Genomic DNA, 56,155 nt, shown 5'->3' on the forward strand with positions numbered 1-56,155 from the left:
CGTGAACGCTCAGGGCAGCCGGATGACCGGCGCTGGGCCGATGGGGATCGGGCCAAGGAAGGCGCGGCCGTTCTCGAACCGCAACGTGCCGTCCAGCCGGTCGGGATTGCCGGACACCCGAGCCAGCATGTCGCCCGCCCGCGACAGGGCCCCGGCCATCGTCTCGGACATGGCACCGGCGGCCCGGGCCACCTCGATCATCTCGCGCCAACGCTGCGCCTCGATGTCGACCGTGCCCTCGGCAACGCCATCCGCCCCCACGACCAGCACGCCGCTGGCGTCGAGCTCCAGCGCGCCCCATTGCATCGCCACCTCGGTCAGTTCGATCTCGCGCGGTTGCGGCCGGGCGCGTTCGATGGCCAGCCGGTCCCAGGGATTGTCGAAGCGCACCGTGGCGCTCACGTGCAACCGGTCGATCGTGTCCGACAGCGCACCCGAGGCGCGGGCGTTTTCCGCGAATGCGGGGTCCGGCCGGATGCCGGAGGCCGCCACGTCGAAGTCGTAGACGTGCCCCTGCCGCCCCGGCGTTTCACGCATCGCGACCTGGGCCTCGGCGATCCCCGTCTCTTTGCCCGCGTCGTCCACGATCAGCGCGTCTTCGATTTCGATCACGCTGCGCTGGATCGGCAGTTCGATGCTGGGTTCCAGCACCGCCGAGGCGCGGAAGCTCTCGGCCGAGATCGCGTGCCGCGCCTCGCGCGTGGCGAAGACCTGGTCGCCCGGCAGCACCGCGATGACCTCGGTCGGGCGGTAGCTGAGCGACAGGATCTGGAACTGCGGCGCCGACCAAGCGATGCCGGTCTCCGGGTCGGCCATGTTCAGCCCGGTGATCGTGGTGTCGAACCGGTTGGGAAAGCCCGCGGTGTCGAGCGTGTCGTACTCCGCCGTCCAACCCTCCGCCGCGCGGTCGTCGAACCACGCGGCCAGCACCCGCTCCATCGCGGTCGCGCCGATGAACCAGTACCCGCCCCAGCCGAGGGCGATGAGCACGATCACGGCGATGATGATCTGGGGAGCCTTGCGCATGATGACCTCTCTGATACGGTCCCCCCTTCTAGTCCGGAGGGTGAGCGAGGAAAAGCGCGATGGATACCGACCTGTGGGTCTTTGGCTACGGTTCGCTCCTGTGGAACCAGGGCTTTCCCCATGTCGAACAGGTGCAGGCGACGCTGCCCGGATTCCACCGGTCGTTCTGCATGCGCTCGATCCACCATCGCGGGACCGATGCGCGGCCGGGATTGGTGCTCGCGCTCGACGAACAGCCCGGGGCCAGCTGCCGGGGCATCGCCTTTCGTGTCCACCCCGAGCACCACGACCCGACGATGGTGGCCCTGCGCGAACGCGAGCTGATCTCCTCGGCCTATGTCGAGAAAGTCCTGCCGGTCGATCTTGTCGACGGGCGCCGGGTCGAGGCCGTGTCCTACGTCATCGACCCCGAACACGTGCAATACTGTCACCTCGACCTTGAAGAGCAGGCCAGCATCATCGCGGGCGCGGTGGGCGGGCGCGGCCCGAACACCGAGTATCTCTACAACACCGCCGATCACCTGACCGAACTGGGGATCGAGGACCCGGAACTCTCCTGGCTGGCCCGCGAAGTGCGCCGGATCACGGCCTGATCGGCCATTCGTTCCTTGTGACCCCGGCCAGCAGCCATTAACGTTCCGGGCAAAACAACATGTCCGGAAGGAGCCCGTCCGCATGGACACGCCGGATCACGGGGCCGAGCCGAAATTCACGCGACCTTTGCGTCAGATCCTCACGATGCTCATCGTGCTGGGGCTCGTTGGCGTCGGCGTGTTCTTCGCGTTGCCGCAGGTGCTGCCGGTCTTCCTCGCCAACCTGTATCTCAACGCCTTCATCGGGCTGGTCTTCGTCATCGGCCTCCTGGCCTGTTTCTGGCAGGTGCTCCAGATCGCCAACTCGGTGGGCTGGATCAAGGGCTTCGCGACGGGCGTGCACACCGACCGGGGCGCGCCCCGGCTGCTCGCGCCCCTGGCCTCGCTTCTGCGGTCGCGCGGGGCGCGGATGCAGATCGGGGCGTCCTCGGCGCGCTCGATCCTCGACTCCGTCGCGACACGCATCGACGAAGAGCGCGACATCACGCGCTACATCACCAACCTGCTGATCTTCCTCGGTCTGCTGGGCACGTTCTTCGGCCTGGCCACCACCGTCCCGGCGGTGGTCGAGACGATCCGCTCGCTCGCGCCGTCCGAGGGCGAAGCAGGTGTCGAGGTCTTCGACCGCCTGATGACCGGGCTCGAGGCGCAGCTGGGCGGCATGGGCACCGCGTTCTCCTCGTCGCTTCTCGGGCTGGCCGGCTCGCTGGTCGTCGGGCTTCTGGAGCTCTTCGCGTCCCACGGGCAGAACCGGTTCTACCGCGAGCTCGAGGAATGGTTGTCCTCGATCACCAAGCTGGGCTTCGCCCCGGGGGACGACCAGCAGGGTGACGTCGGGATCAACGACTACCTCATGCACATGGCCGAGCAGATCGACGGGCTGAGACACTCGATCGCGATGGCCGAGGATGGGCGCGCGACGACGGATGCGCGGCTCTGGCAGCTCGTCGACGGCGTCGACCGGCTGGCGCGCAACATGGGCGAGCAGCCCGATATCACGCCCCAGCTCGGGCGCCTGGCCGAGGGCCAGGACCGGATGATCGCGCTGATGGAGAACCAGCCGCAGCCCGGCACCCCGGCCGAGCCGAACGACGATGCCGAGGCCCGGATGCGCCTGCGCTCGATCGACGTGCAGCTTCTGCGTATCCTCGAAGAAATGTCCGCCGGCCGGCAGGAAACGATGGCGGAACTCCGCACCGACATCAACGCGTTGACCAGGGCGATCCGCGCGCTGGGAGGCGAGTAGATGGCGCTCGCGCGGCGATCCGTGCGCAACGTGTCGGGCACGATCTGGCCCGGCTTCGTGGACGCGATGACCGCGCTTCTGCTCGTCCTGATGTTCGTGTTGACCATCTTCATGGTGGTGCAGTTCGTCCTTCGCGAACAGCTGACCGGGCAGGCGACCGAACTCGACAATCTCTCGGCTCAGGTGTCCGACCTGGCCGACGCGCTGGGGCTCGAACGGCAGCGCGCGGCCGCGCTGGGGCAGGAGCTGGGCAGCCTTACCGCCACGCTCGGCGACATGCGCACGGAGAACGCCGCGCAGCGCGCCCGGATCAACGAACTGACCACCGAGACCGAGGAACAGGCCGCCCGCATCGCCGGCTACCAGTACCAGATCGCCAGTTTCGAGGACCAGGTGGCAAGCCTGCTGGCTGCCCGCGACACCGCTCTTGCGCAACGTGACACGGCGCGCGACGAGCTGGACACCGCGCAGGACGAGCTCGACGCGGCGCAATCGCGCACCGCCGCGCTGATCGCGAACGTCGAGGACCTCGAGGCCGCGCAGGCGCAGCTCATCTCCGAAAAGGAAGCGCTCCAGATCGCCCTCGCGCAAGCGCGCGAAGAGGTCGATGCCGAGGCCGAGGCGGCCCGGCTCGCCGCCGCCCGCCGCGAAGCCGTCGAGGCGCTGCTGGCCGACCTGCGCGCCGAGACCGACGCGGCCGATGCCGCGCTTTCCAGCGCCGAAGCGCGTATAAGCGAACAGGAAGAGGCGCTGCAATCGGCGCAGGCGACCATCGAAGGCCAGGCCGAGGAGCTCGCGGATGCACGCCAGCAGGCCGAGGACGCGCAGGCGCGCGCCGAGCGCGTGCAGGAGGAACTCACCGACGAGGAAGCCGCGCGGCTCGCCGATGCCGCCGCACTCGACGCGCTGCGCGAGCGTTTGAAGAACGCGGATGCGGAGCTGACCGCGATGGCGATGGCGCTCGAGGCGCAGCGCAAGCGGGCCGAGGACACGCTCACGCTTCTCGCCGCCGCGCGCACCTCGCAGGAAGAGCTCGCCGCCGCCCGCGACCAGGCGCTGTCGGAGGCCGACCGGCAGGCGGCCCTGCTTGCCACCGCCAACAACGCGCTCGAGCAGGAAGAGGCCCAGAGCGCCGAGGCACAGCGGCGGGTGGCGCTGCTCAACGAACAACTTCAGGCGCTGCGCACGCAGCTGGGCAACCTCGAGGCCACGCTGGGCGAGGCCGAAGCGCGCGAGGCCGAGGCGCAGGTCCAGATCGAATCGCTGGGCTCGCGGCTCAACACGGCGCTGGCGCAGGTCGCCGCCGAACAGCGGGCGCTGGCCCAGAACGAGGAAATCCTGGCCGAGGAACAGCGCCGCCGGGCCGAGCTCGAGGCGGCCGAGGCCGAACGGCTCCGGCGCGAGGCCGAGCGTCTCTCGGCCGAAGCGCAGGAGCTCGAGACCTACCGCTCCGAATTCTTCGGCAAGCTGCGCCGCATCCTGGGCGACCGGGAGGGCGTCCGGATCGAAGGCGACCGCTTCGTCTTCTCCTCCGAGGTCCTGTTCCCGGTCGGCGAAGCGGACCTGTCGGCGGCGGGGCGCGATCAGATCGCGCGGGTTTCGGCCATCCTGATGGACGTGGCCTCGGAAATCCCCGACGAGATCGACTGGATCCTGCGGGTCGATGGCCATACCGACAACCAGCCCTTCCGTGGCAACGCCGAATACGCCGACAACTGGGAACTCAGCCAGGCGCGCGCGCTGTCCGTTGTGCGTTTCATGCAGGACGACCTGGGTTTCCCGCCCGACCGGCTCGTCGCCGCGGGCTTCGGGGAGTACCAGCCGATCGCCGAGGGCGACAGCGACGAGGCGCTGGCGGCCAACCGGCGTATCGAACTCAAGCTGACCGAGAAGTAGGCGCTACTCGCGCACCGTCACCGTCGTGTCGCGCTGATCGAGCAGCGTGTCGCCGCGCCAATGGCTGACGCTGATGTCGTACTCGCCCGGGCTCCAGCCGCCATCGGGCTGGCGCCGACCGGCGGCGCGGAAGAACAGGACCTGCTGGCGATCGACCGCCTGGCGCCCGTCAACCATCGTGCTGCCGTCGGGCCGTTTGATGGTGATCTGGAGCGCATCGCCCGCCTGCCCGCCGAAAGCGAAGCCCCAGGCGACGAGTGCGGCGGCATCGGGTGGCAGGCTCTCGACGCCTTCGCGCCCGGCCTTGATCGCGTCGTATTCCGGGACGCCGGGGGACACACCGACCGCGACCAGCCCGCCGCCGCGATAAGGCGGACTGTCGGACCACAGGTCGTCTTCGGGCCCGTCATCCTCGCCGCAGACCGCGAGTTCGTCGGTGTTGAACGGATCGACAACGCGCCCGTCCTCGCGCACGGCCAGGTGGAGATGCGGGTATTGCGTCCGGCCGGAAAACCCGATCTGACCCAGCACCTTGCCCATCGGCACGCGCTGCCCTGCCTCGACCGTGATGCTGCCCTGCTTCATGTGGCAATACTGCGTCTCCCACCCGCCGCCGTGGTCGATCACGACGCCATTGCCGCATTCGCGGCCCGTGAGCAGCTCGGCCGGGGTGTCGTCGGCGCCGGTGTCGGGCATTCCGTCGCGCTGTCCCCGCACCACGCCGGGGGCGGCGGCGATCACGTCGACACCCTCCGCCATCGCCGCGAAGCTCGGCACCGCGAAATCAGTGCCCTTGTGTCCGTCGTAGGACATCGGTCCGCAGGTGTAGTCCGCCGCCCCGCGGCCCGGGTCCGCATCGGCGTATTGCAGGATGAAGCAATCGTCGCCGAGCGTGCAGTCGACGGGCAGGGACAGGATCGGGTCGCGGGCCGTCGCCGGCGCAGCGGCAAGCATCAGGGCAGGCAGGAGCAGGCGCATGGTCCAAGCATAGGCGGGCGCCCGGCCGGATCAAGCGGGGGAGGGGTTCAGCGCCCAGTCGATCGCGTCCTCGAGCCGGTCGTCGCCCCAGAACACCTCGCCCTCGACCACGAAGGTCGGCGCGCCGAACACGCCCAGCTTCATCGCCTCCGCGGTCTCGTGCGCCAGGCGGTCGATGATGCGCGGCGTGCGCGCGTCGGTCAGGGCGCGCGCGGGGTCGACCCCGACTTTTGTCAGCGCGAGCGTGAGGTTCGGCTCCTGCCCGGCCGGTTCGTCTTCCTCGAACCAGAGCTGGTAGGCCGCGCGCGTGTATTCCTCGACCCAGCCTTCCTCGACCCCGAGAATGGCGACCTGGTTGGCCAGTTCGAGCCCCTGAAGCGGATAGGCGGCCGGCAGGTCGGGTTCGAGCCCGTAGCGCGCCGCGCGCCGCGCGATGTCGCGCCACATGTAGGCCGCCTTCACGGGCTTGTCCTTGAAGGGGATGTTGTTCTGCTCGGTCATGACGTAGCGCACGTTGAACGGGCGCCATCGGAAGGTCACGCCGGCCGCGCGCGCCACGTCGGGCAGGCGCATCACGGTCAGGTAGCTGTAGGTGGACCCGATGGAGTACCAGAAGTCGATGGGTTGCATGTCGTCCCCCGCGCGTGTTGCGCGGCAGACTAACACGGCAGGCGCACAGGGCCGAAAAAGAAAAAAGACCGGCCCGAGGGCCGGTCTTTCGTTTTCTTGTCAGGGGCCGATCAGTCGGCGGTCAGAAGCGGCGGCTTCTTGCGGCTCGCGATACGCGGGCTGCCCGGCTCCTCGATCCGCAGGTCGATCTCGCCGTCCTTCACGCCGACCTGAACCACGCCGCCCTTGGCGAGCTTGCCGAAGAGCAGCTCTTCCGCCAGCGGCTTCTTGATGTGCTCCTGGATCACGCGGCCCAGCGGGCGCGCACCCATCTTGTCGTCGTAGCCCTTCTCCGCCAGCCATTCCGCGGCCGCCGGGGTGAGTTCGATCGCCACGTTGCGGTCCATGAGCTGCGCTTCGAGCTGAAGCACGAACTTCTCGACCACCCGCGTGATGATCTCCTTGCCGAGCGGCGCGAAGCTGATCACGGCGTCCAGGCGGTTGCGGAATTCCGGCGTGAACGTGCGTTCGATCGCCGCCGTATCCTCGCCCTCGCGCCGGTCGCGGCCGAAGCCGATCGCGGTCTTGGCCAGCTCCGTTGCCCCCGCGTTGGAGGTCATGATCAGGATCACGTTGCGGAAGTTCACCGTGCGACCGTTGTGGTCGGTCAGGCTGCCGTGATCCATGACCTGGAGCAGGATGTTGAACACGTCCGGGTGGGCCTTCTCGATCTCGTCGAGCAGCAGCACGCAGTGCGGATGCTGGTCCACGCCGTCGGTCAGCAGGCCGCCCTGGTCGAAGCCGACATAGCCCGGAGGCGCACCGATCAGGCGCGAGACCGCGTGCTTCTCCATGTATTCCGACATGTCGAAGCGCAGCAGTTCGACCCCCAGCTGGTCGGCCAGCTGACGCGCCACCTCGGTCTTGCCGACGCCGGTGGGGCCGGCGAACAGGTAGTTGCCGATCGGCTTCTCCGGATCGCGCAGGCCCGCGCGGCTGAGCTTGATCGCCGAGGACAGGGCCACGATGGCGTCGTCCTGCCCGAAGACCACGCGCTTGAGCGAACCCTCGAGGTCGCGCAGCACCTCCTGGTCATCCTTCGACACGTTCTTCGGCGGGATGCGGGCGATCTTGGCGATGATCGCCTCGATCTCCTTCGTGCCGATGGACTTGCGGCGCTTCGAGGCAGCGACGAGGTGCTGGGCCGCGCCCGCCTCGTCGATCACGTCGATGGCCTTGTCCGGCAGCTTGCGGTCGTTGATGTAACGGTCCGAAAGCTCCACCGCGGTCTTGATCGCGTCGTTGGTGTACTTGATCGCGTGATGCTCCTCGAAATAGGGCTTGAGGCCCTTGAGGATCTTCACGGTGTCATCGACCGTCGGTTCGTTCACGTCGATCTTCTGGAACCGGCGGCTGAGCGCGCGGTCCTTCTCGAAGTGCTGGCGGAACTCCTTGTAGGTCGTCGACCCCATGCAGCGCAGCTTGCCGCCCTGAAGCGCGGGCTTCAGGAGGTTGGAGGCGTCCATCGCGCCGCCGGAGGTGGCGCCGGCACCGATCACCGTGTGGATCTCGTCGATGAAGAGCACGGCGTCGGGGTGGTTCTCCAGCTCCGACACGACAGCTTTCAGGCGCTCCTCGAAGTCACCGCGATACCGCGTGCCCGCAAGCAGCGCGCCCATGTCGAGCGAGAAGATCGTCGTCTTGGACAGGACTTCCGGGGTCTCGCCCTGTTCGATCTTCTTGGCCAGGCCTTCAGCGATGGCGGTCTTGCCCACGCCGGGATCGCCCACGAGCAGCGGGTTGTTCTTGCGGCGGCGGCAAAGCACCTGGATGCAGCGCTCGACCTCGTGGTCGCGGCCGATCAGCGGGTCGATGTCGCCCTCGCGCGCCTTGGCGTTCAGGTCGACGCAGTACTTGGCCAGCGCCGAATCCTTGGCTTCCTCGTCCGCGGCCTCGTTGGTCGCTTCCTCGAAGTCCGGCGTTCCCGAGACGGGCCGGGTTTCGCCGTAGGAGGGATCCTTGGCGACGCCATGCGCGATGTAGTTCACCGCGTCGTAGCGCGTCATGTCCTGCTCCTGCAGGAAGTAGGCGGCGTTGGATTCGCGCTCCGCGAAGATCGCGACGAGCACGTTTGCCCCCGTGACCTCGGTGCGGCCCGAGGATTGCACGTGGATCGCCGCGCGCTGGATCACGCGCTGGAAGGCGGCCGTCGGCACGGCTTCGGAGCCTTCGATGTTGGTTTCGAAGGCCGAAAGTTCTTCGTCGATGTACTTGATCAACGTGCCCCGGAGGTCTTCCAGATCCACGCTGCATGCCTTCATCACGCGCGCCGCGTCGGGCTCGTCGATCAAGGCCAGAAGCAGGTGTTCCAGCGTGGCCAGCTCATGCTGTCGTTCATTGGCATGAGCGAGCGCGGCATGGATGGCCTGTTCAAGCGTGTTGGAAAAGGATGGCAAGTGGTTCACTCCTCGTTTCCGGGGGTCGGGGGGACAGGCGGGCCCGTCCGTCTCGACCGTGGCCTCATACTCTTAAGGTTCGGTTTTCGGGGCGCTTCTTCAAGTGTTTTCTGGACAGAAGACGCTCACACAGCGGTGATCGTTGCCCGATGGCCTAGAAATTGTCCTTGGCGCGGCGGATCGCGGCGAAAACCTCGGCGTCGCCGTCGTTCTCCATGTCGACGGCCTTCTTGGTTTCCGGCTGTCCCGCCCGCAGGAACGGGTTGGTCGCTTTCTCGAGCGCGAGAAGCGAGGGTACGGTGAATTCACCGCGTGCGCGCATCGCGTCGGTATCTTCGGCGCGACGGATGAGATCGGCGTTCTGCGGCTCCACCGTCAGGGCGAATTTCGCGTTCGCCGTCGTGTATTCATGACCCGAGCATATCACGGTTTCGTCCGGAAGCGCCATAAGACGCGACAGCGTGTCCCACATCTGCTCCGGCGTGCCCTCGAACAACCGCCCGCAGCCAAGCGCCATCAGGCTGTCGCCGGTGAAGGCGGCCTTCGCGTCGGCCATGTAATAGGCGACATGCCCGATCGTGTGCCCGTCGGCGGCCATCACGTCCACCTCGTGGCCCGAGAAGGTCGCGGTGTCGCCGGGCTCGACCGCGACGTCGAGCTTCGGCAGGCGCTCTGCATCGTGTTTCGCCCCGATCACGCGGCAGCCATAGGCGGCGCGCAGATCATCCACCCCTTCCACGTGGTCGCCGTGATGGTGGGTGATGAAAAGATCGGTCAGCGTCCAGCCGCGCCGGTCCAGCTCCGCCTTGATCGGCGCGGTTTCGGGCGCGTCGAACAGGGCCGTGTCGCCGCTTTCCGTGTCATGCACGAGGAAGGCGTAATTGTCGGCGCGGCAGGGGATGGTCACGAGGTCGAGCGTCATATCGGGACCAATATGGGGTGGGGGCTTCGCAGGCTCAAGGGGCGTTTTGCCCCCTTCCCACGGCGCATGAATGCTCTAACGTGCGACCATGCATCTGGACGCGCAGGATCTCCGGGCCTTCTATTACCGATCCGCCCTCGGGCGGGTGGCGCAGAAGAATATCCGGGGCGAGGTCTGCCGGCTCTGGTCGACCTCGACCAAGGGCCAGACGGTCGTCGGGTTCGGGTTCGCGGTGCCGCTCCTGCGCCCCTTCCTGCCGGATGCGCGCCGGGTGATCGGGCTGATGCCCGCGCCCCAGGGCGTGATGGCCTGGCCGTCGGGGATGCCCAACGTGTCGGTCCTGTGCGAGGAGCTCCTCTGGCCGATCGACACGGGCGTGGTCGACAAGCTCGTGATGATGCACGGACTCGAAACCTCCACCAACGCGCCCGCGCTTCTCGATGAGGCCTACCGGGTCCTTGGCCCCGGGGGGCGCGCGCTTTTCATCGTGCCGAACCGCGCGGGGCTTTGGTCGCGGTCGGACAATACGCCCTTCGGCTACGGCCGGCCCTATACCACCGGCCAGCTCGAGCATCAGCTGCGCGACCACGGCTTCGCGATCGAACGTCACTCGGCCGCGCTCTACCAGCCGCCGTCGCACAAGCGGTTCTGGCTCAAGACCGGGCCGATGTGGGAGAGGATCGGGCAGGGGGCCCCGCGCATGGCGGGGGGCGTGCTGCTCGTCGAGGTCTCCAAGCAGGTGCGCGGGCAGAACCGGCCGGGGCTGCCGCAGGCGGTGAAGCGACCGCTGGGCGTGCTTGGGGGGCTTGGCGCGCCGGAGCCGGGACGGCAAGCTGGGCGTGTCTCGGGGGGATTCGGAACGACCCGCACCTAGGGGTCCGACGCTGCCCGAAAAAGGGGCGCCGTGGTGCAATGCAGCGCCCCCGATACAACATTTCCGACCCCGTTTCGCCAATGTCCCATATGTTGGCGCAAAACCGGCTCATGCGTATTGCGGGCTTGGGATTGCTCTGCTAGACCCACGCCGAATTTCAGATCGCTCGCGAAAGCGCGGCATCGAGAGGCCGCCCCTGACTGCGCATGCAGCCAAAGGATGGGGCTAAAGACATCGGAAGGGTGGACGTGTCCGAACCAGCTTCGATCACTTCTGGGATTGCCCAGCGTTATGCCACGGCCGTTTTTGAACTGGCCAAGGATGACAAGAAACTTGCGGATGTCGAGAAGGACATCGACCAGCTCGACGCCGCTTATGCCGACAGCACGGACTTCGCCCGCCTGGTGGATTCTCCGATCTACGGTCGGGACGAACAGGCCGCGGCGATCAAGGCGCTTGCCGCCAAGATGGGGCTGAGCTCGCAGATGACCGGTGTCCTGGGCGTGATGGCCCAGAAGCGCCGCCTGTTCATCCTGCCGCAGCTGATCGCCCGCCTGCGCGAGATGATCTCCGAGGACAAGGGCGAGGTGGTCGCGGAAGTGACCGCGGCCAAGTCCATGACCAAGGCCCAGCAGGACAAGCTTGCCAAGGCGCTCAAGGCGTCGGTCGGCAAGGACGTGAAGATCAACGTGGCCGTCGATGAAAGCCTCATCGGTGGTCTCATCGTCAAAGTGGGTTCGAAGATGATCGACAGCTCGATCGCATCGCGCCTGAACGCACTCCAGAATTCCATGAAAGAGGTCGGATAAGAATGGGTATCCAAGCAGCCGAAATCTCTGCGATCCTCAAGGACCAGATCAAGAACTTTGGCCAGGAGGCCCAAGTGGCCGAAGTGGGTCACGTGCTGTCCGTCGGTGACGGTATTGCGCGGGTCTACGGCCTCGACAACGTCCAGGCCGGTGAAATGGTCGAATTCCCCGGTGGCATCCGGGGGATGGCGCTGAACCTCGAAGCCGACAACGTCGGCGTCGTGATCTTCGGCTCGGACCGCGACATCAAGGAAGGCGACACCGTCAAGCGCACGAACTCGATCGTGGACGTGCCGGTGGGTGACGCGCTCCTGGGCCGCGTCGTCGACGCGCTGGGCAACCCGATCGACGGCAAGGGTCCGATCGAGGCGAAAGAGCGCGCCGTCGCCGACGTGAAGGCGCCGGGCATCATCCCGCGTAAATCGGTGCACGAGCCGATGGCGACCGGCCTCAAGTCCGTCGACGCCATGATCCCGATCGGCCGTGGTCAGCGTGAGCTGATCATCGGCGACCGCCAGACCGGCAAGACCGCCGTGGCGCTCGACGCGATCCTGAACCAGAAGACCTACAACGACGCTGCCGGCGACGATGAATCGAAGAAGCTCTACTGTGTCTACGTCGCCGTGGGCCAGAAGCGTTCGACCGTTGCCCAGCTGGTGAAGAAGCTCGAGGAAACCGGCGCGATCGAATACTCGATCGTCGTGGCCGCGACCGCGTCCGACCCGGCACCGATGCAGTACCTCGCCCCCTACACCGCGACCGCGATGGGCGAATTCTTCCGCGACAACGGCCGTCACGCGCTCATGGTCTACGATGACCTCTCCAAGCAGGCGGTGGCCTACCGCCAGATGTCGCTGCTCCTGCGCCGTCCGCCGGGGCGTGAAGCCTACCCGGGCGACGTGTTCTACCTGCACTCCCGCCTGCTGGAGCGCTCGGCCAAGATGAACGAGGACAACGGCTCCGGTTCGCTGACCGCTCTGCCGATCATCGAAACCCAGGGCGGCGACGTGTCGGCGTTCATTCCGACCAACGTGATCTCGATCACCGACGGCCAGATCTTCCTGGAAACCGAACTCTTCTACCAGGGCATCCGCCCGGCCGTGAACACCGGCCTGTCGGTGTCGCGCGTGGGGTCGTCGGCCCAGACCAAGGCCATGTCCTCGGTCGCCGGTCCGGTGAAACTGTCGCTCGCCCAGTACCGCGAGATGGCGGCCTTCGCCCAGTTCGGCTCCGACCTGGACCAGGCCACCCAGCAGCTGCTGAACCGTGGTGCCCGCCTGACCGAGCTCATGAAGCAGCCGCAGTACTCGCCGCTCACCAACGCCGAGATCGTCTGCGTCATCTTCGCCGGTACGCAGGGCTACCTCGACAAGGTCGCGATCAAGGACGTGGCGCGCTTCGAGCAGGGCCTGCTCAACCACCTGCGCTCCAAGCACCAGGATCTTCTCGACGACATCACCAACAACGACCGCAAGGTGAAGGACGAGCTCGAAGAGAAAGTCCGTGCCGCGCTGGACGAGTACGCCAAAGGTTTCGCGTAATTCCCTGGTGATCTGAGAGGAGGCTGGCAATGCCAAGTCTTAAGGACCTGAAAAACAGGATCGACAGCGTCAAGTCGACGCGGAAGATCACCAAGGCCATGCAGATGGTCGCGGCGGCCAAGCTTCGCCGTGCCCAGGAAGCGGCCGAGGCCTCGCGCCCCTACACGGAACGGTTCAACGCCGTTCTCGCGGGGCTGGCCAAGGCGGCGTCCGGATCGGACGCGGCTCCGCTTCTGCTGCGTGGCACGGGCTCGGACAACGTCCAGCTGGTGGTCGTCATGACCGCCGAGCGCGGCCTGTGCGGTGGCTTCAACTCGTCGATCGTGAAGCTTGCGAAGACCCGGATCGCGGCGCTGCTCGAATCCGGCAAGACGGTCAAGATCATGACCGTCGGCAAGAAGGGCCGCGAACAGCTCAAGCGTGACTACGAAGACCTCTTCGTCGCCCACGTGGACCTGTCCGAGGTCAAGAACATCGGCTACCCGAACGCGCAGGACATCGCGAGTGACCTGATCAACCGCTATGAAGCGGGCGAGTTCGATGTCGCCACCATCTTCTTCAACACGTTCGAGAACGTGGTGACGCAGGTGCCGACCGAGAACCAGATCATCCCCGCCAAGTTCGACGACGTCGAAACCGAGGGCGCGGAAACGGGCTACGTCTACGACTACGAACCGTCGGAAGAAGAGGTGCTCGCCACCCTCCTGCCGCAGGGCGTGTCGACCGCGATCTTCTCGGCGCTGCTCGAGAACTCGGCGTCCGAACAGGGCGCGCGGATGTCCGCGATGGACAACGCCACCCGCAACGCGGGCGAGATGATCGACAAGCTCACGATCGAGTACAACCGCTCGCGTCAGGCCGTCATCACCAACGAACTGATCGAGATTATTTCGGGCGCCGAGGCGCTCTAAGGGAACCGGAGAAACGTAATGGCAAACGCAAAAGGCAAAGTGACCCAGGTCATCGGCGCCGTGGTCGACGTGCAGTTCGAGGATCACCTTCCGGCGATCCTGAACGCACTGGAAACCGACAACAATGGCAACCGTCTGGTCCTCGAAGTGGCGCAGCACCTGGGTGAAAACACCGTGCGCGCCATCGCGATGGACGCCACCGAAGGTCTCGTGCGCGGCCACGAAGTGACCGACACCGGCGCGCCGATCTCGGTTCCGGTCGGCACCGCCACGCTGGGCCGCATCCTCAACGTCACCGGCGACCCGGTCGACGAAAAGGGCCCGGTGGAAGCCGACGAATATCGTCCGATCCACGCTGACGCGCCGGACTTCGACGAACAGGCCACCGAGGCCGAAATCCTCGTCACCGGCATCAAGGTCATCGACCTGCTCGCCCCCTACTCGAAGGGCGGCAAGATCGGCCTCTTCGGTGGTGCTGGCGTGGGCAAGACCGTTCTCATTCAGGAACTCATCAACAACATCGCGAAGGTGCACTCGGGCCTGTCCGTGTTCGCCGGCGTGGGTGAGCGGACCCGTGAGGGCAACGACCTCTACCACGAGATGATCGAATCCGGCGTTCTGACCCCGGACAACCTGCCGGACTCGAAGATCGCCCTGGTCTACGGCCAGATGAACGAGCCGCCGGGTGCGCGTGCCCGGATCGCCCTGACCGGCCTGACGCTGGCCGAGCAGTTCCGCGACGCCACCGGCACCGACGTTCTGTTCTTCGTCGACAACATCTTCCGCTTCACCCAGGCGGGTTCGGAAATGTCGGCGCTTCTGGGTCGTATTCCCTCGGCCGTGGGCTACCAGCCGACGCTGGCCACCGACATGGGCGCGATGCAGGAACGCATCACCTCGACCAAGAACGGCTCGATCACCTCGATCCAGGCCGTGTACGTGCCCGCGGACGACCTTACCGACCCGGCGCCGGCCACGACCTTCGCCCACCTCGACGCGACCACGGTTCTCAACCGTGCGATTTCGGAACTCGGCATCTACCCGGCCGTGGACCCGCTCGACTCCACCTCGCGTCTCATGGACCCGCTGGTGATCGGCGAGGAGCACTACCAGGTCGCCCGTGACGTCCAGGGTATCCTTCAGCGCTACAAGTCGCTGCAGGACATCATCGCCATTCTCGGCATGGACGAACTGTCGGAAGAGGACAAGCTGACCGTGGCCCGTGCCCGGAAGATCCAGCGTTTCCTTTCGCAGCCCTTCGACGTGGCGAAAGTGTTCACCGGCTCGGACGGTGTGCAGGTTCCGCTCGAGGACACGATCAAGTCGTTCAAGGCCGTCGTCGCCGGCGAGTACGACCACCTGCCGGAAGGCGCCTTCTACATGGTCGGCGGCATCGACGAGGTGATCGCCAAGGCCGAGAAGATGGCCTCCGAAGCTGCGTAATCGGTCTTCCCCCGCCCACGGGCGGGGGGCGGCTCCGATCAGGAGACAAACATGGCTGACATGATGCAATTCGACCTGGTGTCGCCGGAGCGCCGCCTGACCTCGACCGAGGCCAGCGCGGTGCAGATCCCCGGCGCCGACGGCGATTTCACGGCGATGGTGAGCCACGCGCCGACCATCGCCACGCTGCGTCCCGGCATCGTGACCGTGCAGGGCGCGGGCGGCGAAGAGAAGTTCGTCGTGACCGGCGGGTTCGCCGAGGTCACGCCGGACGGCACCAGCGTCCTGGCCGAGCGTGCGATGCCCGCGGGCGAAGTGACCCAAGACGTCATCGACGAGTTCGTGGCCTCCGCCGTTGCCGCGCGCGACAACGCCTCGCCGGAGATGGTCGACGAGCTGTCCAAGCAGGTCGGCGACATCGCCCTCGTGGCGGCCGAGCTGGGACTCCAGGCCAAGCAAAGCTGACAAGAACCCGGACAACCGGGGGACAGTGGGGCCCTGCATCTTCGGATGCGGGGCCTTTTTTTGTGCGGTGGCCAATGGCTCAGCCGGGCATCGCGTCCGAAGCCTGCGTGGATTTCCGGTCAAACCGCCGGTTTTCGCCCGTCGCGAACGTCATTGATCGAAACGCGGGCGCGCCTTAGCAATGGCCATGACCGCCCGCCGCCCGCTTCTCTTCATCCTGGCAACCATCCTGATCGACGCGATCGGGATCGGCCTGATCTTTCCGCTGATGCCGGACCTGATGGACCGTGTCGGCGCAGGCGGCGCGTCGAACGGGGCGGTGCTGGGTGGTATCCTGATGGCCGCCTACGCTGCGACCCAATTCCTCTGCGCCCCGGCGGTCGGCGGCATCTCGGACGCGATCGGGCGCAAGCCGGTGTTGCTGGTGGCGCTCGCGACGCTGGCCGTCGATTACGCGATCATGGCGCTCGCGACGAGCTTCTGGCTCCTCCTCGTGGGCCGGCTGCTCGCCGGGGTGGCCGGGGCGACCTACATCACCGCGACCGCCTACCTCGCCGATATCTCTCCGCCCGGGGAGCGGGCGGCGAACTTCGGCCTGATCGGCGGGACCTTCGGCATCGGCTTCGTGCTGGGCCCGGCCTTGGGCGGGCTTCTCGCGGGGATCAGCGTTTCCGCGCCCTTCTGGGTCGCCGCCGCCTTGTCAGCCGCGAACGTGGGGTTCGGCCTGGCCGTCCTGCCCGAAAGCCTCGCGCCCGGGAAGCGGCGCGCCTTTACCCGGGGAGACCTGAACCCGTTCGGCGCGATCCGCGATGCCTTCCGCCTGCCGGCGTTGGCCCTGCCGCTGGCCTGCCTCTTCGTGTTCGAGTTCGCGAACATGGTCTACCCGACGCTCTGGGCGTTCTGGGGTAGGGCGGCCTTCGGCTGGTCGGCGGCGATGATCGGCCTCACGCTCGCGGCCTACGGCGTGGGCGTGGCACTGACCCAGGGCGTGCTGATGCCCGCGCTCCTCAAACGAACCAGCGACTTCCGTGTCATGGTCTTCGCGCTCGCCACCGGCGCGGTCGCGGCGCTGGCCTTCGGCGTCATCGGCGCGCCGTGGATGGTGGCGGTGGTCCTGCCGATCGCCTGCCTGTCCGACATGGCGCCGCCGACCATGACCGCGATGATGTCGAACGCCACGGCCGAGGACCGGCAGGGCGTGTTGCAGGGTGTCATCGCCTCGCTGGGCTCGCTCGCCGCGGTCTTTGCGCCGCTGGTGATGACCCCGCTCTTTCGCCAGTTCTCCGGCCCCGACGCCGCGATCCGCCTCCCCGGGGCCCCGTTCCTCTTCGCGGGCGTGCTGATGCTGCTCCTGCTGCCGGTGGTGGGCCGGCTCCGCGCGGGGCCCTTGCCGGCCACCAAGGCTTGATGCCGGGCGCCGCTTTCGGGCAGGTTCGACTTCGGCAGCAACGACAGGACAGGCAGGGTTCCGACATGTGGCGGATCAGAACGCACCGGATGGGGATCGACCGCGGGTCGCAATTGCTCTTTTCGGATTTCGCCAACGACGGCGCGATGTGGGCGGGGGAGGGGCACCGCGACATCCGCGTGTTGATCACGTTTTCGGAGCGTTTCGTCACGCCCCCCGTCGTGATGGTCGGCATGTCGATGCTGGACGTCGCCAACGACGCCAACACGCGGGTCGACATCTCGTCGGACAACGTGACCGAGACGGATTTCGAGATCGTGTTCCACACCTGGGGCGACACGAAGGTCGCCCGCGCGCGGGCCGACTGGATGGCCTTCGGCGAGGTGGCGGACGACGACGACTGGGATGTGCCCTAGCCGTCGTCTTGGAGATCAGGAGTAATAGGTCTCGTAGAGCGGCTGGAGCGTTTCGTGCTCGAACAGCGACGACACCGAGGTACCGCCCCAGATGTTCAGGATCGCCTGCGCGAAGATCGGCGCCATCGGCACGATGCGGATGTTCGGCGCGGCCGCGACCTCGGGCGTGGGGGCGATCGAGTCGGTCAGCACGAGGCTCTTGAGCTTCGAGGCCGTGACGCGTTCAACCGCCGGGTTCGACATGACCCCGTGGGTGATATAGGCGTGCACCTCCTGCGCGCCGCTTTCCATCAGCACATCCGCGGCCTTGCACAGGGTGCCGGCCGTGTCGCAGATGTCGTCGACGATGATGCAGCGCTTGCCGGTCACGTCGCCGATCACGGTCATTTCGGCCACTTCGCCCGCCTTCTCGCGGCGCTTGTCCACGATGGCGAGCGGCGCTTCGATCCGCTTGGCCAGCTCACGGGCGCGGGCCACGCCACCCACGTCGGGCGAGATGACCATCACGTCGTCCATGCAGTCCTTGAAATGGTGCTTCACGTCGAGCGCGAAGACCGGGCTGGCATAGAGGTTGTCGACCGGCATGTCGAAGAAGCCCTGGATCTGCGTCGCGTGCAGGTCCATCGTTAGGACCCGCTCGATCCCGGCCTGGCTGATCATGTTGGCCACCAGCTTGGCACTGATCGGCGTGCGCGCCTTGGTGCGCCGGTCCTGCCGGGCGTAGCCGAAGTAGGGGATCACGGCCGTGATCCGGCCCGCCGACGAGCGGCGCAGCGTGTCGGCGATGATGAGCAGTTCCATCAGGTTGTCGTTCGCGGGCCGCGAGGTCGACTGGATGATGAACATGTCCTCGCCGCGCACGTTTTCGTGCACTTCGACGAAAACCTCCGCGTCGTTGAACCGCTCGACCCGCGCTTCGACCAGTTTGACCTGTGATCCGCGATGGATGGACATCCGTCGGGCCACGGCCTCGGCAAGTTGCAGGTTGGCATTTCCCGAGATGAGCTTGGGTTCGGTGATCGCAGGCATGGAGATTTCCCCGGCTGTCCATGTAACAGAATCGCGACTGGTCGCGTTGACTTCGCTTAGCACCGGGCTAGGTTCATGGCCACCGTGGGATGGGGAGAAGTCGACATGACGACGATCGCGTATTATTTCAGCACGATTTCACCGTACACCTACATCGCCGGCCCCCGGCTGCGACGGATCGTCGAAGAGCAGGGCGCCGAGATCGTGATGAAGCCCTTCGACATCATCGGCCTGTTTCCTCGCACCGGCGGCCTGCCGCTGCCCGAACGCCACCCGTCGCGTCAGGCCTATCGACTGGTCGACCTCGAGCGGCAGGCCAAGAAGGCCGGGCTTCCGATCAACGTGAAGCCCGCGCATTTCCCGACCAATGCCGCGCCCTCGTCCTATGCCATCATCGCCGCGCAGGCGGCGGGCGGGGGCGACGTGTTGGGGCTGGTGGAGCGGCTGCTCGCGGCCTGCTGGGCCGAGGAGCGGGACATCGCGCAGGATGACGTGATCCGCGATTGCCTTTCGGCCGCCGGGTTCGATCCGAAGCTTGCCGACAGCGGGCTTCTTACCGGGGCCGAGACCTATGCCCGCAACCTCGAGGAGGCCGTGGCCGACGGCGTCTTCGGCGCACCCAGCTGGGTCGTAGACGGCGAGGCGCTGTTCTGGGGACAGGACCGGCTCGAGGATCTGGAGCTGCACTTCAAGGGTGAGCTGTGATGGACAGCGGTTCGCCGCGCCAACGCATCGCAGATCACCTGGTTCACGTGGAAACGATGGGCTCCGGCGTGCGCCGGGCGCTCTTCATCCATTGCACGCTGGGGCACAGCGGCATCTGGACCGGGGTCGAGGCCGCGCTGCTCGACCGGCTTTCCATGACCGCCTTCGACCGGCCCGGGCACGGACGCTCCGGTCTCTGGACCGGGGGCGACGACGGGAAGGCTTTGCACGACCTCAACACCGAGATCGCCGGCCGGCTGATCGAGCGGCGCGCCGACGTGATCGGTCACAGCTACGGCGCCACGGTGGCGCTGCGCCTTGCGCTCGACTGGCCGGACCACGTGCGCAGCCTGACGCTGATCGAACCGGTGTTCTTCGCCGCCATCAAGGGGACGGAGGAGTACGCGCAGGCGCGGGGGATGATGGAGACCCTGCGCGCGCAGATCGCGGCGGGTGACCGGATCGGGGCCGCGCGGCTCTTTCACGACGTGACCAACCCGGGCCTGCCGTTCGACCGGCTGTCGCCCGACCGGCAGGCGCGCCGGGCGGAGATGATCGACATCGTCGTACAGGAAAGCCCCGCCACCTTCGACGACACCGCCGGAATGCTGGCCCCCGGTCGGCTGGAACGGATCAGCCAGCCCGTGATGCTGCTGGAAAGCGGCAACCCGCCCACCGGCATCCGGGCCGTGCACGAAGCGCTGGCCGCGCGCATCCCGCAGGCGCAGCGCGTGGTCGTGGCGGGATCGGATCACATGGTGCCGCGGACCCACCCGACCAACGTGGCCGGCGAGATCGCCGCGTTCCTGAAGGTCTGATCAGCCGCGCAGGGTGTCGAGGAAGTGGTCGACCGCCTCGGGGCCCGTCGACCAGTCGCAGACGAGCCGCGCTGTCAGCCGCGCTTCGTCGGCCGCCCCGTCCAGCGTTCCGCCCCAGATGTGGTAGACCGCCCCCGCCTCGAACAGGCGCCGGTGGTCGCCCGCGGTGAAGGTGGGGAACATCATGTTGCCCGATGGCTCGTAGGCGAAGGACACGTCGTTCATCCCCGAAAGCCCGGCCTGGAGCAGTTCCCGCGCCCCGTTCGCCGCACGCGCAAGCTCCAGCCACAGGTCTTCTTCGAGATAGGCGTTCATCTGGGCGGCCAGGTAACGGTGCTTGGAGAACAGGTGCCCGCCGCGCTTGCGCCGAAGCTCGAATTCCCAGGCCTTCGCGGGGTCGAAGAAGACCACCGCCTCGGCCCCCATGAGCCCGTTCTTGGTGCCGCCGAAGCTGACCACGTCGACTCCGGCCTTCCACGTCATCTCGGCGGGCGTGCAATCAAGATCGACCAGCGCATTCGCGAAGCGTGCACCGTCCATGTGGACCGGCAGGCCGAAATCCTTGGCCACTTCGCACAGCGCGGTCAGGTCGCCGCGGCTGTAGAGCGTGCCGCGCTCGGTAATCTGGGTGATCGAGACGGGGCCGCGCTGGGGCCCGTGAACACCACGGCTTTCTTCGGCCGCGATCGTCTCGCGCAGGGCCGAGGCCGTCATCCGCCCGTCCTCGGTCGGCACGAGGGTGAGCTTCGCGCCGCCGGTGTAGAACTCTGGCGCATTGCATTCGTCTTCGTGGATATGGGCCACGTCGCTGCAGAAGACCGTGTGATAGGGCTGCGCATAGCTGGCGAGCGACAGCACGTTCGCCGCCGTCCCGGTGGCCACGAAATGGACCGACGCCTCCGGCGCCTCGAAGATTTCGCGGATGCGCGCGACGGCTTCTGCGGTCACGGGATCGGCGCCGTAACTGCCGACATGGCCCTCGTTGGCGGCGGCGAGCGCCTCCAACACCTTGGGGTGAACGGGTCCGGCATTGTCCGAGGCGAAATGCATCACAGGTCCTCTTCGATCAGGTAATCTTCCCACTCGTCTTCGGCGATCTCGAACTCCGGCACGGTCCAGCCGCGCACCGACACGCCCGCCTTGTGAACGCTGTCCGGGTGGCCTGAGATCAGCGGGTGCCAGTCGTGGAGCGGTTTGCCTTCGTGGCGCAGGCGATAGGCGCAGGTCGCGGGCATGAAATAGGCCACGTCCGCCATCGTCTCCGGCGTGAGCACGATACATTCGGGGACGAAGTGCAGCCGGATGTCGTATTGCGAGCAGCGGCAGGTGTCGTTGTCCAGAAGGCGGCAGGCCACGCGGGTGAAGGCGACCTCGCCGGTCTCCTCGTCCTCGAGCTTGTTGAGGCAGCACTTGCCACAGCCGTCGCACAACGCTTCCCACTCCTCGGGTGTGAGGTCGCCAAGGGGCAGGGTCCAGAATGATTTGCGTAGTCGAGTCGCCATCCGCGGACCCTCGCCCAGCGGGCGGGGAATGAAAAGAGCGCAGCTTTGCGGTGAGCAGGTTGACGCAAGGGCGCCTGGCAACGAGAAACAACCTTAAGCTGCAAGAATCATTGTGATAACGCACAGGTTGTGTAATGTGGCGCCAGGAGCAGAAACGCATGCTGACCGCCCGATCTTCAAGACACCAGCAGGTCGCCGCAGGCGTTCGTGCCCAGCTTGACCTGCACCTGGAACGGATCCGGCGGGCGCTCGGGTTCGAGACCGTGTTCATCGCACGGGTCGCCGGCGGTGAGCGGCGGGTGGAGGCGATCTCGGCCGCGCCGTCATCGGGGCCCGCGCTCCGGCCCGGCGACATCCGCCCGGCACAGGATTGCCCCGTCGTCGTCTCGACCGCCCTGCGCCACGGCGACCTGTTCGCGGGCCAGGTCCATGCGGACACCGTCGCCCGACCGCCGCCATTTGCCGCTGCCCAAGGCGTGCCCGTTGCCCTGCCCGGCGGCGCGCTCTTCGGGGTCCTGGGCGGGATTGGCGACCGGACAGACGCGGCCCCGGTCCTGAAAGAGGCCGCACGCGTGATCGAGGTGATCCTCGACATCCTCCGCCACGAAGAACTCATGGCCCAGCAGGTGCGCGGCATGATCATGCACGTGATCCAGGCGGGGCTCTTCCGGGCGGTGTTCCAGCCGGTCCGGGATCTCGACACCGGCAGCGTCATCTACCGAGAGGGGCTGACGCGTCTCGACGACAGCCTCGAAACGGACGTGCCGCAGCTGTTGGCCGAGGCGCACGCGGTCGGCGCCGGCCCTGCGCTCGAACTGGCCTTCGCGCGGGCGATCCTGCGGGCGGGGCGCGACTGGCCCGACGGGGCGGGGATTGCGATCAACCTGTCGGAGACGACCCTGCACTCGGAAGCCTTCACGGAATTCCTGTCCGAAGAGGCCGAGCCTGGGCTGACGGTGGAGCTGACCGAACACGAGCCGGTCAGCGACTACCGCGCCCTCGGCGCGGTCGTGGAACGGTTGCGGGCGGCGGGTGTCAGCCTTGCCATCGACGACGCGGGGTCCGGCTATACCTCCCTGCGCCATATCCTCGACCTCAAGCCCGACGTGCTCAAGATCGACGCGCAGCTCTCCGCCCGCGTCGACACCGATCCCGAGGCGCTGGCCCTGTTTCGCTTCCTGCAGCGCTACTGCGACGAGACGGGCACGCTCCTCGTGACCGAGGGAATCGAGCGGACCGAGCAGCTCGACGCGCTGCGGGCCATCGGCGTGCGTTACGTGCAGGGCTTCCATGTCGGCGCGCCCCGCGGCAGTCGGACCTCCGGCGACACGCCTGATATCGCTTGAAAATCCGCCGTTGCGCGGGGCCGCGCCCCGGAGGTGTTGACAGTTGCGCATAAATTTAACATGTTAAGCAATATCAGGAGGACACATGGCGCATCTGAGCATCGAATATTCGCGGGGACTGGCCGACCGTGCCGACATCGCGGCCCTTTGCCGGGCACTTCACGCGGCGATGATCGATACCGGCATCTTTCCCCTCGCGGGCATCCGGGTGCGCGCCCATGCCGCCGACCATGCCGTCGTGGCCGACGGGTTGGACGACAACGATTTCGGCGCCCTCACGCTCGCCGTCGGGGCCGGGCGCACCACGGAGGCGCTGAAGGCGGCCGGTGACGTGATCTTCGCCGCGGCAAAATCCGCGCTGGCCGGGCCACTAGCCACCGAACATTTCGCCCTCTCGCTCGAGATCCGGGTCATCGACCCGTCGCTGAGCTGGAAGGACACCCCCATTCATGCCCGCCTGTCGGGCCGCAAGACGGAGTGAGACATGAGCGCTCTTGAAGACAACATCGCCAGGGCCGAGGGCTTCATCGCCCGTTTCCGCGCGGACGGCGTGATGAACCATATCGACGGCGAAAACGTCCCGGCGCTCTCGGGCGCGCAGATGGAGACGATCAGCCCGGTCGACGGAGCCGCGCTCGCCAAGGTCGCGAAAAGCGGCGCCGAGGATATCGACCGCGCGGCGGCGGCGGCCAAGGCTGCGTTTCCGACCTGGTCGAAAACGCCGGGCGCCGAGCGTCGCAGGATCCTGATCAAGGTCGCCGAGGCGATCGAGGCGAGCGCGGACGAGATCGCCTTCACCGAATGCATGGACACGGGCCAGGCGCTGCGGTTCATGTCGAAGGCCGCCATTCGCGGCGCGGCCAACTTCCGCTACTTCGCCGACCAGGCGCCCGGCGCCGAGGACGGCGAGGTGACGCGCACGCCGACGCAGATGAACACGACAAGCCGCCGTCCGATCGGGCCGGTGGGCGTGATCACCCCGTGGAACACGCCGTTCATGCTGTCGACGTGGAAGATCGCCCCCGCGCTCGCCGCCGGCTGCACCGTGGTGCACAAACCGGCCGAGTTCTCGCCGATGACCGCCAAGCTGCTGGTCGAGATCGCGGAGGAAGCTGGTCTGCCCAAGGGCGTGCTGAACGTGGTCAACGGGATGGGCGAGGACGCCGGCAAACGGCTGACGGAGCACTCGGACATCAAGGCGATCGCCTTCGTCGGTGAAAGCCGCACCGGGTCGATGATCATGGCGCAGGGCGCCGCGACGCTCAAGCGCGTGCATTTCGAGCTCGGGGGCAAGAACCCGGTCATCGTGTTCGACGACGCCGACCTCGAACGTGCCGTCGATGCGGCGACCTTCATGATCTACTCGCTGAACGGTGAGCGCTGCACCTCGTCCTCGCGGCTCCTGGTGCAGGACACGATCTATGACGAGTTCACGGCGAAAGTGGCCGAGGTGGCCAAGCGCATCAAGGTGGGCCATCCGCTCGACCCCGAAACGGTGGTCGGGCCGCTCATCCATCCGGAGCACGAGGAGAAGGTCCTGTCCTATTTCGACAAGGCCCGCGCCGAAGGCGCGACCATCGCAGCCGGGGGCGAGAAGGTGGGCGATGCAGGCTGCTTCGTGGCCCCCACGCTCTTCACCCACGCGACCAACGACATGACCATCGCGCAGGAAGAGATTTTCGGCCCGGTCCTGACGGCCATCCCGTTCAAGGACGAGGACGAGGCGCTCACGCTCGCCAATGACGTGCAATATGGCCTGTCCGCCTATCTCTGGACCAACGACCTCGGCCGCGCGATGCGCATGACCGACGAACTCGAAGCGGGGATGATGTGGGTGAACTCGGAAAACATCCGTCACCTGCCCACGCCCTTCGGCGGCGTCAAATCCTCCGGCATCGGGAGGGATGGCGGCGACTGGTCCTTCGACTTCTACATGGAGACGGTGAACGTCAGTTTCCCGCGCGCGACACACAAGATCCCGAAACTCGGCGGGTGAGGCGCCGACCCGAGGAGGAAAGACATGGGTGAGATCGTACTCGCGGCCAAGATGACCCACGTTCCGACGATGCAGATGTCGGAGCAGGACGGGCCGGTGAAAGGCATGCGCCAGGCGGCCATCGACGGGCACTACGAGATCGCGCGCAGGGCCAAGGCGCTGGGTGCCGACACGGTGGTGATCTGCGACACGCACTGGCTGGTCAACGCGGGCTTCCACGTCAACGCGAACGACAGGTTCGAGGGGCTGCTGACCTCGTCCGAGTTCCCGCAATTCATCCGCGACATGCCGTATTCCCACGAGGGCAACCCGGCGCTGGGCGACGCGATCGCAGAGACGGCGAGCGAAATGGGGGTCTACACGCTGGCCCACCACCTCGACAGTCTCGACCTGGAATACGGCACGCTGGTGCCGCTGTCCTTCATGAGCCGGGAACACGAGATGAAGGTCGTCTCGATCGCCGCCTTCTGCACGGTCCACGACCACGACGAGTCCCGCGTGCTGGGCGAGGCGATCCGCAAGGCGGTGGAGGCCAGCGACGACAAGGTGCTGCTGGTCGCCTCCGGCAGCCTCAGCCACAAGATCTGGTCGAACAAGGACTATGCCCCGAACAACGGCACCTTCACGATCAGCTCCGAGTTCAACCGGCAGGTCGACCTCATGGTGCTCGACATGTGGCAGCGCGGCGATCATGCGACCTTTCTGAAGATGCTGGGCGACTACGCCGTCCATTGCTCCGGGGAAGGGTCGATGCACGACACCGCGATGCTCTACGGCGCATTGGGCTGGGACAGCTACACCGGCAAATGCGAAGTGGTGACCGAGTACTTCCCGTCCTCGGGCACCGGCCAGACCAACGTGATATTCCCCGTCCAGTAAGACCGGAGACGACGATGCCCATTCCCGCCCCCAACCTGACCCCGCCGTTCAACATCCTGCGCCTGAGCCACGTGGAGTTCGGCGTGACCGACCTTGCCGCGTCCCGGAAGTTCTACGTCGACACGCTCGGCCTGCAGGTCACCGACGAGGACGACGAGACGATCTACCTGCGTGCGATGGAAGAGCGCGGGCATCACTGCCTTGTCCTGAAGAAGCAGGACACGCCGGGGATCGACTACCTGTCCTACAAGGTCTGGCAGGAGGAAGAGCTCGACAAGGCGCATGACTGGTTCAAGGCGGAGGGCCATTCGGTCGAGTGGGTCGAGCGCCCCTACCAGGGCCGGACCCTGCGCACGCACGACCACCTTGGCGCGCCGATGGAGTTCTATTTCAAGATGGACCGGCTGGAGCCGATCCACCAGAAATACGCGCTCTACAATGGGGTGAAGCCCCTTCGCATCGACCATTTCAACTGCTTCGCGCCGAACGTGGACGAGGCGGTCGAATTCTACACGCGCCTGGGCTTCCGCGTGACGGAGTACACCGAGGACGAGGAAACCGGCCGGCTCTGGGCGTCGTGGATGCATCGCAAAGGCGGCGTGCACGACATCGCTTTCACCAACGGCACCGGCCCGCGCTTGCACCACACGGCGTTCTGGGTGCCGACGCCGCTCAACATCATCGACCTGCTCGACCTGATGTCGACCACCGGCTACGTCGCCAACATCGAGCGCGGGCCGGGGCGGCACGGCATCTCGAACGCCTTCTTCCTCTACATCCTCGACCCCGACGGGCACCGGATCGAGATCTATTGCTCGGATTACCAGACCGTCGACCCGGACCTCGAACCGATCAAGTGGGACCTCAAGGACCCACAGCGCCAGACACTCTGGGGCGCGCCCGCGCCGCGGTCGTGGTTCGAGAACGGGTCCACCTTCACCGGCGTCGAGACGCGCGAGAGCGATCTTGCCGCCAGCCCCATCATCGCACCCTAAGGAGGCCCGCGTGACAGGACGCATCGCTGCATTCCGCGCCAAGGACAAAACCCGCTTCGGCGTCGTGACCGACGAAGGGATCGTCGATCTGACCGAGATCGCCGGTTTTCCCCATCTTCAGGCGGTCGTGAGCGCCGGCGCGCTTGCGGACGTGATCGCGGTGGCCGACGGGCGGGCGCCGGATTTCCGGATCGAAGACGTGACCTTCCTCATCCCCGTCGCCGCGCCGGAAAAGATCATCTGCGTCGGCGTGAACTTCCCGGACCGCAACGCGGAGTACAAGGATGGCACGTCGCAGCCAAAGCACATGTCGCTCTTCCCGCGCTTTCCGCGCAGCTTCACGGGGCATGGCCAGCCGCTCATCCGCCCGCCGGAGAACCACACGCTGGATTACGAGGGCGAGGTGGCCATCGTCATCGGCAAAGGCGGACGCCGGATCGCGGCGGAAGATGCCTACGACCACATCGCGGCGCTCACGCTCGCCAACGAAGGGACGATCCGCGACTGGGTGCGCCATGCGAAGTTCAACGTCACGCAGGGCAAGAACTGGGACAACTCGGGGGCCATCGGCCCGTGGCTCGTCCCGTTCACCGATCCCGCGCAGCTCGACGACGCGCACCTTGTGACCCGCGTGAACGGCGAGGTGCGGCAGGAGGACGACATGAAGAACATGATGTTCCCGATCCGCGAGGAGATCGCCTATATCTCCACCTTCACCACGCTGGTGCCGGGCGACATCATCATCACCGGCACGCCCACGGGGGCGGGGGCGCGGTTCGATCCGCCGAAATACCTGGCCCCCGGCGATGTCGTCGAGGTCGAGGTCGAGGGCATCGGCATCCTGCGCAACACGGTGGCCGACGAATGACCCTGACCCGGGACGAGATCGCGACCGCCGCCGCCGACCTGCTCGAGGCCGAGCGTACGCGCACCCAGATCGGGCTTCTCTCCAAGCGCCATCCGGGCATGACGCTGGACGATGCCTACGCGATCCAGACCGCGCAGATGGCCCAGAGCCTCGCGGCGGGGCGCGAGATCATCGGGTGGAAGATCGGGCTCACCTCGAAGGTGATGCAGGAGGCATTGAAGATCGACACGCCCGACAGCGGCGTGCTCTACGACGACATGCTGTTTCCCAATGGGGGGACCGTGCCCGCGGGCCGGTTCATCCAGCCGCGGATCGAAGCCGAGATCGCCTTCGTCATGAAGGCACCCCTGGGCGGCGACGTGACCCGGGAGGATGTTCTGGCGGCGACCGACTACGTCACCCCGTCGCTCGAGATCCTCGATACCCGCATCCTGCGCGCCGATCCCGAAACCGGGCGGGCACGCGTCATCACCGACACGGTGAGCGACAACGCGGCCAATGCGGGCCTCGTTCTGGGTGACACCCGAAGCGCGCCGGACGCGGTCGACCTGCGCTGGACCGGAGCGATCCTGCGCAAGGACGGCGAGGTCGTGGCGACCGGCCTTGGCGCCGCCGTCCTCGATGATCCCGTGATGGGGCTGGTGTGGCTCGCCCGGCGCATGCATGAATACGGCCAGCGGATCGAGGCGGGGCAGGTGGTGCTGTCCGGCTCGTTCATCGCCCCCGTCGAATGCCCTCCGGGCACATCCATCACTGCCGACTTCGGCCCCTTCGGCCAGGTCGCCATCAGTTTCGAGTAACGCCATGCCCGCACCGCACAACCAGTTCAAAGCCCGCCTCAAGACCGGCGAGACACAGTTCGGCCTCTGGGTCGCCTCGGGCGATCCGTCGGTGGCGGAGCTTGCCGCCTCGGCCGGGTTCGACTGGCTCGTGATCGACGGGGAGCATGGGCCCAACGGCCTGCGCGACGTGCTGGCGCAGCTGCGCGCCGTGGGCGAGCGCACCCAGGCCGTGGTGCGCGCCCGCGACGACAACCGTGCGCTTCTCAAGCAACTCCTCGACATCGGGGCGCAGACCATCCTGATCCCGATGATCGAGACGGGTGAGCAGGCGCGCGAGGCGGTGCGCTCGGTCAATTATCCCCCGGTCGGCGTGCGCGGCGTGGGCGCTGCACTGGCACGCGCCTCGCGCTACGGGGCCGAGGCGGATTACCTCGCCACCGCCAACGACGAGATCTGCCTGCTCGTGCAGGTCGAAAGCCGCGCGGCGCTGGCGGGCCTCGACGACATCCTCGCGGTCGAGGGGATCGACGGGGTGTTCATCGGGCCCGCGGACCTCGCCGCCGACATGGGGCACCTGGGCAACCCCGGCGCGCCCGAGGTGGACGCGGCGATCCGCGACACGCTGACCCGGATCATGGAGTCCGGCAAGGCGGCGGGCATCCTGACATCGGATCGCGCACTGGCGCAGAGCTACGCCGATATGGGCGTGGCCTTCCTCGCAGTCGGCTCCGACATCGGGGTCCTGCGCAGCGGCCTGACCGCCCTGCGCGGGGCCTTCGAAAAGGCCCTGTGATTCTCCACTAGCCAGGCTTTCAAATCGGGCACGCCCTTGCGCCTGTGGCCACAATTGGCCGAACGGCGCGGGCGTGTTTCCAAATGTCGGACACGCTTGCGCCACATTTGGTCCATTTCTTGCCCAAATTAGACGCTCGAGTGTCCGCCCATCCGTGGTTTCGGACGGTTGCATGCACCAGGCCGGCACGGCGCGGCCGTGGGTAAACCTTTGCTCGGCCCTCTTATAATGACCTGTAAATAAAGGGATAAACGTCAATAAGGTGCGTTTCCGTGAGTGCGTGAACGGCTCTACTTCCTGTGATTTTCACTCCTCCGAAATAGTGCGGCAGCAACAGATTGTTTCCGTTCCGCGACATCCAAAAGAGGCAAGTTTGTGGCAACATCGTGGCCGGGGGCGCCATGCACGAACGTCCGGCAATGAGCCGGGTGGTGATTTCAGGGGTGAAACATGGCTTTGGATTTCGAACACCAGGTCCTGGTGGCTGCGCCAGGACACCAGAGGCTTGCGCCGGCCATGCCGCCGCGGCCCACCATTGGAAAAGGCAAAAGACTTTTCGACATGGCCTTCGCCGCGGCCGCGCTGATCGCGCTGTCGCCGGTCTTCCTGGTCATCGCCGTGATGCTGCGGCTGCGCGAACGCGGCCCGGTCTTCTTCGCGCACAGCCGGGTCGGCCAGAACGGCCAGACCTTCCGCTGCCTCAAGTTCCGCACGATGCGCGAGAACGGGGACGAGATGCTGGCGCGCATGCTGGCCATCGACCCGATCGCCCGGCGTGAATGGGAAGAGGCACAGAAGATCGACCGCGACCCGCGCGTGACGCGGCTGGGGGCCTTCCTGCGCCGCACCAGCCTCGACGAGCTGCCGCAGTTCTGGAACGTGCTGCGCGGCGACATGTCGATCGTGGGCCCGCGTCCCGTGACCCGGGGTGAGGCGGCGAAATACGGTCGCCACTTCGCCGACTACTGCAAGGTCAAGCCGGGCATCACCGGCGCCTGGCAGGTCGGTGGACGCTCCGACACGAGCTATGAACACCGCGTCGCGCTCGACGTGGATTACGTGCGCAACGGCTCGTTCGCCGAGGATCTGCGCATCGTGTTCAAGACCGTGGGTGTCGTGCTCGCCCAACGCGGCGCATGCTGACCGCGCCGGCCGTGAAATCGGACACGCCCATCATGCTCGACACGCTGCGCAAGTTCCGCGACGAAAGTTTCGCGACCCCGCCGCCGGAAGCCGCTTTCGCCGAAGCGGACGCCCGGCCGACGCGGATCTTCGTGGGCATCCCGACCACGGGGCGTCCGACGATCCTGCCGGACACGGTGCGCGCGCTGGCCAAACAGACGCGCCTGCCCGATGCGCTGATCCTGTCCATCGCCTCGCTCGACGACCTGGGGGATCTCGCGCCCGAACATCTGCCGTTCGAGGTCGAGATCATCATCGGCAAGAAGGGCGCGGCCGGGCAGCGAAACCGGATGTTGACGCTTCTGGACAAGCGCGACGTGCTGCTCCTGCTCGACGACGATTTCCTGATGGAGCCCGATTACATCGAGAACACGCTGAAGCTGTTCCGGCAGGAAGACGACGTGGTGGTGGCCACCGGCACCGTCCTGGCCGACGGCATCATCGGCCCGGGCTACGACCACGAAGAAGGCGCGCGCCGGCTGGAGGCGCTGTCGCAGGCCCCGCGCAGCGATGCGGTGAACCCGATCTACGCAGGTTACGGCTGCAACATGGCGTTCCGGGTCGAAACCGCGCTGGCCAACGACATCCGGTTCGACGAGAACCTGCCGCTCTACAGCTGGCTCGAGGACGTGGACTTCTCGCGTCGCCTGGCCGCCCACGGCCGTGTCGTGAGGGCGGGCGCGCTGCGCGGCGTTCACCTCGGGACCAAGACCGGGCGGACGCCGGGCATCTTCCTTGGCTACTCGCAGATAGCCAACCCGGTCTACCTGGTGCGCAAGGGCACGATGACCCGTCGCCACGCCTGCGAGCTTGTGCTGCGCAGCATGGCGTCGAACACGCTGCGCGCGTTCAAGCGGGCCGGCGTGAACGACTACCGGGGCCGGCTGCGCGGCAATCTCGTCGCGGTGAAGGACGTGCTTCGGGGCCGGGACTCACCCGGCCGGATCACCGAGCTGCGGCCGTGAGGTGAGGGGCGGTCGGCACACGATCGTATTCGCCGAGGAGCGCCTCGATCCACGCGCTCCGCTCCAGCCCGAGCCGAACCGCGCCCCCGAACCCGGCCTCGCTCATCCGCCGCACGTCCTCGTCCGGAAGCGACATCATCCGCGTGAGCGCGGCGTCGAAGCGCGCGGGATCGGCCGGGTCGAAGGCGAAACCGAGTCCATGCTGCACGACTTCCGCGGACATGAGCGCCGTGTCGGACACCAGGACCGGCAGGCCGCTTGCCGCCGCTTCCGCGATGACGAGCGCGAAAGGCTCGGGGTGGCGCGAGGGCATGACGAGCGCGCGGGCGGTCGCGACATGGGCGCCGATCCGGTCGCGCTCCGTCCAGCCGGTGATCGTGATGTCACCCCCCAGCGCCTCGAGCGCGGGGCGCAGCGGCCCGTCACCCACCAACGTGAGCGGGACACCGGTGCGCCGCGCGGCCTCGGCCAACGCGAGGACGCCCTTGTCGGGCTCCAGCCGGCCCACGTAGACGAGCGCCCGGTTGTCCTCGGCCCGTATGCGGGTGGCGGAGAAGGGGATCGCCGGGTTGCGCACCACGCGGATCGCGTCCGCCCGGTAGCCCGCGCGCGTCAGGCGCGACACCATCTCAGGGTGCAGCACGAGGATGCCCGCCCAGGCCGTTCCGTCGCCCAGGTGCCGGCGCAGGGCGGACGTGCGCAGCACCCGCCAAAGCTTGTGCCCGTAGTTGCGCTTGTCGCACTGGGTCGTGAGGCAGTCGAGCGACAGGGGCACCCGCCCGCACGGCTCGCCGCGCCGGTAATCCATGTAGACGCCGTTGGGGCAGGCCAGGAACATGTCGTGGGCATGAATGAAGGTGCGCGCCGCGACCGGGGCGAGGCCCGCGAACAGGTCCGGCGACAGGATCTGCGCCCAGCCGTGGACATGGTACACGGTCTCCGGCGTGCCGTGGTCGGCCACGAAGCGCGCGACCATGTCGCGGGCGGCCGTGTTGCGCAGACCGGTGGCGAGCGTCTTCAGACCCGACTGGTCCAGAAGCCGCCGACCGCCGAGGGCCACGACCTCGATCCCCCGTTCGGCGAACATCGGGTTCTCGCCCGCATCGCCGCAGATCCAGGTCACGTGGTGCCCGGCGCGCGCGAAATCCTCGGCCGACATGAGGGCCAGCCCGGTCGCGCCGCCGCGCGCCACGCTCACGTCGTTGATGATGACGATCCTGCGTCCGGTCATGAAATTGCCCCGTGGCCTCACTTTTTTCGTGCGAAGACCCGCATTTCAACACGCCCGCGCAGTATGGTCATAGCGCTAACCGGGATTTATGGCGATTCTTCGGTGAAGGGGGCGTGACGGCGTGGCGACCGAGAAGATCATTCTGTTCAACCTGCACTACTCGCCCAACCTGGGCGACGGGCTGATCGGCGCGTGCATGGTGCATGCGTTGTCCACCCTGCGCCCGGGCGCACAGGTGGTGCCGATCGACATCTCCGGGCGCAACGGATTCGGCGCCGTCACCGTGCGCAACCGCAACCTGGCGCTGAAGGTGCTGCGGGTCTTGCCACTTGGCTTGCGCCAGCGCGCCGTGCACCGGCGGCTGTCGGCGTTGCTGGACGGGGTCGAGGACCGGTGGCGCAAGGCGCTCGACGGGGCGGGCATGGCGCTGATCGGGGGCGGTCAGCTCTTCTCGGATGCCGACCTGAACTTCCCGGTGAAGATGGACCGCGTCGGGCAATTGCTGGCCGAGGCCGGGGTGCCCGCCGCCATCCACGCGGTCGGCGTGTCCGAGAACTGGACGCCCTGGGGCCGCCGGCTGTTCTCCCGGCTGTGCGAGGCCGACCTGCGCGCCGTCGGCGTGCGCGACGCGCCTTCGCTCGCGGCCTGGCGTGCACAGGCGGGCGGGGATTGCCCCGGTGCCCGGCTGACCCGTGACCCGGGCCTTCTGTCCGAGGCCGCCTTCGGCCCCCGTGCGCCGGGGCAGGCGATCGCGCTGGGCATCACCGCGCCCGACATCCTGTCCTACCATGCCGATGCGGGCGTCGCCGGGGGCGGGGGGATCGCCTTCTACGAGGAACTCGCCCTGTCGCTGGTCGCGCGGGCCGGGCGCGTGCGCCTGTTCTGCAACGGGGCGGACGAGGACGCGGCCGCGCTCGCCGCCGTCGCGGGACGCCCGGCGATCCAGGGGGCCATCGCGGCGGGCCAGATCGAATGCGCCCGCGTGCCCGCCACGCCGAAGGAGCTGGTCGATACCGTCGCCACTTGCCGCGCCGTGATTTCCCACCGGCTGCACGCCTGTATCCTGGGTCACGCCTATGGCCGCCCCGTCGTGGGCATGGGCTGGGACCGGAAGGTGGAGAGCTTCTTCGACTCCGTCGGTCTGGAGTCCTGCTTCGTCGGCCGCACGGGCGCGGCACCGGCGACCGTGGCCGACATCATGGTCAGCGCCATCGCGAACGGGGTCGACCGCGACCGCCAGGCCGCCGTGATCCGCGACACCTGGGAGGGCCTCGAAAGCACCCTCGCGGACCTTACGGAGCAGGGGCGCGGCGCAGCGTGAAACGGTAACGGGTGGCATCGCCCCGCGCGCTGTGGCCAGGGCCCACGATGATGCGCAGGACGTCACCCTGCGCGAGGTCGAGCGGGCCAAGGGCATAGTCCGCGGCCGCCGTCACCACCCGCCGGTCGATCTCCTCGCCGTTCAGCGTGACCTGCGCCACGACACCGTCGGTCGTGCGCTCGGGCGGGGCAAGGTGGATGTCGAGCGCGCCCCGCAGGGCCTCTGCCACCACGTGTTCATGGACAACCTCGCCGGGCGCATTGCCATCGCCGGAGGGCAGGAGGAACACGCCGTCCATCCGGAGCATCCCGTCGCGCGGGCTGCCGAGATAGGGCGTCCACGGCACGCCGTTCGCCTGCTGGCCGCCCCGCAGAGCGAACGGGGCCTCTTCGCCGCCGATACGGGTGAAACGGCGGAAGCCGTCGCCGTCCTGGCCCGGGTAGGCGAATTGGTGGAAGCTGTCGGCCACGGTGTCTTGCGGTCCGAGCGTCACGGTTTCGCCGATCACCGGCGGGTCTTCCGCCAACAGGACCAGCGGACGCACGCGGTCGAGCGCCGGGTCTTCGACGCTCTCCCCGTCCGGACCAAGCACCTCTATGCCGTCCGCGACCGAAAGCGCGCGGGGCTCGCCCCATATGACGAGCGCGCGGTCGCCGTAGAGGCAGGCATGGGTGAACGGATCGGGGGAGACGTCGCGCACCGTGCGGCCCGCGAGATGGCGGTCGGCGAGTGCGAAGGCGCGGCCCACGGCCGTCACCTCGTCGTCCGCACCGATCAGCGGGGCGAGCCCGTCGCCGCGCGGGTTCAGCGGATACCACACCGCCCGCGTCACCCCGGCCAGCGCCATCTTGCAGTGATACTTGATGAGCGTCGCGGGTGCCGTGGCCGCGTCCTCGTCCCCGAACTCGGTCACCTCGATGGGCATGTCCGCGAAACCCGGCACCCCGCGCAGAAGCGCGACCTGGCGGCCGAAATGCTCCGGCGGCGTGGTGTAGGGATGGATCACCACCGCGTCCATGTGGGCGGGCGCCCCGGCGTCCGAGAGCGCACGGAACCAGGCGAGCGGGACGGAATGCGCGGCCCCGCCCAGGATGCGCAGATCCGGGCGGACCTCGGTCACGGCGGCGCGCGTCGCGGCCAGCAGCCGGGTATAGAACACGGCCCTGCCCGCCAGGTCCGCCGCGCGCATCGGGCCGGAGGTGAAGGTGGCCGAGTTCATCTCGTTGCCCACCTCGACCGCGTCGATGGCCGGGTAGCGCCGGACAAGGGCGGCAGCGTGGTCCGCGAACCCCGCGACCCCCTCGGGCGTGTGGGGCGTCACGCCGCCATCGTAATCGGGATGCCCGTTGTTCACCGTGAGGCTCATGCCCATGCCGCGGGCTTCGAGCAGGGCGGGATAGGCCGTGCGGAACGTGTCGTACCGCCGCGCGCCGTCCTGTTCCACGTCACGCCAGTAGACCCCGTCACGCAGGTCGCGCACGCCGAGCGCCTGCGCCGCGTCCAGCATGTCGGCGTCCCAGCCCTGGCCGAAGTTCGACGCCGCCCCGAGCCGCGGGCCCACCAGCTCCTGCGCCATGACGGGCAGGGCGGCGAGGGCGAAGGCGAGAGGCAGGACAAAACGCATGGAGCAAGCCTGCCCCAGTGCCGGGGACCGGGCAAGCGGCCTTCACAGGGCGCGGCGTTTGGTGCAGGAAGACAGGGCAGTCAATTCCGGGCCCGCCGTGCAATTCGTTCCCTCGACCTTCCTCGCGCTTCTGTCGATCGTGGCCCTCCTGGGTCTTGGCGTCCATCGTGGGCTCTGGGCGTTCCTGGCGCTGGCCCCGTTCGGGGCGGCCGCGGCCTTCAACCTCCCGGCGCTGGGCGGCGCGACCATCGGGGTGCTCGATCTGGGCGCCGTGACGATCTTCTGCCTCGTGCTCCTGACGCGGGAGACGGCCGGAAGCCTCCTGGGCACGTTCCGCCCCTTCGGTCCCGGCTTCTTCTTCGCCGCCACGATGGTGGTCGCCACGATCTCGGCGCTCTTCTACCCGCGGCTGTTCGCGGGCATGACCGAGGTGTTCGGGATCGCGCGCAAGGACGGCGGGCTCGCGATGGCGAGCTTTCCATTGGGGCCGTCCACCGGAAACATCACGCAGCTTTTCCGCCTGACGCTTGGCTTTCTGACGTTCGCCGCGCTGGCGACGAGCTTTCGGCGCATGCCGGACCCGCGCCCCGTCCTGACCGCGATGGCGGTGGCGACCGCCATCAACTTCGCGCTGGGCTGGATCGACGTGCTGACCTTCCGGTTGGGGGTGGGGGAGCTGATGTCCTGGCTGCGCACCGCCAACTACGCGATGCATGTCACCGACACGATGGTGGGGCTGAAGCGCATGGTCGGCGGCTTTCCCGAGGCGTCGAGCTTCGGTTACTTCTCTCTCGGGCTCTTCGGCTTCTGGCTGCAATACTGGCTCGCCGCCCCCGGGTCCCGGCTGGCGCGCTGGATGCTGGCGCTCGCGACGATCACGGTCCTGCGTTCGACCTCGTCCTCGGCCTATCTCGCGCTCGTCGTCTTCCTCGTGACCTTCGGGCTCTTCACCCTGTTTCGCGGCCTGCGTCCGGACGCGGCGCGGCGGTCGTTCGCGCTTACCGCCGGGTCCGTGCTGGCGGCCTGGGTCGCCGCGGTCGCCGTCGTGGCGAGCTACGAGATGGTGCAGCCGGTGACGGAGTTCCTCGACCGGGCGCTCTTCAACAAGCTCGACAGCGCTTCGGGCGTGGAGCGGATGAGCTGGAACGCGCAGGCGATGACCAACCTTTGGGACACCTACGGGATCGGTGCGGGGCTGGGCGCGGTGCGCGCCTCGAACTGGGTGATCGCGTGCCTTGCGAGTCTCGGGGTGGTCGGCGCGGCCCTGATGATGGCCTTCGTGACCGCGCTCCTCCTCGTGCCGTCGCGCCCGGCCTCCGACCCTCGCGCGCAGGTGGTGCGCGCGCTCAAGGCGGGTTGCGTCGCGATGCTGTCGGCGGCGGTCCTGACCCATTCGACGCCGGACCTTGGCGTCTTCTTCTTCGCGCTCGCGGGGCTCCTGACGGGTCTGTCCCGTGGCTTGGCGATAGAATCACGGGGATAGGGCATCCTGACCGGTATTTTGGCGGCTGTTGCCGCTTTGGATCCAATAAGCTCAGTCTTAAATTACTGTCCCCGGATTGATCCGGAAAAGTGGCAAGAAAGCGTTAACGCGCTGTGCAAATTCCGAAATTTCGCCGCAATTCAGTAGAAACAAAACCTTTCAAGAATTATAGTTATATCCACTGGGGGGGCCTTTGCTTGGGGTCCGACGTCTGTGCAACCATTCATGCACCACGCGACGTGGCCGGGAGTTTTGTGCCCGGCCCATGACTGCTGCTGTCAGGGTGTAAACGAACCGGTTGGTTCGCGTGCGGCCGCATGCCTCCTCTCCACGGGCAGCGAGGAGAGCGGGTTTTGACAACCTTCGATATGCAGACCGCCGTGCCGCCGCGCCGCGCCGTCCGCCTGGACGACGTGGACCGCGTCGATGTGCGCGGGCTGCTGGGCGCCATCGTCGGCCGCTGGAAGCTGATCTCCGTGCTGGCCATCGGGCTGGCGGCGCTGCTCTACTTCATCACCGGCTTCATGCCCTCGGTCTACTCGGCCCATTCCAAGGTCATGCTCGACCCCCGCGAGGTGCGGGTGATGTCGCAGGAAGAGGTGGTTTCGAACCTCTCCCTGTCCGATCCGGTGATCCAGTCGGAAATCTCCGTCATGCGTTCGAACATCCTGATGGAGCGGCTGATCCGCACCCTCGGGATTGAGCGGCTGGAGCGGCATTTCTGGGGCGGCGTGGCCACGGACGAACCCGAGGCGAGCCGGATCAACAGCCTGACATGGGCGATCCGCAAGAACCTGTCGGTCTTCCGCGAGGGCGAAAGCTACGTCTTCGTGATCGCCTTCGAGGGCGATAATCCGGCGATGACCCAGGAAATCGCCAATGGCGTTGCCGACACCTACATCGCATTGCAGCTCGAAAGCCGTCGGGAAAGCGCCCGGCTCGCCACGTCGTGGATCCAGGAGCAGGTCGACGAAGCGCGGCGCAACGTGAACCGCACCGAGGAGGCGCTGGCCTCCTACCGTGCCGATGCGCTGAGCCGGCAGGGCGGGACGTACGAGACCTCGACCCAGCAGCTGGGCAACCTGACCACGCAGCTCGTCGTGGCCCGGTCCGAGCGCGTGACGGCCGAGGCGCAATACGACCAGCTGCGCACGCTTCTGGAGAACCAGGGGCTCGACGCGTTGGCGAAGGCGGTGACCTCGCCGCTGCTGGAGCGGTTGAACGAGGACAAGCTCGCGCTCAAGCGCAAGGATGACGAATGGGCCCAGAGCTTCGGCCCCGACCACATCCAGCGCCAGCGCATCCAGGAAGACATGGCCCGCGTCGATGCCGAATTGCAGCGCGAGGCGGAGCGCATCATCGAACTGCGCCGCAACGAGGTCGAGGTCGCGCGCATGCGCGAGCAATCCCTGGCCGACGGCATCCAGCAGCTCGAGGACCAGCTTGCCAACATGTCGGCGAGCTCCATCGGGCTGCGCCAGCTGGAACGCGAAGCGACCGCGGCGCGCGAAAACTACGAAGCGCTTCTGGCGCGCCTCAGTGCGGCGAGCGGGCAGGAGAACCTGCAACGTCCCGAAGCGCGCATCATCGAACGCGCGACCCTGCCGGAGGTCCCTTCGGCCCCGCGCCCGAAACTCATGGGCGCCTTCGGGCTGGTCTTCGGCCTCACCATCGGGCTGGTCGTGGCGCTGTTCCTCGAGATGACGCGCTCGACCTTCCGCACGCGGCGCGAGATCGAGAACGAAACCGGCCTGTCGGTGCTGGCCACGCTCCCGATGCAGGCGCAGGACAGCCTCAAGGACCTGATCCGGGGCCTGCGCATCAACTCGAACACGATGTTCGGCGAAAAGATCCGGCAGCTGCGCACGGTGCTCGCGATCCGCGACCGCAGCGAAAGCCGCGCGATCATGGTGACCTCGTCCCAGCCGGGCGAAGGCAAATCCTCGACCGCGATGGCGCTGGCCCAGATGGCCGCGCTGTCGGGCAAGTCGGTGATCGTGGTCGACGGCGACCTGCGCGGCTCCAAGCTGGCGCGCTCCTTCGGGTGGCGGCCGGAATACGACTTCGCGGATTTCATCCTCGAGCACGCCGACCTGCCCGATGCCATCCTCGAGGATGAAGACATGGGCATCCACGTGCTCGCCGCCGCCTCGCCCTGTCCGCAGGCGGCCGACGACCTGTCGGTCGATTGGCTGGGCCCGCTGATGGATGAGCTCAAGCGGTGCTACGACGTGGTCATCATCGACTCCCCGCCGCTTCAGAACGTGGCCGACGGGCTGGTGCTGGCCCAGGTGGCCGATGCGCTGGTCTACGTCGTGCGCTGGGATTCCACCCAGCGATCGGCGGTGCGTGACGGATTGGATTCCCTGGCCGAGGTCGGGCTGCGGCCCACCGGCATCGTCCTGAACCAGGTCGACGCGAAAGTGGCCGAGAAGATGTATGGAACAGGTTATGCAGCATATTCTTGACGCGAATTCCCGCGACATCATTCCCGGCGCCGCGCCCCGCGGCCCCTTCCGCGTCCCGCGCGAGGGCAGCGACCTGCGCGTCGCGATCGTGCATTACTGGCTCGTCGGCATGCGCGGCGGCGAAAAGGTGCTGGAGTCGCTCCTGCGGATGTTCCCGCAGGCCGACATCTTCACCCATGCCTACGACCCGGCGAAGGTCTCCGACCTGATCCGCTCCAAGAACGTCTACACGACCTCGGTCGCGAGGATGCCGTTTTCCACCCGGCTCTACCAGAACTACCTGTCCATGATGCCGCGTGCGTTGGAGGAACTGGACCTCACGGGCTACGACCTTGTCCTGTCGAGCGAAGCGGGGCCCGCCAAGGGCATCATTCCGGCCCCCGACGCGCTGCATGTCTGCTACTGCCATTCCCCGATGCGCTATCTCTGGGACCAGTACCACGTCTACAAGTCCGAGGCGGGGCCGATGAAGCGCGCCGTGATGCCGCGCATGGTGCACAAGCTGCGCCAATGGGACGTGACCAGCGCCAGCCGCGTCGACGCCTTCGTCGCGAACTCCACCCACGTGCAGGCGCGGATCGAGAAATTCTGGCGCCGCGATTCGACGGTCGTGCACCCGCCCGTCGCGGTGGACGATTTCGCGCCGATCCCGGCCGCCGAACGCGGTGGCTTCTACCTCTGGGCCGGAGAGCTCGCGCCCTACAAGCGTCCCGACCTCGCCATCGAGGCGTTCAACCGGCTGGACAAGCCGCTCTACGTGATCGGCGGCCCCGGCAAGGCCGAGAAGGCGCTGGCCGCGCGCGCCAACGACAACATCCGCTTCCTCGGGCGCGTGCCCTTCGAGAAGCTCAAGGCCTACATGGCTGCCTGCAAGGCGCTGATCTTCCCGGGCGAAGAGGATTTCGGGATCATCCCGGTCGAGGCGATGGCCTCGGGCCGTCCCGTCATCGCCTATGGTCGGGGCGGGGCGCTCGATACGGTGGTCGACCGGCAGACCGGGCTTCTGTTCAGAGATCCCGAGGTCGACGGGCTGATCGACGCGGTCGAGACCTTCGAGCGCGAAGAGCTGGAAAAGCTCGATCCGGCGGCCCTGGTGGCCCATGCGCGGCAATTCGACGAAGAGAACTTCACCCGTGGTATCGCGAGTGTCCTCAGAACCTACGGCATCACACTCGGCGCGCAGTCGGGCGAGCGTGCGTAGGGAGCCTTCACCGCTTTCGCGCCCGGATGCGGTCGCGCGCGAATGGCGCGCGGCGGGCGGCGAGATAGGCGCGCTTGGCGACGTAGTCGCCCAGCCGCGTGCGCAGGCGGGTGAGGTTTCGCACCGGGCCACCGATCTGCGCGTCATCGCGCGCACTGTTCAGGGTCGAGGGCATGTGCCGCTCGATCAGCGGGAAGGGAAACAGCACGTGGTTGTCGAGCCCGTTTTCCCAGAACCGCCCCAGTTCGTCGTCGATCGGACGCCGGATCGCGGTCAGCCGCGAGCGGAACCGCGCCGCCGCATCGCGCGAGATCAGGTAGCCCTGGGAACCGTAGGGGTCGGAGACGAGGTAGAGGATCTGGCGTTCACCGAAACGGAACCGGGGCAGGGCGCGCCTGTATTCGCGTGCGAAGAGCCTGAGGTAGCCGATCCCGTGATCGTCCAGCGTGGCCGCGAGCGCGTCGTAGGGAAAGGCCGTGTCGATCCAGACGTCGTCTTCCATGACCAGCAGCCAGTCGAGCGTCGGATCGGCCTCGAAGGTGTCGAGCGCGTGCACGTGGCTCATGTAACAGGCGCGCTCACCGGGGGTGAGCCGGCGGCCGAAGAGCCGCGCTTGCCCCTCGGGATCGTCGGGCAGCGCGTCGTCGTCGCCCGGGCGGCTCGCGTCATGGAAGGCCCACGGCAGGTCGAACCCCTGGAGGTTCTCGCGCACCGCGTCGCGGCGCGCGGTGCTGTTCGTCAAACTGATGACTCTCACGGCGAGGGTCGGATAAGTCATGGCATGCTCAAGCTAATTCCCGAGAAGTCTGACCCATCCCAAAGGCGGGGGCAATCACTCAACCATACCGGCACCGCCGGAAGGTGTCCGTCATGTTGAAGTCGCTCGCCGCCCCCTACGTCGTCGGCGTCGCCTCCCGCGTGGTCGGGCAGGTGATCTCCTTCTGCGCGGTCGCCGTGGCGTCGCGCTACCTCGACCTCGAGGGGTTCGGTGTCTACGCCTACGGTTGGGCGCTGACGGTGATCGCGACCACCTTCGTCTTCACGGGCTTCTACCAGTCGCTCCTGCGCTCGCAGAATTTCGAACGCGACCGGCATACGCTGTTCTGGGCCAAGCTCGCGGTCGGGGCGCTGGGCATGGCGGTGATCTTCGCGGTGGGGCTTCTGCACGGCGGCACGGGTGCGCTGGAGGGGCGGATGCTGATCCTGCTGGCCCCGTTGCCCTTCGTCATCGTGCCCACCGCGTGGTGGGAGGCGCAGATGGTGCGCGAGGCCAAGGTGCGCGCGGCGAGCATCTACGTGGTCGTCTCCGAGGCGCTGGGGCTCGCCGCTGCGATCGCGCTTCTCGAACGGGGCTGGGGCGCAGAGGCGCTTGTCGCCTCGCGCTATGTCTCCACGCTTGCGGGGCTCATCATCACGGGCAGCCTCGTGCGCGCGCTTCCGCGGGTCGAGCTGCGGGGCGACGCGTTGCGTGACGCGCGCCAGACCGCGACCTCGCTCTGGGGGACGACGTCGGTCGGGCTCTTGACCAATTACGGGGCCGACCTCGTACTGGGCGCCTTCCTGTCGCCCTCCGTCGTGGGCGCCTATCGCGGTGGCGCGCGCATCGCGATGACCGCGACGAACCTCGTCCTGCAGCCGCTGGGGCTTCTGTCGTGGTCCAAGTTCACCCGGATCGAGAAGGAGGGCCTGGGCAAGGAGGCCATGCGCCGCGCCTGGCACGAGAACATGTCGCTCGCGGCCTCGCTCCTCTGGCCGATGGCGGTGGCGGTGGGGCTGCTCGCACCGGCGCTGGTGGTGACGCTTCTCGACGAGACGTGGCTCGCCGCCGCCTCGATCGTCGCGATCCTGTCGCTGTCGAAATCCATCGCCTTCTTCTCGAACCTGCTGGAGCCGACGATGCTGACCACCGGCAACGCGGGCCAGCAACTGCGCATCCGGGCGACCGGCGCGGTCACGCTCATCGCCCTCCTGATCGCCTTCGGGCGCTTCGGTCCCGAACAGGCGGCCTATGCCCATCTCGGGGCGAGCGTCGTGGTCGGGGTCCTGTCGCTCATCGCGACCAAGCGGGCGCTGGAGTTCCGGGTGATGGAGATGGTCAGGACGTTCCTGCCCGGCATCGCCCTGGCAGGACTGACCTACGGGGCGATCACGGGGTCGGCGGGGCTGTGGGATTCACTCGGCACCGAGCTTGGCCTTGGCCTCGCCATCGCCGTGGCCGCCGTCGTCTGGTCGGCCCTGATGCTGGTCTTCCTGCGCCGCCGCGTCCTGAAGCTGCCGACGCCCTGAGCGGTGCAGACCGGTCTGGGTCCGGCGCAGGTCCACCACCGTGTAGCCACCGGCCGCGTCCATGTGATGCGCGCCCATGACGCCGGGCACGTCGTCCGGGTAGAGGTGGCGCAGGGGGCGCTCGGCGAAGCTTTCCATCGACAGCTCGGTGATCTCCATCAGGTTCAGCCCGTAGCCGTAGATCCCGTGCGTATTGTCCTGGCTCGCGCGCAGGAGCCGCCCGTCCCGTTCAACGATCCGGCCGCCGCCGCGCGCGGTGCAGGCGTCGATCACCACCGGGTTCAGCGGATGCGGCGCTGCCCCGCCCAGCAGGGGGTCGTCGATGCGGAACAGGTGCAGCTCGGTCCCGAAGTCGCCGAAACTGTCGTTGCAGATGTTGGTGAGCAGCCACCACTGGCCGTCGCGTTGGAAGACCACCGTGTCGACCGCCTTCACGCCTTCGAACCCGGTCGCCAGGAGCTCCCATTCCATCGGGAAGCGCGTTGCGCGCCAGACCTCGATACGCTCGGCCTGGTGGGTCTCCGGGATCATCAGGATTTCGCCGTTCCAGCTGAACACGAAGGGGTAGGAGAGGTGAATGTCGCGCTGCATCACCGGACCCATCGGGGCCATCGTGTCTCCGTCGAGCCGCCCCACGGACAGGTGCCCGCGTCCGGTGTCGTAGCTGTAATCCTCGTAGAAAAGGTAGGTGCGGCCGCCATGCTCGAAGAGAAACGGGTCGGCCCAGTAGGAATTGCTGAGCGGGACGAGGTCCACGCCATCGGTCAGGGTGATGTCCTCGAGCCTGCCGTGGCCCAGCCGCAGGAAGAACATGCCGGGGCGTCGGCCCCGTTTCGCCTCGACCTTGCGCCAGGCGCGCATCATGAACTCGCGCGCCGTGGCGAAGACGTAGTCCACCACGTCCCAAGCGGCCGGGACCGGCGCCGGAGGCGGTGGCGTGATGCGTCGGGGCAGGGTGTCGGCGCGTGCGAGCCGCACCAGTTCGCGCGCCAGAAGCTGCACCGATTTCTCGCGGGCATAGGCGCGGTTGCGGGTCGCCAGGAACTTGGTGTCGTAGCGCGCGCTGGCGATCGGGATCGGCCCCTTGCCCCGGTCGCAGGTGAGCGTCACGGCGGTGGCCGGGCTGCGCAGGCGCGCTTCGCTCAGGCCCGCGCCCTCGGCGAAGGCCGACAGCCGCCACAGCCCGAAGCGCGCCTTGTCCGCCAGCGCCTCGGCCTGTTCGGCGTGTGAGAAGTCGACGATCACGTCGCAGCCCTCCACCGAACCTGCGTCGAAGGTTGCGATGGGTTCGGACAGCGCCGGCGCGGTGTCGGGAGCGGGCAGGGTGCGCGCCTCGGCCCGCAGGAGACCCGCGAAGGCGGCGGGCAGCTTCGAGGGCGGCGGGGGCAGCGCGGTCAGGGCGTGGAGCGACAGGCGGTCGTCCCGGGAAACGGTGTCGAGGAACCGGCGCTCGCCCGGTCCGGGCGCATCCCCGTCCGCCAGCACCACGCAGATCCGCAGGGTCATGCGCCCACCTCCGGCGCGGTGACGCCTGCATCCGCGGCGCGGCGCCGAAGCTCCGCCCAGCTCTGCGCGGGCACCGCGACCCCGTTCTGCGCCGCGTCGTCGATCGCCGCCCACCGTGCCGCGCCGGGCAGGCGCACCACGCCCTCGGGGGCCGAGGCGCGCACCATGTCCGCCAAGGTCTCCATCCGTGGCGCGAAGTCCGGGCCGAGCCAGCGCGCGGGATCGAGCGCCAGGAACAGGTGGCCATTGTCAGAGGGGCGCGCGAGGTCGCCGTAGAGCGAACCCACGCCCGCACCGATCCCGGCCCCGGTCAAGACGCCCGCGAACACCTCGACCATCAACGCGAGCCCGAAACCCTTGCCTCCTGCCGCGGGCAGAAGCGTGGTGTCATCCGCCCGCGCAGGATCGGTGACCGGTGCGCCGCTTGCGTCCACGAGCATCCCCTCGGGCAGCGTGCCGCCCGCCTGCGTCACCGCGCGCAGCGTCGAACCCGCGAGTGCCGCGGTCGAGAAATCGACGACCAGGTCACCGCCCGCCAGCGGTGCGCCGAAGGCGAAGGGGTTCGTGCCCAGGACCGGCGCAGCGCCGCCGGGCGCCGCGACCTTGGGATAGGAATTGGAAAGCGCCAGGGCGATCATTCCCCGGCCGGTGGCGCGCGCGACGAAGGCCGCGCCGGTGCCGTAGAAATTGCTGTTGGCCACGCCGACCACGCCGATCCCGTGCCGCTCTGCCACCTCGCAGGCATGGTCCATCGCCAGCGTGCCCGCGTGCTGGCCGAAGGCGCCATCCGCGTCGAGCCGCGCCATCGTGTCGGTCACCGGGTCGAACTGCAGGATCGGCGCCTTCGCGAGCCCCCCTGCGGCGACCCGGTCGAGCAGTACGGGGAGCCGTTCGAAGCCGTGGTTGTGGCGTCCGGCGGCGTCGTTCCAGGCCAGGTTCGCGCTCACCGTCCCGGCCTGCACGTCGGACACGCCGGCCCTCTCGAGAAGGGCCTTTCCGAAGCGCTCCAGCGCGCTGGCCTCCAGACGCACCATCGTCGTCTCAGCCACGGCCGAGCCCGGTCTTGGCCTTCAACGTCGCGCGCATCCGAAGGACGCCGGGGATCGGGTCCGACAGGCTTGCCACCGACCCCATCGTGCGCCGGATCGGCAGGCTGCGCAGCCAGCCCGCAAGGCTGAGCTCGCCGCGCGCGCGCAGCTGGAGGAAGGCCTTGAGGTCGCGCAGGGGCAGCCAGAGCCGCATGTTTTGTCTGTAACTCGTGAACACGGGGGCAGGCTGCCCCGTCACGTCGCAATAGGCAACAAGATCCATCGGCGCACCGGAGCGTACGATCAGCCGGTGCGCGGCCGTGAAGCGGGTATTGACCTCGATCACCTTGAGCTTGCCGTCGCGCGTGTCGCGCTTGAACTCGATGTTGGCGAGTCCCTTCCAGCCGATACCGCGCAGGTACTTGAGCCCCATTTCGGCGGTCTCCGGCAGCCAGATGGCCTCGTGGTACGTGCCGCCTCCGGAATTGACCGGGTAGCGCCGTTCGACCCGTTTGGTGAAATGGAACAGCGCCGCGCCGTGGTCGTCGATGTAGGTGTAGTAGCTCGTGAGCAGGTTGTCGGGGCCCGGGATCATCTCGACCACCTGGATCTCGACCCCGGCGTCGAGCGCGCGGGCCGCGGCCTCCCGCAGCCGGTCGTGGCCCTCCTCGACGATGAAGAGCTTCTGTCCGAAGGCCTGCACGAACAGGTGCGAATGGATCGGCTTCACCATGACCGGGAAGCGCAGCTTGCCGTCGAGCGCATCGACGTCGGCGATCGTGTCCACGGACCAGAAGGCGGGGGCGGGCACGCCCACGTCGCCGGCCAGGCGCAGGGTTTCGCGCTTGTCGAGCATCGCGCGCCGCAGGTCGCCGTCGAAGCGCTCCAGCCGGTAGCGCGCGCGCAACCGGGCCTCGTGGGCCAGGACGAACTCGATCGCCGCGTCGCTCATCGCGAAGATGACGTGGCCCGCGAAGCGTGCCGCGTCGGGGCCGAACAGGAGATCGTGCCAGAACGCGGCAGGGTCGGTCCCGTCGGGGACGGGGAAGGCCTCGGTGCAATGGCGGCTCGACATGCCCCAGGTGCCGGTCGGGCCGGAGATGCGCACGTCGATGCCGTGGCGCCCGAAATGCCGCGCCACTTCGAGCGCGTTGGCCTCGCCCCCCAGAAGCAGGACCGGGATCGACGTGTCGATCGCGGGGGTCATCGTTGCCGCTTTCATGTCCGCACCACCCCGGTTCCGGTTTCGAATAGATGCTCCAGGATCATACGGGCCACAGGTGCGGCGGTCGACGGGTCGGCGAGCAGCGCGTGGTGATGGAGGCCCGGGTTCCCGTTCACCTCGATCACCGCTGGGCCGTCGGGGCCGAGCGGGGCAGAGATGTCCTGTGCCATGACATCGACGCCGGCGAACCGGATGCCGAGCGCGTCGACCATCCGGCCGACCGCCTCGATCGTTTCTGCCGGGATGTCGCGCGTGACGTTGAACGTCTCGTCCGGTCCGCTTTCGTTGACCGCCCCTTTGACGACGACGACCTCGCCGGTGGCGGGCACATCGCGCAGGCTTCGCCCGTCCTGCGCCAATCGTCCGCGCATCTCCGCGTCGACGAGAAGCGGGTTCAGGGCGCAGGGCATCTCCCCGGCCCGGCGACGCCGGTTTTCCGCGGCGACAAGCGCGCGGATCGTGCTTCGGCCGTCGCCGGTGACGGTCGGCGGGTCACGCCGCACGGCGTCAAGGAAGCGTCCGTCGAGGTAGGTGAGGCGGTAGAAGGCGCCAGGGACCTGTTCCTCGACGATCATCTCGGGGCAGAAGCGTCCGGCGCGCCGGATCGCCCGGTCGAGCGCTTCGCGGCCTTGGATGCCGGTAGTGACCCCGCGCCCGCCGCCGGTGCCCGACAGCGGCTTGACCACCACGGGCCCGCCAAGCTCCGCATGGAAGGTGCGGGCGGCCTGGGCTTCGGCGCGGTGAAAGACCAGATGGGCCGGCACGCGCAGCCCCTGCGCCGCGATCAGCTCGAAGCTCAACGCGCGCTCGCCGACAAGGGACAACGCCACGGGGCTGTCGAGCATCAGCTCGGAGCCACGCACGTAGGTTGCCTGCCGTCCGCGCCGGATTTCTTGCAGCCCGCCCGCGCGCAGTCGGTGCGTCGCGCCGATGGCGGCGGCCGCATCGCGCCAGAGCGCCGTGTAGAACGCCGCGCGCACCGGGCGCAGGCGCCTGCGTTTCAGGATGGCGGGGGCATCAGGGATGCGGTGCAGCTTCGCGCGCCGCGCCAGCGCCGACAGCGCCGGGCCGACCCCGGGCGTTGCCCGCGATCCCGCCCCGACGTCAGTCATCGAACAGGCAGCCGGAGGCTTCAAGCTGGTCGTCGACCCAGGCGTTCGAGAACACGCCGCGCTTCACGTCGTCGGTGTATTTCGCCAGCGCTTCGCGCCCCGCCTCGAGCCGCTTGAGGATCTCGCCGGACCAGTCGCGCGGCACGACGGTGACGCCCGAGAGATCCGCACGGATCACGTCGCCCGGCTTCACCACGATGCCGCCGCAGGACACGGGGTAGTTCACCTCGCCCGGGCCCCGGTGCAGGGGGCCGAAGGGCGTCACGCCACGCGCGTAGATCGGCAGGCCGCATTCGCGCAGGCCCGGAAGGTCGCGCACGAGCCCGTCGATGATGAACCCGGCAATGCCGCGATGCCTGGCCTTGTTGGCGACGAGGTCGCCGATCAGCGCGGCGTTCATGCTGCCCGAGCCGTCGACCACGACCACGTCGCCCGGCTGGGCGATGTCGAGGATCTTGTGCACCATCAGGTTGTCGCCCGGGTACACCTTGACCGTGCAGGCCGGGCCCAGCAGGGGCGCGTCGTTCACCACGTTATGGATCGCCTCGCCCATCGTGTAGAGCCGGTTGAGACTGTCCGAGATGTCGGTGGACTCGAACGGTTCGAACCCCGCCACGATCTCCGGGTCGGGCCGGCGGAACGTGCGGCGGATCATGAACCCGGGGCCGGGCGCGATGTCCGCGGACTTGGGCTGCACCCGTTTCGGGGCCGGCTCGAGGAACCGGGTCGAGATGGGTGCCTCCGGCGTGCCGGTGCCCCCGTTTTGCATCTTTGCCATGTCTGTCACCCCCTTGTGACGTTGAATGTTCACCCCGTGTCGGGGTGCCCCCTTCGTGATCGAAATAGATCAAGTATATCAGACGGTTGACCCGTTCCGAACGATGCCCCCATCGGGGTCAGGATGACCCCGCCCATGGTCCGGTGGGACCGGATGTTTCCCGCCGCGCTCACGTCAGCCGCCCCGCCCCGAGCAGCCTGTCGCCCGCGCGCCGGGTGAATTCCGGCACTTTCGGTGACGGCAGCCGGTTGGCCGCCGCCTGTAATCCTTTGCGCAACCGCCGAGGGACGCCCATAAGGCTCGCGGGCCGCTCGAGCGACCCTTCCAGCAGCGGACGTTCCGCGTTCATGAAATCGCGCTTGTAGCGCTGTTCGCCGCGCCCGAAATCGAGCTCTTCGAACCCTTGGGCGTCGAGGTGGCGCAGCATCTCGACGATCTGGATGAGGCCGGGCGACATCTTGGCATGCGCGTGCGAATAGGACGGGAACCACCAATGCAGGCGACGCGCCGAGCGCATGCCGAAATGCACGGCCACCAGCGTGTCGCCGGCCCACAGGGCCGAGGTCATGCCGCCGAACTCCGGCGTGTCGGTGTCCCGGATCGCCCGGGCGATGTCGCCCGCCCAGCCGGTGTCGAGGATGTAGCCCGCTCCGGCGGCAGCGAGCGCGGCGCGCTTCCAGTCCATGAAGGTATCCCAGGTGGCCCGGGAGGTGTCGTTGGCGACGAGCCGGACGGGCCCGTGCTGGCGCTCCAATTTGCGGGTGCGGCGCGCGAGGTCGCGGAACGACCGGTTCTGCGCGCTCTTGTCGGCGAACCAGGCGTCGAACCCGTCGCGCAGGTCGACCAGCGGCGACGTCGTGTCGCGGTAGGCATGCGGCACGAAACCGGCCTGCGAACGCGGTACGTGGTTGAAGTCGAAAGCCTGCGCTTCGGCGGCGCGCAGGATCGCGCGCATGTCGATGTGGTGCCCCGGCCGGGCGACAAGCCCGTGGTAGTCCGAGATCTGGCCTGCCAGGGGCGCGAGACGTCCGAAGCGCTGCCGGTGGTAGGTGAAGACGCCCGAGACATCCGGGCCGTCGCGCACCACCGCGACCCGCGCGTCGGGGCGCACCCGGCCCACGATCCGCGCGAAGTCGGGCGTGAAGAACGGCCCGCCCAGGTCCGGGTCCGACGCCTGGAGTGCCCGCCACGCCGTGGCGAGCCCGTCGTCGATCTCGGACGGCTGGATGATCTCGATCTGCATCTTCACCTCACCGGGTCAGGCCGCGACCGTCTTCCCGTAGATGTTCTCGCCCAACGGGTCGGCGCCCTCGCCGTTGATCTTGATGTAGAGAACCGCAGTGCCCGCGCCACGCACGCGTTCGTGGTAGATCGCGGAGCCCAGGAAGACGATCATGTCGCCCAGCTCCTCGTTCAGCACCTTCGCGCTGTCGCTGGCATACATCGCCTCGGCAGACCCGTCGGGTCCGGTGTCGAGGAATACCGCGCGCTCCTCTTCGTTCGGGCCCGGGTCGAGATCGGGAAAGACGCAGACGCTCGAGCCTTGCGGCAGCTTGATCGGGAAGCCGATCGAGAAGGACGACGCGGCGCGGTCCTTGTGCGGCGCCGGGTAGGGCGCGGCATCGGGCTCGTAGAGCTTGATGTGCCGTTCCGAGATGGTGAGCGTGTCCGCGTCGATGCCGGTCAGTTCCGCGATGCGCGTACGAAATGTTTCAGCCGCTTCGTCGCTCGGGAATTCGTACACGAATTGCCGTTTCTTCTTGGCGATCCGCCAGTCGGCGCTTTCCTTGTTCGCGTCGGCCAGGGCGGCCTCGAAGAAGCCGGTGAGGCTGTCGAGGAAATCGTCGGTCAGAATGGATTTGAGATGAACGTAGCCCTCGCGATCGAGAGCATCCCGGTAACGAGCGGGGTCGTAATTAAACATGGCAGCAGAATCCCCCTGCATTCCTGTAACCCCCGCTTGGACGGTGCTCACCATTTTGTTAAAAGTCAATAAAATCCTGTTTTTGAACGATTTTTGTTCCATTTTTCGCGCCAGTTTCCTTGTTGGATCGGGATTGTCCCCGCTTCGGGAACGTGGGCCGTGAGAGATTCGCAGGTCGCCTGCGACAATTCACCGACCGGGGAGTCGAAAAAACTCTTGATCGAGATCCCGTTTCCGGGTTCACTCGCCCCCGCTGTCAGGGGCGGATGCGCAAAAGGTATTGCGCATAATCGTTATGGATCATATCATTCAATCCATCATCGTCCGTCAGGATGTCTGCGCTGCGAAAACTTGTGGAAACGAGTGGCAGTATATGGCACAAGTCAGACGGCGAGTGGCAATATAATGCCACAGTCCAGGTCAATGGGAGGAGAATCAATGACCAAGTCAAACATGTTCAAGGCACTCGTGTCGGGCGCCGCGCTGACCGCGCTCACCGCCGGCGGTGCCTTCGCCCAGGAAGTCACCCTGAAGCTGCACCAGTTCCTGCCGGCGCAGGCCAACGTGCCGAAGCTCGTGCTCGATGTCTGGGCCGACAATGTCGAAGAGGATTCCGAGGGCCGCATCAAGGTCGACCGTTACGCCTCGATGGCGCTGGGCGGCACCCCGCCGGAGCTCATGGACCAGGCGATCGACGGCATCGCTGACGTGGTCTGGACCGTTGTGGGCTACACCCCCGGCCGCTTCCCGACGACCGAAGTGTTCGAGCTGCCCTTCATGGTGGAAGACGCACGCGAAGCCTCCTGCGCCTACTGGCAGATGTTCGAAGAGCACATGAAGGACGGCGAGTTCTCCGACGTGAAGATCGTCGGCACCTGGGTCCACGGCCCCGGCATGTTCCACACCAACGAGCCGGTCCGCGTACCCTCCGACCTGGAAGGCATGAAGATCCGCGGCGGTTCGCGCCTCGTGAACAACCTGCTCACCCGTGTCGGCGCCGAGCCGGTCGGCATGCCGGTCCCGGCCGTGTCGGAAGCGCTCTCCAAGGGCGTGATCGACGGCACCACCATTCCGTGGGAAGTGACCTACGCGCTGAAGGTTCCGGAACTCGTGACCAACCACACCGAGTTCGAGGGCGCCGCGCTCTACAACCTCACCTTCGTGCTGGCCATGAACAAGGACGTCTACGAGGGCCTCTCGGATGAGAACAAGGCCGTCATCGACGCCAACTCCGGCCTCGAGTTCTCGGTCTTCGCCGGCGGCACCCAGGCCGACGCCGATGGCCCGGCCCGCCAGGTGGCGGTCGACCTTGGCAACAACATCATCACCGTCTCGGAAGAAGAGGCGAAGGAATGGGATGCCATCGTCAACCCGATCTACGAAGAATGGGCCTCCGGCATGGAAAACGGCGACGCCCTGATCGAAGAGGCCAAGACCCGCATGGAGCAGTGCGGCGAGAACATGGCCGACATCGACACCTACGGCGACAGCTAAGCCTCATGACGCGCGGCGGGTCCTCCGCCGCGCGTACCGTCGCACCCGGACAAGCACAGGGGACCCCATGAACCGCTTTTTCCTTGGTCTGTCGAGACTGCTCGCCATTCTTGGCGGCATCGTTCTGGCCGTCCTGATCGTCATCGTCGTCGTCTCGATCGTCGGGCGTGAAACCGGCCTCGGGGCCATCACGGGCGATTACGAGCTGGTCGAGGCCGGCATGGCCTTCTGCATCTTCGCCTTCCTGCCCTACGCGCACATGACCGGGGCCCATGCGACCGTCGATATCTTCACCAACGCGCTGGGCGAGCGCGCGCATCGCTGGCTTTTGGCCGTGATCGACACCGTCTTCGCCGTCGTCCTGATCATCATCGCCGTCCAGCTTTACGGCGGGCTCGTCTCCAAGATGAACTCGGGCCAGACGACGCTTCTTCTGCAATTCCCGGTCTGGTGGGGCTACCTGGCCTCGTTCTGCGCCGCCGTCATCGGCGGTGTCGTGGGTGTCTGGCACGCCCTCGTGCGCATCACCGAGGCCGTGACCGGAAACTCCATCGCCGTCGAGGGGGGCGAAACATGACCAATATCGAGATCGGACTGTGGTCCTTTCCGGCCCTTCTGCTGCTGATCTTCCTGCGTGTTCCGATCGGACTGGCGATGTTCCTCGCCGGCTTTCTCGGGCTCGGGATCATCAATGACGGCTTCCACATCGCGCTGGCGCGCCTGAAGACGGAAACCTTCACCACCTTCTCGAGCTACTCGCTCTCCATCGTTCCGATGTTCCTGCTCATGGGGCATTTCGCGACGCTGGGCGGGATGAGCCAGTCGCTCTTCAAGGCCGCCGAAAGCTGGCTGGGCCACCGCCGGGGCGGCGTCGCGATGGCCGCGATCGGCGCCTGCGCGGGCTTCGGCGCGATCTGCGGCTCGTCGCTGGCCACCGCGGCCACGATGGGGCGCGTCGCCCTGCCGGAGCTCAAGCGCTACGGCTATTCCGGCGGCTTCTCGACCGCGACGCTCGCGGCCGGCGGCACGCTGGGCATTCTCATTCCGCCGTCCGTCGTGCTCGTGATCTATGCGATCCTCGCCGAGCAGAACATCGCCAAGCTCTTCGCCGCGGCGATCATTCCCGGCATCCTGGCCGCGATCGGCTACATCATCATGATTTCGATCTACGTGCGCCTGAACCCGAAATCGGCCGGCGTGCGTCCGCCGGTCCCGATGGCTCAACGGTTCCGCGCGATGTTCGACGTGTGGCCGGTCCTGCTGGTCTTCGGCCTCGTCGTCGGCGGCATCTACGGCGGGCTCTTCACCCCGACCGAGGGTGCGGCCGTCGGCGCGCTGGGCACCGGGATCATCGCGCTGTTCAACGGCGGGCTGACCTGGAAGACCCTGATGGGGTCGTTCACCGCGACCGCGCGCTCGACCGCGATGATCTTCTTCATCGTGCTGGGGGCAGCGTTCTACAACGGCTTCCTTGCCGTCAGCCAGGTGCCGCAGACCGCGGCGGACTGGGTGTCCGCGCAGGGCTACTCGCCCTACATGGTGTTGCTCATCATCCTGGTGTTCTACCTGCTTCTGGGCTGCTTCATGGACAGCCTGTCGATGATCCTGCTGACGATTCCGATCTTCTTCCCGATCATCTCGGTGCTCGACTTCGGCTTCGTCGACTTCGTTACCATGCAGCACGACATGATCCGCGAGGCGATCGCCAACGGCGCCGCGCAGGGGGTCGCGCAGGATGTGATGGACCAGATAAACGCCTTGATGGCGGCGGGCGAGGAAGTGCCCCGCAAGCTGTCCGCCGAGGTGGGCGTGCGCCTGACCGAACTGCGTGCCAACGCGATCGGGCTTGAGTACACCGCCATCTGGTTCGGCATCCTGGTGCTGATCGTGGTCGAGACGGGGCTGATCACGCCGCCGGTGGGCATGATCCTGTTCATCATCAACGCGATGGACCGGCAGACACCGATCGTCGAGACCTACAAGGCGGTGCTGTTCTTCATCACCTCGGACCTGATCCGGGTGGCGCTGCTGGTCGCATTCCCGATGATCACGCTGTTCCTGATCACCTGATCATTTCCGCAATCGGCCCCTCCGGGGCCGGTTGCTTTTCTTTGCCGAGATAGATACAAGGCATAATCATTATAGGAGGAGGGGTTCATGGCCGAGCCGTTGCTGAAAATCGATCTGTCCGAGGACGGGATCGCGACATTGACCATGAGCCGTCCGGGCAAGCGCAACGCGATGTCCGACAAATTGCTCGCAGAGATCGACGCGTTCTTCTCGAACCCGCCCGAAAGCGTGCGCGCCGTGGTCCTGACGGGGACCGAGGGGCATTATTGCTCGGGCCTCGACCTGGCCGAACACGAGCAGCGCGACGCCGAGGGCACCATGCGCCACTCGCGCGGCTGGCACGCGATCATGGACAAGATCCAGTTCGGCGGCCTGCCGGTGGTTTCGGCCATGTTCGGCGCGGTGATCGGCGGCGGGCTCGAGCTTGCCACGGCCACCCACGTGCGCATCGCGGAACCGTCCTGCATCTTCCAGCTGCCCGAGGGACGGCGCGGCATCTTCGTGGGCGGTGGCGCCTCGGTCCGCGTGGGCCGCATCCTGGGTGCCGACCGGATGATCGAGATGATGCTCACCGGCCGCAAGTACGGCGCCGAAGAGGGCAAGACCCTGGGTCTCGCGCATTACGTCGTGGGCGAGGGCGAAGCGCTCGCGATGGCGCAGGACCTCGCGCGCAAGATCGCCGACAACGCGCCGCTCTCGAACTACGTGATGATCCAGGCGATCGCACGGATCGAGGACATGTCCAAGACGGACGGCTTCTTCACCGAAAGCCTGTGCGCGGCGCTCACCCAGACCAGCCCGCACGCGGTCGAGGGGTTGCAGGCCTTCCTGCAGAAGCGCGACCCGAGCTTCACGTAACGCCATGGTGGACAGGGAGGAGACCACCACGGCGCCCAAGGTCACCGACGCGGCGTTGCGCCCCTTCCTGGGGTTCAACCTGCGCCGCGCGTGGAACGTGATCCATGCCGACCTTGTCGCAACGCTGGAGCCGCTCGGGCTTCGCATGATCACGTTCTCGGCGCTCACGGTGATCGGCGAGAACCCGGGGCTCAGCCAGGCCCAGCTTGCCACGGCACTGTCCGTGGAGCGTCCGAACCTGGTCGCGGTGACCGATGAGCTGTCGACCCGCGGTCTCGTGACCCGTGAACGGCTGGCCTCGGACCGGCGCACATATGCATTGAAACTTACCGCCGCCGGCGAACGCCTGCTCGCGCGCGCGACCGAGGCGGTGCGGGGCCACGAGGCCGCACTCTACGAACCGCTCAGCGACGGCGAGAGGCAAAGCCTGATCGCCATGCTGCAGAAGATTGAATCGAAGGGCACAGGGAGGAGCTGACCCGATGTCGAAATACAAGTCCCACGCCACCAAGGTCGAAACCCGCCCCGACGGGACGATGATCTATACCGCGGCCGAGCCGCTGGGCCCGGTCGTGGACCGCACCGGCGACTGGCTGCACCAATGGGCCGAAGAAGCTCCGCAGCGCACCTTCCTGGCCGAACGCTACGGCGCGGGCTGGCGCGAGGTCAGCTACGCCGAAGCGCTCGAGCAGGTGCGCGCCATCGCCGCCGCGCTGCTCGCGCGCGGCCTGGGCCCGGACAAGCCGGTGCTCGTCATGTCGGGCAACGGCGTCGACCACGGCCTTCTCGCCCTCGCGGGTCAGTACGTGGGCGTTCCGGTGGTTCCGGTGGCCGAGCAATACGCGCTCATCCACGGTGCCCACGGCCGCCTGCGTCACGCGGTCGAGATGACGAAGCCGGGCCTGGCCTACGCGGTCGATGCCGACCAGTATGCCGAGGCGCTCGCGCTCGATATCTTCGACGACATTGAACTAGTCGCCTCCCGCCCCGGCAAGAACGACAAGGTCACGCCCTTCGCCGAGCTCCTCAAGGGTGACGACAGCGTCGATGTCGATGCGGCCTTCGCCGCCACCGGCCCGGACACGGTTGGCAA

Annotated in this window: 52 protein-coding genes (1 of these 52 only partly in view); 34 read left to right on the top strand and 18 right to left on the bottom strand. The window is 67.4% G+C overall.

Translation table 11 applies throughout. The annotated features are described in order from the left end of the window. Window positions 1-9 precede the first annotated feature (9 nt). Window positions 10-1,026 (bottom strand): DUF2125 domain-containing protein, encoded by a 1,017-nt coding sequence (locus GQE99_RS05450; RefSeq protein WP_161350578.1) that lies wholly within the window; start codon window positions 1,024-1,026, stop codon window positions 10-12. A gap of 59 nt (window positions 1,027-1,085) precedes the next feature. Between GQE99_RS05450 and GQE99_RS05455 the strand changes: the two genes are divergently transcribed. The 3 genes from GQE99_RS05455 (at window position 1,086) to GQE99_RS05465 (ending at window position 4,761) form a co-directional block, all read left to right on the top strand. Further along, window positions 1,086-1,619 (top strand): gamma-glutamylcyclotransferase, encoded by a 534-nt coding sequence (locus GQE99_RS05455; protein WP_202530586.1) that lies wholly within the window; start codon window positions 1,086-1,088, stop codon window positions 1,617-1,619. An 82-nt stretch (window positions 1,620-1,701) separates the two neighbouring features. Then, window positions 1,702-2,865: a biopolymer transporter ExbB gene (locus tag GQE99_RS05460; RefSeq protein WP_161350579.1), complete on the top strand. Its 1,164-nt coding sequence runs from the start codon at window positions 1,702-1,704 to the stop codon at window positions 2,863-2,865. After that, on the top strand, window positions 2,866-4,761 hold the full coding sequence (locus GQE99_RS05465) for a peptidoglycan -binding protein (protein WP_161350580.1): 1,896 nt from the start codon (window positions 2,866-2,868) through the stop codon (window positions 4,759-4,761). It begins immediately after the preceding gene. A 3-nt stretch (window positions 4,762-4,764) separates the two neighbouring features. Here GQE99_RS05465 and GQE99_RS05470 read toward each other — a convergent pair whose 3' ends face one another. The 4 genes from GQE99_RS05470 to gloB form a co-directional block, all read right to left on the bottom strand. Next, window positions 4,765-5,739, bottom strand: coding sequence for a M23 family metallopeptidase (locus tag GQE99_RS05470; protein WP_161350581.1), 975 nt, complete (start codon window positions 5,737-5,739; stop codon window positions 4,765-4,767). A 30-nt stretch (window positions 5,740-5,769) separates the two neighbouring features. Further along, window positions 5,770-6,369, bottom strand: coding sequence for a 2-hydroxychromene-2-carboxylate isomerase (locus GQE99_RS05475; RefSeq protein WP_161350582.1), 600 nt, complete (start codon window positions 6,367-6,369; stop codon window positions 5,770-5,772). Window positions 6,370-6,479: 110 nt separating this feature from the next. After that, a complete protein-coding gene (gene clpA, locus GQE99_RS05480) occupies window positions 6,480-8,804 on the bottom strand; it encodes an ATP-dependent Clp protease ATP-binding subunit ClpA (protein ID WP_161350583.1) in 2,325 nt (774 codons plus the stop codon). 154 nt (window positions 8,805-8,958) lie between these two features. Continuing rightward, on the bottom strand, window positions 8,959-9,726 hold the full coding sequence (gloB, locus tag GQE99_RS05485) for a hydroxyacylglutathione hydrolase (protein ID WP_161350584.1): 768 nt from the start codon (window positions 9,724-9,726) through the stop codon (window positions 8,959-8,961). Window positions 9,727-9,814: 88 nt separating this feature from the next. On the opposite strand from gloB, the gene GQE99_RS05490 reads away from it, so the two are divergent. From GQE99_RS05490 to GQE99_RS05525, 8 genes are all read left to right on the top strand, one after another. Then, window positions 9,815-10,600 carry a class I SAM-dependent methyltransferase gene (locus GQE99_RS05490; protein WP_161350585.1) on the top strand — a complete coding sequence of 262 codons (786 nt, stop codon included), beginning with the start codon at window positions 9,815-9,817 and terminating at the stop codon, window positions 10,598-10,600. 248 nt (window positions 10,601-10,848) lie between these two features. Further along, window positions 10,849-11,409 (top strand): F0F1 ATP synthase subunit delta, encoded by a 561-nt coding sequence (locus GQE99_RS05495; protein ID WP_161350586.1) that lies wholly within the window; start codon window positions 10,849-10,851, stop codon window positions 11,407-11,409. Between the two features lie 2 nt (window positions 11,410-11,411). After that, the gene (gene atpA / locus GQE99_RS05500) at window positions 11,412-12,950 is read left to right on the top strand and encodes a F0F1 ATP synthase subunit alpha (protein ID WP_161350587.1); all 1,539 of its coding nucleotides are present in this window, start codon (window positions 11,412-11,414) and stop codon (window positions 12,948-12,950) included. 29 nt (window positions 12,951-12,979) lie between these two features. Beyond that, complete coding sequence (locus GQE99_RS05505; protein ID WP_161350588.1) at window positions 12,980-13,861, top strand: F0F1 ATP synthase subunit gamma; 882 nt, start codon at window positions 12,980-12,982, stop codon at window positions 13,859-13,861. Between the two features lie 18 nt (window positions 13,862-13,879). Beyond that, window positions 13,880-15,304 carry a F0F1 ATP synthase subunit beta gene (gene atpD, locus GQE99_RS05510; protein ID WP_161350589.1) on the top strand — a complete coding sequence of 475 codons (1,425 nt, stop codon included), beginning with the start codon at window positions 13,880-13,882 and terminating at the stop codon, window positions 15,302-15,304. A 51-nt stretch (window positions 15,305-15,355) separates the two neighbouring features. Then, complete coding sequence (locus tag GQE99_RS05515) at window positions 15,356-15,769, top strand: F0F1 ATP synthase subunit epsilon (RefSeq protein WP_161350590.1); 414 nt, start codon at window positions 15,356-15,358, stop codon at window positions 15,767-15,769. 187 nt (window positions 15,770-15,956) lie between these two features. Continuing rightward, on the top strand, window positions 15,957-17,177 hold the full coding sequence (locus GQE99_RS05520) for an MFS transporter (protein WP_161350591.1): 1,221 nt from the start codon (window positions 15,957-15,959) through the stop codon (window positions 17,175-17,177). A gap of 65 nt (window positions 17,178-17,242) precedes the next feature. After that, window positions 17,243-17,593 (top strand): H-type lectin domain-containing protein, encoded by a 351-nt coding sequence (locus GQE99_RS05525; protein WP_235917117.1) that lies wholly within the window; start codon window positions 17,243-17,245, stop codon window positions 17,591-17,593. A gap of 15 nt (window positions 17,594-17,608) precedes the next feature. Here GQE99_RS05525 and GQE99_RS05530 read toward each other — a convergent pair whose 3' ends face one another. Next, window positions 17,609-18,622, bottom strand: a complete 1,014-nt coding sequence (locus tag GQE99_RS05530; protein ID WP_161350592.1) for a ribose-phosphate pyrophosphokinase — start codon at window positions 18,620-18,622, stop codon at window positions 17,609-17,611. A gap of 105 nt (window positions 18,623-18,727) precedes the next feature. Between GQE99_RS05530 and GQE99_RS05535 the strand changes: the two genes are divergently transcribed. Both GQE99_RS05535 and GQE99_RS05540 read left to right on the top strand, forming a co-directional pair. After that, on the top strand, window positions 18,728-19,327 hold the full coding sequence (locus tag GQE99_RS05535; RefSeq protein WP_161350593.1) for a 2-hydroxychromene-2-carboxylate isomerase: 600 nt from the start codon (window positions 18,728-18,730) through the stop codon (window positions 19,325-19,327). Then, complete coding sequence (locus tag GQE99_RS05540) at window positions 19,327-20,145, top strand: alpha/beta fold hydrolase (RefSeq protein ID WP_161350594.1); 819 nt, start codon at window positions 19,327-19,329, stop codon at window positions 20,143-20,145. The genes GQE99_RS05535 and GQE99_RS05540 overlap by 1 nt, the downstream gene beginning before the upstream one ends. Here the strand turns inward: GQE99_RS05540 and GQE99_RS05545 are convergent, their stop codons facing one another. Together GQE99_RS05545 and GQE99_RS05550 are read right to left on the bottom strand one after the other, a co-directional pair. Continuing rightward, entirely contained in the window at window positions 20,146-21,195 is a 1,050-nt protein-coding gene (locus GQE99_RS05545; protein WP_161350595.1) for a threonine aldolase family protein, read from the bottom strand. Continuing rightward, window positions 21,195-21,647, bottom strand: a complete 453-nt coding sequence (locus GQE99_RS05550; RefSeq protein ID WP_161350596.1) for a YcgN family cysteine cluster protein — start codon at window positions 21,645-21,647, stop codon at window positions 21,195-21,197. Before GQE99_RS05550 ends, GQE99_RS05545 begins: the two co-directional genes overlap by 1 nt. A gap of 158 nt (window positions 21,648-21,805) precedes the next feature. Between GQE99_RS05550 and GQE99_RS05555 the strand changes: the two genes are divergently transcribed. The 10 genes from GQE99_RS05555 to GQE99_RS05600 all read left to right on the top strand — a co-directional run bounded on the left by GQE99_RS05555 (window position 21,806) and on the right by GQE99_RS05600 (window position 31,453). Beyond that, the gene (locus tag GQE99_RS05555) at window positions 21,806-22,993 is read left to right on the top strand and encodes an EAL domain-containing protein (protein ID WP_161350597.1); all 1,188 of its coding nucleotides are present in this window, start codon (window positions 21,806-21,808) and stop codon (window positions 22,991-22,993) included. Window positions 22,994-23,078: 85 nt separating this feature from the next. Beyond that, the gene (locus tag GQE99_RS05560) at window positions 23,079-23,474 is read left to right on the top strand and encodes a 5-carboxymethyl-2-hydroxymuconate Delta-isomerase (RefSeq protein ID WP_161350598.1); all 396 of its coding nucleotides are present in this window, start codon (window positions 23,079-23,081) and stop codon (window positions 23,472-23,474) included. 3 nt (window positions 23,475-23,477) lie between these two features. Then, the gene (hpaE, locus tag GQE99_RS05565) at window positions 23,478-24,989 is read left to right on the top strand and encodes a 5-carboxymethyl-2-hydroxymuconate semialdehyde dehydrogenase (protein WP_161350599.1); all 1,512 of its coding nucleotides are present in this window, start codon (window positions 23,478-23,480) and stop codon (window positions 24,987-24,989) included. A gap of 24 nt (window positions 24,990-25,013) precedes the next feature. Continuing rightward, the gene (gene hpaD / locus GQE99_RS05570) at window positions 25,014-25,868 is read left to right on the top strand and encodes a 3,4-dihydroxyphenylacetate 2,3-dioxygenase (RefSeq protein ID WP_161350600.1); all 855 of its coding nucleotides are present in this window, start codon (window positions 25,014-25,016) and stop codon (window positions 25,866-25,868) included. 14 nt (window positions 25,869-25,882) lie between these two features. Beyond that, window positions 25,883-26,863 (top strand): 3,4-dihydroxyphenylacetate 2,3-dioxygenase, encoded by a 981-nt coding sequence (gene hpaD, locus GQE99_RS05575; protein ID WP_161350601.1) that lies wholly within the window; start codon window positions 25,883-25,885, stop codon window positions 26,861-26,863. 10 nt (window positions 26,864-26,873) lie between these two features. After that, window positions 26,874-27,731, top strand: coding sequence for a fumarylacetoacetate hydrolase family protein (locus GQE99_RS05580; protein WP_161350602.1), 858 nt, complete (start codon window positions 26,874-26,876; stop codon window positions 27,729-27,731). Continuing rightward, complete coding sequence (gene hpaH, locus GQE99_RS05585; RefSeq protein ID WP_407943784.1) at window positions 27,728-28,531, top strand: 2-oxo-hept-4-ene-1,7-dioate hydratase; 804 nt, start codon at window positions 27,728-27,730, stop codon at window positions 28,529-28,531. The genes GQE99_RS05580 and hpaH overlap by 4 nt, the downstream gene beginning before the upstream one ends. 4 nt (window positions 28,532-28,535) lie before the next feature. After that, window positions 28,536-29,306 carry an aldolase/citrate lyase family protein gene (locus GQE99_RS05590; protein ID WP_161350603.1) on the top strand — a complete coding sequence of 257 codons (771 nt, stop codon included), beginning with the start codon at window positions 28,536-28,538 and terminating at the stop codon, window positions 29,304-29,306. Between the two features lie 450 nt (window positions 29,307-29,756). Next, the gene (locus GQE99_RS05595) at window positions 29,757-30,449 is read left to right on the top strand and encodes a sugar transferase (protein ID WP_161350604.1); all 693 of its coding nucleotides are present in this window, start codon (window positions 29,757-29,759) and stop codon (window positions 30,447-30,449) included. Then, window positions 30,443-31,453 (top strand): glycosyltransferase family 2 protein, encoded by a 1,011-nt coding sequence (locus GQE99_RS05600; RefSeq protein ID WP_161350605.1) that lies wholly within the window; start codon window positions 30,443-30,445, stop codon window positions 31,451-31,453. Before GQE99_RS05595 ends, GQE99_RS05600 begins: the two co-directional genes overlap by 7 nt. On the opposite strand, the gene GQE99_RS05605 is transcribed toward GQE99_RS05600, so the two are convergent. Continuing rightward, window positions 31,434-32,684 (bottom strand): glycosyltransferase family 4 protein, encoded by a 1,251-nt coding sequence (locus GQE99_RS05605; RefSeq protein ID WP_161350606.1) that lies wholly within the window; start codon window positions 32,682-32,684, stop codon window positions 31,434-31,436. The genes GQE99_RS05600 and GQE99_RS05605 overlap by 20 nt on opposite strands. A 121-nt stretch (window positions 32,685-32,805) precedes the next feature. Between GQE99_RS05605 and GQE99_RS05610 the strand changes: the two genes are divergently transcribed. Next, entirely contained in the window at window positions 32,806-34,005 is a 1,200-nt protein-coding gene (locus tag GQE99_RS05610; RefSeq protein ID WP_161350607.1) for a polysaccharide pyruvyl transferase family protein, read from the top strand. Here GQE99_RS05610 and GQE99_RS05615 read toward each other — a convergent pair. Continuing rightward, entirely contained in the window at window positions 33,977-35,629 is a 1,653-nt protein-coding gene (locus GQE99_RS05615) for a glycoside hydrolase 5 family protein (protein ID WP_161350608.1), read from the bottom strand. The two genes, GQE99_RS05610 and GQE99_RS05615, sit on opposite strands and share 29 nt — an antisense overlap. Window positions 35,630-35,726: 97 nt before the next feature. On the opposite strand from GQE99_RS05615, the gene GQE99_RS05620 reads away from it, so the two are divergent. The 3 genes from GQE99_RS05620 to GQE99_RS05630 all read left to right on the top strand — a co-directional run bounded on the left by GQE99_RS05620 (window position 35,727) and on the right by GQE99_RS05630 (window position 40,781). Further along, window positions 35,727-37,112, top strand: coding sequence for a hypothetical protein (locus GQE99_RS05620; RefSeq protein ID WP_161350609.1), 1,386 nt, complete (start codon window positions 35,727-35,729; stop codon window positions 37,110-37,112). A gap of 353 nt (window positions 37,113-37,465) precedes the next feature. Then, window positions 37,466-39,580, top strand: a complete 2,115-nt coding sequence (locus GQE99_RS05625) for a GumC family protein (protein WP_161350610.1) — start codon at window positions 37,466-37,468, stop codon at window positions 39,578-39,580. Beyond that, the gene (locus GQE99_RS05630) at window positions 39,564-40,781 is read left to right on the top strand and encodes a glycosyltransferase (protein WP_161350611.1); all 1,218 of its coding nucleotides are present in this window, start codon (window positions 39,564-39,566) and stop codon (window positions 40,779-40,781) included. The genes GQE99_RS05625 and GQE99_RS05630 overlap by 17 nt, the downstream gene beginning before the upstream one ends. Window positions 40,782-40,788: 7 nt before the next feature. Here the strand turns inward: GQE99_RS05630 and GQE99_RS05635 are convergent, their stop codons facing one another. Beyond that, a complete protein-coding gene (locus tag GQE99_RS05635; RefSeq protein ID WP_161350612.1) occupies window positions 40,789-41,559 on the bottom strand; it encodes a glycosyltransferase family 25 protein in 771 nt (256 codons plus the stop codon). A gap of 92 nt (window positions 41,560-41,651) precedes the next feature. On the opposite strand from GQE99_RS05635, the gene GQE99_RS05640 reads away from it, so the two are divergent. Further along, the gene (locus GQE99_RS05640; protein ID WP_161350613.1) at window positions 41,652-43,067 is read left to right on the top strand and encodes an oligosaccharide flippase family protein; all 1,416 of its coding nucleotides are present in this window, start codon (window positions 41,652-41,654) and stop codon (window positions 43,065-43,067) included. On the opposite strand, the gene GQE99_RS05645 is transcribed toward GQE99_RS05640, so the two are convergent. The 7 genes from GQE99_RS05645 to GQE99_RS05675 all read right to left on the bottom strand — a co-directional run bounded on the left by GQE99_RS05645 (window position 42,954) and on the right by GQE99_RS05675 (window position 50,640). Then, complete coding sequence (locus tag GQE99_RS05645) at window positions 42,954-44,573, bottom strand: glucosamine inositolphosphorylceramide transferase family protein (protein ID WP_161350614.1); 1,620 nt, start codon at window positions 44,571-44,573, stop codon at window positions 42,954-42,956. The two genes, GQE99_RS05640 and GQE99_RS05645, sit on opposite strands and share 114 nt — an antisense overlap. Further along, on the bottom strand, window positions 44,570-45,622 hold the full coding sequence (locus GQE99_RS05650; protein ID WP_161350615.1) for an Ldh family oxidoreductase: 1,053 nt from the start codon (window positions 45,620-45,622) through the stop codon (window positions 44,570-44,572). The genes GQE99_RS05645 and GQE99_RS05650 overlap by 4 nt, the downstream gene beginning before the upstream one ends. Then, on the bottom strand, window positions 45,615-46,823 hold the full coding sequence (locus GQE99_RS05655; protein ID WP_161350616.1) for a carboxylate--amine ligase: 1,209 nt from the start codon (window positions 46,821-46,823) through the stop codon (window positions 45,615-45,617). Before GQE99_RS05655 ends, GQE99_RS05650 begins: the two co-directional genes overlap by 8 nt. Beyond that, on the bottom strand, window positions 46,820-47,938 hold the full coding sequence (locus tag GQE99_RS05660; protein ID WP_161350617.1) for a cyanophycin synthetase: 1,119 nt from the start codon (window positions 47,936-47,938) through the stop codon (window positions 46,820-46,822). Before GQE99_RS05660 ends, GQE99_RS05655 begins: the two co-directional genes overlap by 4 nt. Beyond that, entirely contained in the window at window positions 47,931-48,716 is a 786-nt protein-coding gene (locus GQE99_RS05665; RefSeq protein WP_161350618.1) for an RraA family protein, read from the bottom strand. The genes GQE99_RS05660 and GQE99_RS05665 overlap by 8 nt, the downstream gene beginning before the upstream one ends. Window positions 48,717-48,885: 169 nt before the next feature. After that, window positions 48,886-49,959, bottom strand: a complete 1,074-nt coding sequence (locus GQE99_RS05670; RefSeq protein WP_161350619.1) for a GNAT family N-acetyltransferase — start codon at window positions 49,957-49,959, stop codon at window positions 48,886-48,888. A gap of 15 nt (window positions 49,960-49,974) precedes the next feature. After that, window positions 49,975-50,640, bottom strand: coding sequence for a hypothetical protein (locus GQE99_RS05675; protein WP_161350620.1), 666 nt, complete (start codon window positions 50,638-50,640; stop codon window positions 49,975-49,977). Between the two features lie 438 nt (window positions 50,641-51,078). On the opposite strand from GQE99_RS05675, the gene GQE99_RS05680 reads away from it, so the two are divergent. From GQE99_RS05680 to GQE99_RS05705, 6 genes are all read left to right on the top strand, one after another. Continuing rightward, window positions 51,079-52,134, top strand: a complete 1,056-nt coding sequence (locus tag GQE99_RS05680; RefSeq protein ID WP_161350621.1) for a TRAP transporter substrate-binding protein — start codon at window positions 51,079-51,081, stop codon at window positions 52,132-52,134. 67 nt (window positions 52,135-52,201) lie between these two features. Then, window positions 52,202-52,711 (top strand): TRAP transporter small permease, encoded by a 510-nt coding sequence (locus GQE99_RS05685; RefSeq protein WP_161350622.1) that lies wholly within the window; start codon window positions 52,202-52,204, stop codon window positions 52,709-52,711. Further along, entirely contained in the window at window positions 52,708-54,204 is a 1,497-nt protein-coding gene (locus GQE99_RS05690; RefSeq protein ID WP_161350623.1) for a TRAP transporter large permease, read from the top strand. The genes GQE99_RS05685 and GQE99_RS05690 overlap by 4 nt, the downstream gene beginning before the upstream one ends. A gap of 87 nt (window positions 54,205-54,291) precedes the next feature. After that, complete coding sequence (locus GQE99_RS05695) at window positions 54,292-55,062, top strand: crotonase/enoyl-CoA hydratase family protein (RefSeq protein ID WP_161350624.1); 771 nt, start codon at window positions 54,292-54,294, stop codon at window positions 55,060-55,062. Window positions 55,063-55,066: 4 nt separating this feature from the next. Beyond that, the gene (locus GQE99_RS05700) at window positions 55,067-55,540 is read left to right on the top strand and encodes a MarR family winged helix-turn-helix transcriptional regulator (protein ID WP_161350625.1); all 474 of its coding nucleotides are present in this window, start codon (window positions 55,067-55,069) and stop codon (window positions 55,538-55,540) included. 4 nt (window positions 55,541-55,544) lie between these two features. Further along, window positions 55,545-56,155, top strand: partial view of a feruloyl-CoA synthase gene (locus GQE99_RS05705; RefSeq protein WP_235917118.1) — the start only. 1,198 nt of this gene lie beyond the right edge of the window; the window shows 611 of its 1,809 coding nt (coding positions 1-611); it begins with the start codon at window positions 55,545-55,547; its stop codon lies off the right edge, out of view.

This window comes from Maritimibacter harenae (genome assembly GCF_009882975.1).
GTDB classification, from domain to species: Bacteria; Pseudomonadota; Alphaproteobacteria; order Rhodobacterales; family Rhodobacteraceae; genus Maritimibacter; species Maritimibacter harenae.

Excerpts from the sequence above, each read along its gene's own strand:
- GQE99_RS05450 (WP_161350578.1), bottom strand. The coding sequence starts at position 1,026 with ATGCGCAAGGCTCCCCAGATCATCATCGCCGTGATCGTGCTCATCGCC.
- GQE99_RS05455 (WP_202530586.1), top strand. The coding sequence starts at position 1,086 with ATGGATACCGACCTGTGGGTCTTTGGCTACGGTTCGCTCCTGTGGAAC.
- GQE99_RS05460 (WP_161350579.1), top strand. The coding sequence starts at position 1,702 with ATGGACACGCCGGATCACGGGGCCGAGCCGAAATTCACGCGACCTTTG.
- GQE99_RS05465 (WP_161350580.1), top strand. The coding sequence starts at position 2,866 with ATGGCGCTCGCGCGGCGATCCGTGCGCAACGTGTCGGGCACGATCTGG.
- GQE99_RS05470 (WP_161350581.1), bottom strand. The coding sequence starts at position 5,739 with ATGCGCCTGCTCCTGCCTGCCCTGATGCTTGCCGCTGCGCCGGCGACG.
- GQE99_RS05475 (WP_161350582.1), bottom strand. The coding sequence starts at position 6,369 with ATGCAACCCATCGACTTCTGGTACTCCATCGGGTCCACCTACAGCTAC.
- gloB (WP_161350584.1), bottom strand. The coding sequence starts at position 9,726 with ATGACGCTCGACCTCGTGACCATCCCCTGCCGCGCCGACAATTACGCC.
- GQE99_RS05490 (WP_161350585.1), top strand. The coding sequence starts at position 9,815 with ATGCATCTGGACGCGCAGGATCTCCGGGCCTTCTATTACCGATCCGCC.
- atpA (WP_161350587.1), top strand. The coding sequence starts at position 11,412 with ATGGGTATCCAAGCAGCCGAAATCTCTGCGATCCTCAAGGACCAGATC.
- GQE99_RS05505 (WP_161350588.1), top strand. The coding sequence starts at position 12,980 with ATGCCAAGTCTTAAGGACCTGAAAAACAGGATCGACAGCGTCAAGTCG.
- atpD (WP_161350589.1), top strand. The coding sequence starts at position 13,880 with ATGGCAAACGCAAAAGGCAAAGTGACCCAGGTCATCGGCGCCGTGGTC.
- GQE99_RS05515 (WP_161350590.1), top strand. The coding sequence starts at position 15,356 with ATGGCTGACATGATGCAATTCGACCTGGTGTCGCCGGAGCGCCGCCTG.
- GQE99_RS05520 (WP_161350591.1), top strand. The coding sequence starts at position 15,957 with ATGACCGCCCGCCGCCCGCTTCTCTTCATCCTGGCAACCATCCTGATC.
- GQE99_RS05525 (WP_235917117.1), top strand. The coding sequence starts at position 17,243 with ATGTGGCGGATCAGAACGCACCGGATGGGGATCGACCGCGGGTCGCAA.
- GQE99_RS05530 (WP_161350592.1), bottom strand. The coding sequence starts at position 18,622 with ATGCCTGCGATCACCGAACCCAAGCTCATCTCGGGAAATGCCAACCTG.
- GQE99_RS05535 (WP_161350593.1), top strand. The coding sequence starts at position 18,728 with ATGACGACGATCGCGTATTATTTCAGCACGATTTCACCGTACACCTAC.
- GQE99_RS05540 (WP_161350594.1), top strand. The coding sequence starts at position 19,327 with ATGGACAGCGGTTCGCCGCGCCAACGCATCGCAGATCACCTGGTTCAC.
- GQE99_RS05545 (WP_161350595.1), bottom strand. The coding sequence starts at position 21,195 with ATGCATTTCGCCTCGGACAATGCCGGACCCGTTCACCCCAAGGTGTTG.
- GQE99_RS05550 (WP_161350596.1), bottom strand. The coding sequence starts at position 21,647 with ATGGCGACTCGACTACGCAAATCATTCTGGACCCTGCCCCTTGGCGAC.
- GQE99_RS05555 (WP_161350597.1), top strand. The coding sequence starts at position 21,806 with ATGCTGACCGCCCGATCTTCAAGACACCAGCAGGTCGCCGCAGGCGTT.
- GQE99_RS05560 (WP_161350598.1), top strand. The coding sequence starts at position 23,079 with ATGGCGCATCTGAGCATCGAATATTCGCGGGGACTGGCCGACCGTGCC.
- hpaE (WP_161350599.1), top strand. The coding sequence starts at position 23,478 with ATGAGCGCTCTTGAAGACAACATCGCCAGGGCCGAGGGCTTCATCGCC.
- hpaD (WP_161350600.1), top strand. The coding sequence starts at position 25,014 with ATGGGTGAGATCGTACTCGCGGCCAAGATGACCCACGTTCCGACGATG.
- hpaD (WP_161350601.1), top strand. The coding sequence starts at position 25,883 with ATGCCCATTCCCGCCCCCAACCTGACCCCGCCGTTCAACATCCTGCGC.
- hpaH (WP_407943784.1), top strand. The coding sequence starts at position 27,728 with ATGACCCTGACCCGGGACGAGATCGCGACCGCCGCCGCCGACCTGCTC.
- GQE99_RS05590 (WP_161350603.1), top strand. The coding sequence starts at position 28,536 with ATGCCCGCACCGCACAACCAGTTCAAAGCCCGCCTCAAGACCGGCGAG.
- GQE99_RS05595 (WP_161350604.1), top strand. The coding sequence starts at position 29,757 with ATGGCTTTGGATTTCGAACACCAGGTCCTGGTGGCTGCGCCAGGACAC.
- GQE99_RS05600 (WP_161350605.1), top strand. The coding sequence starts at position 30,443 with ATGCTGACCGCGCCGGCCGTGAAATCGGACACGCCCATCATGCTCGAC.
- GQE99_RS05605 (WP_161350606.1), bottom strand. The coding sequence starts at position 32,684 with ATGACCGGACGCAGGATCGTCATCATCAACGACGTGAGCGTGGCGCGC.
- GQE99_RS05615 (WP_161350608.1), bottom strand. The coding sequence starts at position 35,629 with ATGCGTTTTGTCCTGCCTCTCGCCTTCGCCCTCGCCGCCCTGCCCGTC.
- GQE99_RS05630 (WP_161350611.1), top strand. The coding sequence starts at position 39,564 with ATGCAGCATATTCTTGACGCGAATTCCCGCGACATCATTCCCGGCGCC.
- GQE99_RS05635 (WP_161350612.1), bottom strand. The coding sequence starts at position 41,559 with ATGACTTATCCGACCCTCGCCGTGAGAGTCATCAGTTTGACGAACAGC.
- GQE99_RS05640 (WP_161350613.1), top strand. The coding sequence starts at position 41,652 with ATGTTGAAGTCGCTCGCCGCCCCCTACGTCGTCGGCGTCGCCTCCCGC.
- GQE99_RS05645 (WP_161350614.1), bottom strand. The coding sequence starts at position 44,573 with ATGACCCTGCGGATCTGCGTGGTGCTGGCGGACGGGGATGCGCCCGGA.
- GQE99_RS05655 (WP_161350616.1), bottom strand. The coding sequence starts at position 46,823 with ATGAAAGCGGCAACGATGACCCCCGCGATCGACACGTCGATCCCGGTC.
- GQE99_RS05660 (WP_161350617.1), bottom strand. The coding sequence starts at position 47,938 with ATGACTGACGTCGGGGCGGGATCGCGGGCAACGCCCGGGGTCGGCCCG.
- GQE99_RS05665 (WP_161350618.1), bottom strand. The coding sequence starts at position 48,716 with ATGGCAAAGATGCAAAACGGGGGCACCGGCACGCCGGAGGCACCCATC.
- GQE99_RS05670 (WP_161350619.1), bottom strand. The coding sequence starts at position 49,959 with ATGCAGATCGAGATCATCCAGCCGTCCGAGATCGACGACGGGCTCGCC.
- GQE99_RS05675 (WP_161350620.1), bottom strand. The coding sequence starts at position 50,640 with ATGTTTAATTACGACCCCGCTCGTTACCGGGATGCTCTCGATCGCGAG.
- GQE99_RS05680 (WP_161350621.1), top strand. The coding sequence starts at position 51,079 with ATGACCAAGTCAAACATGTTCAAGGCACTCGTGTCGGGCGCCGCGCTG.
- GQE99_RS05685 (WP_161350622.1), top strand. The coding sequence starts at position 52,202 with ATGAACCGCTTTTTCCTTGGTCTGTCGAGACTGCTCGCCATTCTTGGC.
- GQE99_RS05690 (WP_161350623.1), top strand. The coding sequence starts at position 52,708 with ATGACCAATATCGAGATCGGACTGTGGTCCTTTCCGGCCCTTCTGCTG.
- GQE99_RS05695 (WP_161350624.1), top strand. The coding sequence starts at position 54,292 with ATGGCCGAGCCGTTGCTGAAAATCGATCTGTCCGAGGACGGGATCGCG.
- GQE99_RS05700 (WP_161350625.1), top strand. The coding sequence starts at position 55,067 with ATGGTGGACAGGGAGGAGACCACCACGGCGCCCAAGGTCACCGACGCG.